Annotated in this window: 50 protein-coding genes, 1 pseudogene and 1 riboswitch (1 of these 52 only partly in view); of the genes and pseudogenes, 27 read left to right on the plus strand and 24 right to left on the minus strand. The window is 73.0% G+C overall.

The window, feature by feature from the left end:
• The first annotated feature begins 663 nt into the window (after positions 1–663).
• The 12 genes and pseudogenes from ACFYR0_RS30850 to ACFYR0_RS30905 form a co-directional block, all read left to right on the plus strand.
• Positions 664–1413 carry an MBL fold metallo-hydrolase gene (locus ACFYR0_RS30850; RefSeq protein ID WP_389335325.1) on the plus strand — a complete coding sequence of 250 codons (750 nt, stop codon included), beginning with the start codon at positions 664–666 and terminating at the stop codon, positions 1411–1413.
• A 119-nt stretch (positions 1414–1532) separates the two neighbouring features.
• Complete coding sequence (locus ACFYR0_RS30855; RefSeq protein WP_389335328.1) at positions 1533–2192, plus strand: GntR family transcriptional regulator; 660 nt, start codon at positions 1533–1535, stop codon at positions 2190–2192.
• A complete protein-coding gene (locus tag ACFYR0_RS30860) occupies positions 2189–3097 on the plus strand; it encodes a dihydrodipicolinate synthase family protein (protein ID WP_389335331.1) in 909 nt (302 codons plus the stop codon). The genes ACFYR0_RS30855 and ACFYR0_RS30860 overlap by 4 nt, the downstream gene beginning before the upstream one ends.
• Positions 3094–4809, plus strand: coding sequence for an L-arabinonate dehydratase (gene araD / locus ACFYR0_RS30865; RefSeq protein WP_389335607.1), 1716 nt, complete (start codon positions 3094–3096; stop codon positions 4807–4809). The genes ACFYR0_RS30860 and araD overlap by 4 nt, the downstream gene beginning before the upstream one ends.
• A 71-nt stretch (positions 4810–4880) precedes the next feature.
• Positions 4881–5816, plus strand: coding sequence for a carbohydrate ABC transporter permease (locus ACFYR0_RS30870; RefSeq protein ID WP_389335334.1), 936 nt, complete (start codon positions 4881–4883; stop codon positions 5814–5816).
• Positions 5813–6718, plus strand: a complete 906-nt coding sequence (locus ACFYR0_RS30875) for a carbohydrate ABC transporter permease (RefSeq protein WP_389335337.1) — start codon at positions 5813–5815, stop codon at positions 6716–6718. The genes ACFYR0_RS30870 and ACFYR0_RS30875 overlap by 4 nt, the downstream gene beginning before the upstream one ends.
• Complete coding sequence (locus ACFYR0_RS30880; RefSeq protein ID WP_389335340.1) at positions 6718–7857, plus strand: Gfo/Idh/MocA family protein; 1140 nt, start codon at positions 6718–6720, stop codon at positions 7855–7857. Before ACFYR0_RS30875 ends, ACFYR0_RS30880 begins: the two co-directional genes overlap by 1 nt.
• The gene (locus ACFYR0_RS30885; protein WP_389335343.1) at positions 7854–8693 is read left to right on the plus strand and encodes a PmoA family protein; all 840 of its coding nucleotides are present in this window, start codon (positions 7854–7856) and stop codon (positions 8691–8693) included. Before ACFYR0_RS30880 ends, ACFYR0_RS30885 begins: the two co-directional genes overlap by 4 nt.
• Complete coding sequence (locus tag ACFYR0_RS30890) at positions 8690–10189, plus strand: family 43 glycosylhydrolase (protein WP_389335346.1); 1500 nt, start codon at positions 8690–8692, stop codon at positions 10187–10189. Before ACFYR0_RS30885 ends, ACFYR0_RS30890 begins: the two co-directional genes overlap by 4 nt.
• 58 nt (positions 10190–10247) lie before the next feature.
• Positions 10248–11591: an ABC transporter substrate-binding protein gene (locus ACFYR0_RS30895; protein ID WP_389335349.1), complete on the plus strand. Its 1344-nt coding sequence runs from the start codon at positions 10248–10250 to the stop codon at positions 11589–11591.
• Positions 11592–11841: 250 nt separating this feature from the next.
• Positions 11842–13128, plus strand: coding sequence for a polysaccharide lyase family 1 protein (locus ACFYR0_RS30900; RefSeq protein ID WP_389335352.1), 1287 nt, complete (start codon positions 11842–11844; stop codon positions 13126–13128).
• Between the two features lie 308 nt (positions 13129–13436).
• Positions 13437–13853 (plus strand): annotated as a pseudogene (locus ACFYR0_RS30905) (pectin esterase); the annotation flags it as partial.
• 210 nt (positions 13854–14063) lie between these two features.
• Here ACFYR0_RS30905 and ACFYR0_RS30910 read toward each other — a convergent pair.
• The 3 genes from ACFYR0_RS30910 to ACFYR0_RS30920 form a co-directional block, all read right to left on the minus strand.
• Complete coding sequence (locus tag ACFYR0_RS30910; protein WP_389335355.1) at positions 14064–15515, minus strand: peptidoglycan D,D-transpeptidase FtsI family protein; 1452 nt, start codon at positions 15513–15515, stop codon at positions 14064–14066.
• A gap of 127 nt (positions 15516–15642) precedes the next feature.
• Complete coding sequence (locus tag ACFYR0_RS30915; protein WP_389335358.1) at positions 15643–16116, minus strand: GNAT family N-acetyltransferase; 474 nt, start codon at positions 16114–16116, stop codon at positions 15643–15645.
• Positions 16117–16119: 3 nt separating this feature from the next.
• Positions 16120–16893 (minus strand): IclR family transcriptional regulator, encoded by a 774-nt coding sequence (locus tag ACFYR0_RS30920; RefSeq protein ID WP_389335361.1) that lies wholly within the window; start codon positions 16891–16893, stop codon positions 16120–16122.
• A gap of 120 nt (positions 16894–17013) precedes the next feature.
• Between ACFYR0_RS30920 and ACFYR0_RS30925 the strand changes: the two genes are divergently transcribed.
• The 5 genes from ACFYR0_RS30925 to ACFYR0_RS30945 all read left to right on the plus strand — a co-directional run bounded on the left by ACFYR0_RS30925 (position 17014) and on the right by ACFYR0_RS30945 (position 22027).
• The gene (locus tag ACFYR0_RS30925; protein ID WP_389335364.1) at positions 17014–18543 is read left to right on the plus strand and encodes an aldehyde dehydrogenase (NADP(+)); all 1530 of its coding nucleotides are present in this window, start codon (positions 17014–17016) and stop codon (positions 18541–18543) included.
• Between the two features lie 345 nt (positions 18544–18888).
• Positions 18889–19497: a DUF1349 domain-containing protein gene (locus tag ACFYR0_RS30930; protein ID WP_389335367.1), complete on the plus strand. Its 609-nt coding sequence runs from the start codon at positions 18889–18891 to the stop codon at positions 19495–19497.
• Between the two features lie 39 nt (positions 19498–19536).
• Positions 19537–20070, plus strand: a complete 534-nt coding sequence (locus ACFYR0_RS30935; protein ID WP_389335370.1) for a GNAT family N-acetyltransferase — start codon at positions 19537–19539, stop codon at positions 20068–20070.
• Positions 20071–20133: 63 nt separating this feature from the next.
• Positions 20134–20850 (plus strand): DsbA family oxidoreductase, encoded by a 717-nt coding sequence (locus tag ACFYR0_RS30940; RefSeq protein WP_389335373.1) that lies wholly within the window; start codon positions 20134–20136, stop codon positions 20848–20850.
• 127 nt (positions 20851–20977) lie between these two features.
• Positions 20978–22027, plus strand: a complete 1050-nt coding sequence (locus tag ACFYR0_RS30945) for an aminotransferase class V-fold PLP-dependent enzyme (protein WP_389335376.1) — start codon at positions 20978–20980, stop codon at positions 22025–22027.
• A gap of 213 nt (positions 22028–22240) precedes the next feature.
• Here ACFYR0_RS30945 and thpD read toward each other — a convergent pair whose 3' ends face one another.
• The 5 genes from thpD to ACFYR0_RS30970 all read right to left on the minus strand — a co-directional run bounded on the left by thpD (position 22241) and on the right by ACFYR0_RS30970 (position 26084).
• Positions 22241–23128, minus strand: a complete 888-nt coding sequence (thpD, locus tag ACFYR0_RS30950) for an ectoine hydroxylase (RefSeq protein ID WP_389335379.1) — start codon at positions 23126–23128, stop codon at positions 22241–22243.
• Positions 23129–23132: 4 nt separating this feature from the next.
• Entirely contained in the window at positions 23133–23537 is a 405-nt protein-coding gene (locus tag ACFYR0_RS30955) for an ectoine synthase (RefSeq protein ID WP_356694991.1), read from the minus strand.
• A 21-nt stretch (positions 23538–23558) separates the two neighbouring features.
• Positions 23559–24845 carry a diaminobutyrate--2-oxoglutarate transaminase gene (gene ectB, locus ACFYR0_RS30960; RefSeq protein WP_389335383.1) on the minus strand — a complete coding sequence of 429 codons (1287 nt, stop codon included), beginning with the start codon at positions 24843–24845 and terminating at the stop codon, positions 23559–23561.
• 30 nt (positions 24846–24875) lie between these two features.
• Positions 24876–25403: a diaminobutyrate acetyltransferase gene (gene ectA / locus ACFYR0_RS30965; RefSeq protein ID WP_389335386.1), complete on the minus strand. Its 528-nt coding sequence runs from the start codon at positions 25401–25403 to the stop codon at positions 24876–24878.
• 318 nt (positions 25404–25721) lie between these two features.
• Positions 25722–26084, minus strand: a complete 363-nt coding sequence (locus ACFYR0_RS30970; protein ID WP_389335389.1) for a hypothetical protein — start codon at positions 26082–26084, stop codon at positions 25722–25724.
• 282 nt (positions 26085–26366) lie between these two features.
• Between ACFYR0_RS30970 and ACFYR0_RS30975 the strand changes: the two genes are divergently transcribed.
• From ACFYR0_RS30975 to ACFYR0_RS30995, 5 genes are all read left to right on the plus strand, one after another.
• Positions 26367–27212 (plus strand): transporter substrate-binding domain-containing protein, encoded by an 846-nt coding sequence (locus ACFYR0_RS30975; protein WP_389335392.1) that lies wholly within the window; start codon positions 26367–26369, stop codon positions 27210–27212.
• Positions 27212–28045 carry an amino acid ABC transporter permease gene (locus ACFYR0_RS30980; RefSeq protein ID WP_389335395.1) on the plus strand — a complete coding sequence of 278 codons (834 nt, stop codon included), beginning with the start codon at positions 27212–27214 and terminating at the stop codon, positions 28043–28045. The genes ACFYR0_RS30975 and ACFYR0_RS30980 overlap by 1 nt, the downstream gene beginning before the upstream one ends.
• Positions 28042–28833 carry an amino acid ABC transporter ATP-binding protein gene (locus ACFYR0_RS30985; RefSeq protein ID WP_389335398.1) on the plus strand — a complete coding sequence of 264 codons (792 nt, stop codon included), beginning with the start codon at positions 28042–28044 and terminating at the stop codon, positions 28831–28833. The genes ACFYR0_RS30980 and ACFYR0_RS30985 overlap by 4 nt, the downstream gene beginning before the upstream one ends.
• Positions 28834–28854: 21 nt before the next feature.
• Entirely contained in the window at positions 28855–29946 is a 1092-nt protein-coding gene (locus tag ACFYR0_RS30990) for an amidohydrolase family protein (RefSeq protein ID WP_389335401.1), read from the plus strand.
• 266 nt (positions 29947–30212) lie between these two features.
• Positions 30213–31109: an SCO1860 family LAETG-anchored protein gene (locus ACFYR0_RS30995; RefSeq protein ID WP_389335404.1), complete on the plus strand. Its 897-nt coding sequence runs from the start codon at positions 30213–30215 to the stop codon at positions 31107–31109.
• A 570-nt stretch (positions 31110–31679) separates the two neighbouring features.
• Here ACFYR0_RS30995 and cobC read toward each other — a convergent pair.
• From cobC to cobM, 6 genes are all read right to left on the minus strand, one after another.
• The gene (cobC, locus tag ACFYR0_RS31000; RefSeq protein WP_389335407.1) at positions 31680–32738 is read right to left on the minus strand and encodes an Rv2231c family pyridoxal phosphate-dependent protein CobC; all 1059 of its coding nucleotides are present in this window, start codon (positions 32736–32738) and stop codon (positions 31680–31682) included.
• Positions 32728–33642 carry a sirohydrochlorin chelatase gene (locus ACFYR0_RS31005; RefSeq protein ID WP_389335410.1) on the minus strand — a complete coding sequence of 305 codons (915 nt, stop codon included), beginning with the start codon at positions 33640–33642 and terminating at the stop codon, positions 32728–32730. Before ACFYR0_RS31005 ends, cobC begins: the two co-directional genes overlap by 11 nt.
• Entirely contained in the window at positions 33639–34229 is a 591-nt protein-coding gene (locus tag ACFYR0_RS31010; RefSeq protein WP_389335413.1) for a precorrin-8X methylmutase, read from the minus strand. Before ACFYR0_RS31010 ends, ACFYR0_RS31005 begins: the two co-directional genes overlap by 4 nt.
• Positions 34230–34413: 184 nt before the next feature.
• Positions 34414–36096: a precorrin-3B C(17)-methyltransferase gene (cobJ, locus tag ACFYR0_RS31015; protein WP_389335416.1), complete on the minus strand. Its 1683-nt coding sequence runs from the start codon at positions 36094–36096 to the stop codon at positions 34414–34416.
• The gene (gene cbiE / locus ACFYR0_RS31020; protein WP_389335419.1) at positions 36093–37325 is read right to left on the minus strand and encodes a precorrin-6y C5,15-methyltransferase (decarboxylating) subunit CbiE; all 1233 of its coding nucleotides are present in this window, start codon (positions 37323–37325) and stop codon (positions 36093–36095) included. Before cbiE ends, cobJ begins: the two co-directional genes overlap by 4 nt.
• A complete protein-coding gene (cobM, locus tag ACFYR0_RS31025) occupies positions 37322–38140 on the minus strand; it encodes a precorrin-4 C(11)-methyltransferase (RefSeq protein ID WP_389335422.1) in 819 nt (272 codons plus the stop codon). Before cobM ends, cbiE begins: the two co-directional genes overlap by 4 nt.
• A 94-nt stretch (positions 38141–38234) precedes the next feature.
• On the opposite strand from cobM, the gene ACFYR0_RS31030 reads away from it, so the two are divergent.
• Positions 38235–38963, plus strand: a complete 729-nt coding sequence (locus ACFYR0_RS31030) for a ZIP family metal transporter (RefSeq protein ID WP_389335425.1) — start codon at positions 38235–38237, stop codon at positions 38961–38963.
• 23 nt (positions 38964–38986) lie between these two features.
• Here the strand turns inward: ACFYR0_RS31030 and cobI are convergent, their stop codons facing one another.
• From cobI to ACFYR0_RS31075, 9 genes are all read right to left on the minus strand, one after another.
• Positions 38987–39733 (minus strand): precorrin-2 C(20)-methyltransferase, encoded by a 747-nt coding sequence (cobI, locus tag ACFYR0_RS31035; protein ID WP_389335428.1) that lies wholly within the window; start codon positions 39731–39733, stop codon positions 38987–38989.
• Entirely contained in the window at positions 39730–41199 is a 1470-nt protein-coding gene (locus ACFYR0_RS31040) for a cobyrinate a,c-diamide synthase (protein WP_389335431.1), read from the minus strand. The genes cobI and ACFYR0_RS31040 overlap by 4 nt, the downstream gene beginning before the upstream one ends.
• Positions 41196–41795, minus strand: a complete 600-nt coding sequence (gene cobO / locus ACFYR0_RS31045) for a cob(I)yrinic acid a,c-diamide adenosyltransferase (RefSeq protein ID WP_389335434.1) — start codon at positions 41793–41795, stop codon at positions 41196–41198. Before cobO ends, ACFYR0_RS31040 begins: the two co-directional genes overlap by 4 nt.
• A complete protein-coding gene (locus ACFYR0_RS31050) occupies positions 41795–43783 on the minus strand; it encodes a putative cobaltochelatase (protein WP_389335437.1) in 1989 nt (662 codons plus the stop codon). Before ACFYR0_RS31050 ends, cobO begins: the two co-directional genes overlap by 1 nt.
• Positions 43780–47430: a cobaltochelatase subunit CobN gene (gene cobN / locus ACFYR0_RS31055; RefSeq protein WP_389335440.1), complete on the minus strand. Its 3651-nt coding sequence runs from the start codon at positions 47428–47430 to the stop codon at positions 43780–43782. Before cobN ends, ACFYR0_RS31050 begins: the two co-directional genes overlap by 4 nt.
• Positions 47427–48959, minus strand: a complete 1533-nt coding sequence (locus tag ACFYR0_RS31060) for a cobyric acid synthase (RefSeq protein ID WP_389335443.1) — start codon at positions 48957–48959, stop codon at positions 47427–47429. Before ACFYR0_RS31060 ends, cobN begins: the two co-directional genes overlap by 4 nt.
• Positions 48956–49900 carry a cobalamin biosynthesis protein gene (locus tag ACFYR0_RS31065; RefSeq protein WP_389335446.1) on the minus strand — a complete coding sequence of 315 codons (945 nt, stop codon included), beginning with the start codon at positions 49898–49900 and terminating at the stop codon, positions 48956–48958. The genes ACFYR0_RS31060 and ACFYR0_RS31065 overlap by 4 nt, the downstream gene beginning before the upstream one ends.
• A 100-nt stretch (positions 49901–50000) precedes the next feature.
• A riboswitch (cobalamin riboswitch) is annotated at positions 50001–50143 on the minus strand.
• A gap of 332 nt (positions 50144–50475) precedes the next feature.
• Entirely contained in the window at positions 50476–50697 is a 222-nt protein-coding gene (locus ACFYR0_RS31070) for a hypothetical protein (RefSeq protein WP_386379440.1), read from the minus strand.
• Between the two features lie 34 nt (positions 50698–50731).
• Positions 50732–51964, minus strand: a complete 1233-nt coding sequence (locus ACFYR0_RS31075) for an anion permease (protein WP_389335449.1) — start codon at positions 51962–51964, stop codon at positions 50732–50734.
• Positions 51965–52230: 266 nt separating this feature from the next.
• On the opposite strand from ACFYR0_RS31075, the gene ACFYR0_RS31080 reads away from it, so the two are divergent.
• From ACFYR0_RS31080 to ACFYR0_RS31090, 3 genes are all read left to right on the plus strand, one after another.
• The gene (locus ACFYR0_RS31080; RefSeq protein WP_389335452.1) at positions 52231–52965 is read left to right on the plus strand and encodes a class II aldolase/adducin family protein; all 735 of its coding nucleotides are present in this window, start codon (positions 52231–52233) and stop codon (positions 52963–52965) included.
• A 396-nt stretch (positions 52966–53361) separates the two neighbouring features.
• Positions 53362–54489 (plus strand): alpha/beta hydrolase family protein, encoded by a 1128-nt coding sequence (locus ACFYR0_RS31085; protein WP_389335455.1) that lies wholly within the window; start codon positions 53362–53364, stop codon positions 54487–54489.
• Between the two features lie 155 nt (positions 54490–54644).
• Positions 54645–56051, plus strand: a complete 1407-nt coding sequence (locus ACFYR0_RS31090; protein WP_389335458.1) for a hypothetical protein — start codon at positions 54645–54647, stop codon at positions 56049–56051.
• A gap of 6 nt (positions 56052–56057) precedes the next feature.
• Here the strand turns inward: ACFYR0_RS31090 and ACFYR0_RS31095 are convergent, their stop codons facing one another.
• Positions 56058–56471: a VOC family protein gene (locus ACFYR0_RS31095; RefSeq protein WP_389335461.1), complete on the minus strand. Its 414-nt coding sequence runs from the start codon at positions 56469–56471 to the stop codon at positions 56058–56060.
• Positions 56472–56838: 367 nt separating this feature from the next.
• Here ACFYR0_RS31095 and abc-f point away from each other — a divergent pair, with 367 nt between their 5' ends.
• Positions 56839–57671, plus strand: the 5' portion of a protein-coding gene (gene abc-f / locus ACFYR0_RS31100; RefSeq protein ID WP_389335464.1) for a ribosomal protection-like ABC-F family protein. 766 nt of this gene lie beyond the right edge of the window; 833 of the gene's 1599 nt are visible here — the first part of the coding sequence; it begins with the start codon at positions 56839–56841; its stop codon lies beyond the right edge, outside the window.

The raw sequence follows: 57671 nt of genomic DNA on the forward strand, positions 1-57671 counted from the left end.
CGTCGTACGTGTCTTCCGTTCTCGTCTGTGGCTGCTGCGCGTCGTACGTGTCTTCCGTTCTCGTCTGTGGCTGCTGCGCGTCGTACGTGTCTTCCGTTCTCGTCTGTGGCTGCTGCGCGTCGTACGTGTCTTCCGTTCTCGTGCGTGGCTGCTGCGCGTCGTACGTGTCTTGCGTCCTCGTCCGTGGCTGCTGCGTGCCGTACGTGTCTTCCGTCCTGTCTGTGGCCGCCGCGTGCCGTACGCGCCTTCCGCCCCGCCCGTGCCCCCTCCGCGCAGCCCGCGACCGCCTGCCGCCGCTGCGGGCATGCGTGCCGCCAGGGGCGGCACGGGTGGGCGCTGGGGGTCGTCCCCCTCCGGGGGAGGCGCCTCGCTGACGCCGAGCTGCGCACCGCCCCTCGCCCCAGCCGCGCCGCCGCCGCGCCTGGTAAGGGGGCCTCGCCGAGCGCAGCTCGCCTGCGGCGCCGGGCTGCGAAACCGTCCTGCCCCAGCCGCGCCGCCGCCGCGCCTGGTAAGGGGGCCTCGCCGAGCGCAGCTCACCTGTGGTGCTCGCGGTGCAGCGCTGCGAAACCGCCCCGGCCGCGCCGCCCCCGCACACGACCGGCCGTCGCCCAACAGGGCTAAACACGGCCGCCACACCCCGGAGGGAACCGTACGCTCCGGGGCATGCCCCTGAGCCTCACCGTCCTCGGCACATCCTCCCCGCACCCCGCCCCGGACCGCCCCTGCTCCGGATACCTGCTGCGCGGCGGCGGCGCGGAGGTGTGGGTGGACGCCGGGTTCGGAACGTTCGCGGAGTTGCGCAGGCACACGGACCCGGCCCGGCTGACGGCGATCTGGATCTCGCACCTGCACGCGGACCACACCGCCGACCTGCTGGCCGCGGCCTACGCGTACGCCTTCGGCGGCATGACGCCCGCCGGCCCGGTCCCCGTGTACGCCCCCGAGGGCTGCGACCGGCGGATCGCGGCCTTCCTCGGGCGGACGGACGCCGCGTTCCTGAACGAGGTCCTGGACTTCAGGCCGCTGCACGACGGCCACTTCGCGCGGCACTGGAACCTGACCCTGAGGGCGAGGGCCGTCGAGCACGACGGGGAGGCCTACGGGCTGCGGGCCGAGTGCCAGGGCAGTGTGCTGGCGTACTCGGGGGACAGCGGACCCTGCGCCGCGCTGCGCGAACTGGCCCGCGGCGCCGACCTGTTCCTCTGCGAGGCCGACATCGACAAGGCTCACGCGGGCGAACGGCAGGTGCATCTGACGCCGGAGGACGCCGGTGCATGTGCGAAGGGTGCGCGGGAGCTGCTGATCACCCACGTGGGGCCGACGCTGAGCCGTGAGGAGGCCGTCGAGCGGGCCGCCGTCGTGTTCGGCGGGCCCACCGGCGCGGCCCGCGAGGGCGAGACCCGGACCGTGTGAAAGCGCTTTCTAAATTCTCGTCGGAAGCATTGACGAAACCTGTGGGCGCTCCTAGTTTCATCGCGTCGTACTTCGTACGTCATATATGAGACGCGATACGTCAGATCCGAGAGGCGCGCATGACCTCTGTGCCCACGCCGATCCCGTCCCGCACGCAGTTCGTGCTGGAGGAGATCAAACGCCGCATCCTGACCGGCCGGTTGACCCCGGGCCAGGCCCTCGTCGAGGCCGAACTCGCCGCGCAGTTCGGGGTGTCCAAGACACCCGTGCGGGAGGCGCTGAAGACGCTGGCCGGGACCGGGCTGGTCGTGATGAGCCAGTACAAGGGCGTCACCGTGCGCATGGTGGACGCGGACATGGCGCGCGAGGTCTACGACGTACGCCTGCTGCTGGAGCCCGAGGCCCTGCGGCGGACGGTGCGGCGGAACGCCTCGCTGGACGCGGCCCGGGACGCCCTGGAGCGCGCCGACGCCGCGGACGACACCGCCGAACGGTCCCTCGCCAACCGGGAGTTCCACCGGGCCCTGTACCTGCCCTGCGGCAACCCGCTGCTCGGGCGGATGCTCGACGAGGTGCGCGACCAGGCCGCGCTGGTGTCCGCCGTCGCCTGGGCCTCGTCCCCCTCGTGGGAGCGGGAGGCCGGCGAGCACCGGGAGATCCTGCGGCTCGCCCTCGGCGGCGACGCCGACGGGGCGGCGCGTGCCCTGCACGACCACATCGCGTCGTTCGTGCGACGGGCCTTCCCGGACACGGCCGGTGACCAGGGAGAGGAAGCATGACGACGACGTTCGAGTCCCAACGGGCGGCCCTGGCCGACGTGGTGGCGATTCCGGTGACCCCCTTCGCCGAGGACGGCACGGTCGACCCGGACACCTACCGGGCCCTGCTGCGCCGGCTCCTGGACGGCGGCGTGCGGACCCTGACCCCCAACGGCAACACCGGCGAGTTCTACGCCCTCACCCCCGAGGAGCGGCAGTCCGTCACCGAGCTGACGGTGGAGGAGGCGGGCGAGGGGGCCGTGGTCCTGGTGGGGGTCGGGCACGACGTGCCCACCGCGGTCGCCTCCGCCCGGCACGCCCGGGAGCTGGGCGCCGCGATGGTCATGGTCCACCAGCCCGTGCATCCGTACGTCTCGCAGAACGGCTGGGTCGACTACCACCTGGCCATCGCCGAGGCCGTGCCCGAGCTGGGTGTCGTGCCGTACATCCGCAACGCGCAGCTGGAGGGCGGTCGGCTCGCCGAGCTCGCGGATCTCTGCCCGAACGTGATCGGCGTCAAGTACGCCGTTCCCGACGCGGCCCGCTTCGCCGGCTTCGCGCGGGACGCCGGGCTGGAACGCTTCGTCTGGGTGGCCGGGCTCGCCGAGCCGTACGCGCCCTCGTACTTCTCGGCCGGGGCCGCCGGCTTCACCTCCGGGCTGGTGAACGTCGCGCCCGCCGTCTCCCTGAACATGCTCGAAGCCCTGCGCTCCGGCGACTACGCCGCCGCGATGAAGGTCTGGGAGCAGATCCGGCGGTTCGAGGAACTGCGTGCCGCCCACGCCTCCGCCAACAACGTCACCGTGGTCAAGGAGGCCCTGGCCTCGCTCGGGCTGTGCCGTCGTGAGGTGCGGCCGCCGAGCCGGCCGCTGCCCGAGAGCGAGCGGGCCGAGGTCGCGGCGATCGTCGCCGGGTGGCCGATATGACCCGGGAGCTGAGGAGCCGTCAGTGGTACGGGGGCGACGGGATCAGGGCGTTCAGCCATCGGGCGCGGACCCGGCAGCTCGGGTATCTGCCCGAGGAGCATCTCGGCAAGCCGGTGATCGCCGTGCTCAACACGTGGTCGGACATCAATCCCTGCCATGTGCATCTGCGGGACCGGGCGCAGGCCGTGAAGCGGGGGGTGTGGCAGGCCGGGGGCTTCCCGCTGGAGTTCCCCGTCTCCACGCTGAGCGAGACCTTCCAGAAGCCGACCCCGATGCTCTACCGGAACATGCTCGCCATGGAGACCGAGGAGCTGCTGCGGTCCTACCCGGTGGACGGCGCCGTGCTGATGGGCGGCTGCGACAAGTCCACCCCCGCGCTGCTCATGGGGGCCGCCTCCGTCGATCTGCCGGCCGTGTTCGTGCCTGCCGGACCCATGCTTCCCGGACACTGGCGCGGCGAGGTGCTCGGCTCCGGTACCGACATGTGGAAGTACTGGGACGACAAGCGCGCCGGGCTCATCGGGGACTGCGAGATGGGCGAGCTGGAGAGCGGACTCGCCCGGTCCCCGGGGCACTGCATGACCATGGGGACGGCCTCCACGCTCACCGCCGCCGCCGAGGCGCTCGGGGTGACCGTGCCCGGCGCGTCCAGCATTCCCGCCGTCGACTCCGGACACGACCGGATGGCCGCCAGGGCCGGGATGACCGTGGTGGAGCTCGTCCGCCGGGACCGCCGGCTGTCCGAGGTGCTGACCCGGGAGGCCTTCGAGGACGCCGTGACCACCGTGCTGGGGCTCGGGGGCTCCACCAACGCGGTGATCCATCTGATCGCCATGGCGGGACGGGCCGGGGTCCGGCTCACCCTCGACGACTTCGACCGGATCGCGCGGACCGTCCCGGTGCTGGCCGACGTACGGCCCGGTGGACAGCGGTATCTGATGGAGGACTTCCACTTCGCCGGCGGGCTGCCCGGGTTCCTGTCGCGGATACCGGATCTGCTGCACCTGGACCGGCCGACCGTGTCCTGCGACTCCCTGCGCGAGCAGATCGCCGGGGCGCGGGTGCACGACGACGAGGTCATCCGGCCGCGCGAGCGCCCCGTCGCGCGTGAGGGCGGCGTGGCCGTGCTGCGCGGGAACCTGTGCCCGGACGGCGCCGTCATCAAGCACATCGCCGCCGAGCCGCACCTGCTCAAGCACACCGGACCCGCCGTGGTCTTCGACGACTACCGGACCATGCAGCGCACCATCGACGACCCGGAGCTCGGCATCACCGCCGACAGCGTGCTCGTGCTGCGCAACGCCGGGCCCAGGGGCGGGCCGGGCATGCCGGAGTACGGGATGCTGCCGATCCCCGGGCATCTGCTCAAGCAGGGCGTGCGGGACATGGTGCGGATCTCCGACGCCCGGATGAGCGGCACCAGTTACGGCACCTGCGTGCTGCATGTCGCGCCGGAGTCGTACGTCGGCGGGCCGCTGGCGCTGGTCCGCAGCGGCGATCTCATCACGCTGGACGTCGAGGCGCGATCACTGCGTCTGGACGTGCCCGACGAGGAGCTGGAGCGGCGGCGGGCCGGGTGGACGCCTCCGCCCGCGCGGTACGAGCGGGGCTACGGCTTCCTCTACGAGCAGCAGATCACCCAGGCCGACACCGGCTGCGACTTCGAGTTCCTCGCCCGGCCCGGCACGGTTCAGGACCCGTACGCCGGCTGACTCCCGCCCTGTTTGTGGGCCGGTATTTCGAACGGCTACCGGCAAGCGCTTCCATCGAACGGAGAACAGTCATGGCCCAAGCCGCAGCCGTGGCGAAACCGCCCGCGCCACCGAGGCGGCGCCGCACCTCCGCCACTCCGCGCAGGCTGCCGTATCTGCTGATCGCCCCGGCGGCCCTGCTGATGCTGGGCTTCATCGCCTACCCGGTCGTCAGCGTCTTCTACTACAGCCTGCGGGACTACAACCCCACCAAGCCCTGGCGGAACGGGTACGCCGGCTTCGGCAACTTCGTCCAGATCCTCACCGACGACCCGCAGTTCTGGGACACGCTGACCTTCAGCGCCCAGTGGGTGTCCGTCGAGGTCGGGCTGCAGCTGCTGTTCGGTCTCGCGCTGGCGCTGATCGTCAACCAGACCTTCGCGGGCCGGGCGCTGGGCCGGGCGCTCGTGTTCTCGCCCTGGGCCGTGTCCGGCGTGCTGACCTCCGCGATCTGGGTGCTGCTCTACAACTCCCAGACCGGCATCACCCGTTACCTCGCCGACGTAGGCATCGGGTCGTACGGCACCAGCTGGCTGTCGGACACCTCCACCGTCTTCCCGGCCGCCGTCGTCGCCGATCTGTGGCGTGGTGTGCCCTTCTTCGCGATCCTCATCCTCGCCGACCTCCAGTCCGTCTCCCGCGACCTGTACGAGGCCGCCGAGGTCGACGGGGCGAGCCGGCTCCAGCAGTTCTGGCACATCACGCTGCCGCACCTGAAGGACGCGATCGTCCTGTCCACGCTGCTGCGCGCGGTGTGGGAGTTCAACAACGTCGACCTGCTCTACACGCTGACGGGCGGCGGGCCCGCCGGCGAGACCACGACGCTGCCGCTGTACATCGCCAACACCAGCGTCGAGTCCCACGACTTCGGCTACGCGTCCGCGCTGACCACGGTCGCGTTCGTGATCCTGCTCTTCTGCTCGATCGTCTATCTGCGGCTGAGCAAGTTCGGAGGTGAGTCCAAGTGACGGTCAAGGAGGCCACCGCCGCCCCGAGCGCCCCCGCGCCGGAGCGCGTGCCAGACGCCCCGCGGCAGCGGACCGGCGGGCGGGAACGCCCCTGGGACCAGGTCCCTCGCCGGCAGATCTATCTGCCGCTGTCCGTGTACCTCGTCTTCACCCTCGTCCCCTTCTACTGGATCCTGCTGTTCGCGCTGCGCCCCACCGGCTCGACCTCGCTCGTGCCCTGGCCGATGACCGGCGAGCACTTCGAGAAGGTGTGGAGCGAACGCGGCTTCGGCACCTACTTCCAGAACAGCCTGCTCGTCGGCGTCGCCACCCTGGTGATGACGACGGTCGTCGCCCTGGCCGGCGGCTACGCCCTCGCCCGGTTCGACTTCCGGGTCAAGCGCGGCTTCATGCTCGCCCTGCTGTGCTCGCAGTTCGTGCCCGGCGCGCTGCTGCTGGTGCCGCTGTTCGAGATCTTCGCCGGACTGAACATGATCAACTCGCTGGGCAGCGTCGTCGTCGCCGAGACGGTCTTCCAGCTCCCGCTGTCGATGATCCTCCTCAGCAACTTCATCAAGAACGTGCCGTACTCGCTGGAGGAGGCGGCCTGGGTCGACGGCTGCAACCGCTTCACCGCCTTCCGGATCGTCGTGCTGCCGCTGCTGCGGCCCGGGCTGATCGCCGTCGGCTCCTTCGCCTTCGTGCACTCCTGGAACCACTTCCTGTTCGCCCTGATGTTCCTCAACGACCCCGCGAAGCAGACCATCCCCGTCGGCCTCAACACCCTGATGAGCGCCGACAGCGTCGACCTCGGGGCCCTGGCCGCGGGTGGCATCGTCGCGGCCGTGCCGGTGGTGCTGGTGTTCGCCTTCATCCAGAAGTGGCTCATCACCGGGTTCAGCGCCGGGGCGGTGAAGGGCTGATGGACGCCGTGCCCGTCGTGCTCGCCGGCGCCCGTGGCCATGGCCGCTGGCATGTCGAGAACATCCGCAGACTCGAGAGGCTCGGGCTTGTGCGGCTCGTCGGCGTCTGCGAGCTGACGCCGCTGACGGAGGACGAGTTCGGGAGCGAACCACCCGCTCAGTCCGCCGACTTCGGAAGGCTACTGGACGCCACGGGCGCCCGCGTCGCCGTCGTCTGCACGCCCATCCCCACGCACACCGGCCTCGCGCTGACCGCCGCCGCCCGGGGCGTCCACCTGCTGCTGGAGAAGCCGCCCGCACCGTCGTACGCCGAGTTCCGGCGGATGGCCGACGGGGTCGCGGCGGCGGGCGTCGCCTGCCAGGCCGGCTTCCAGTCCCTCGGCTCGCACGCCGTGCCCGCGATCCGCGAGCTGATCGCCGACGGGGCGATCAGCACGGTCCGCGGGATCGGCGGCGGCGGCGCCTGGGCCCGCGACAAGGACTACTTCCGCCGGGCGCCCTGGGCCGGACGGCGGCGCCTGGACGGGGCCGACGTGATCGACGGGGCGCTCACCAACCCGCTCGCGCACGCCGTCGCCACCGCCCTCGCCCTGGCCGGGGCAGACCGCGCCCAGGCCGTGGCCGCGGTGGAGACCGAGCTGTGGCACGCCCACGACATCGAGGCCGACGACACCTCCTGCGTCCGCGTCACCACCGAGGACGGCCTCCCGGTCGTGGTCGCCGCGACCCTGTGCGCCGAGCGGCCCGAGGAACCGTACGTCCTGGTGCACGGCAGCCGCGGCCGGATCACCTTCTGGTACAAGCAGGACAGGGTGCTGCTCCAGCGCGCCGGACACGGCCCCGAGGAGTTCGACCACGGCCGCACCGACCTGCTGGAGAACCTCCTCGACCACCTCGCCGGCGGGGCCGCCCTGCTCGTCCCGCCGGACGCCACCGGCGGCTTCATGAAGGTCGTCGAGGCGATCCGGCGGGCCCCCGACCCGGCCCCGCTGCCCGAACGGGCCTGGCGGGAGCTGCCCGAGGAGCGGCGGCGGATCGTACCCGGCGTGGAGGGCCTGGTCGCGGCCAGCGCCGGCACCCTCGCCCTGTACTCCGAACTCGGCGCGCCCTGGGCGGCCCGGGAGGTGAGCGCCCGATGACCGACACCCCGGTCCTGCGGGTCGCGGGCCGCCCCGTCGCCCGCTACGTCACCCGGCCCGAACTGCCCGACCGGCTCTCCCCGCGCCCCTATCTGCACCCCGTCACCACCCTCGGCGGCACGGCCGTCACCGAGCTGAGCCCCGCCGACCACCCCCACCACCTCGGCGTCGGTGTCGCCGTCCCCGACGTCGAGGGGCACAACTTCTGGGGCGGCCGCACCTACGTGCGCGACCGGGGCCCGACCGAGCTGGACAACCACGGCGCCCAGCGGCACGTCACCTTCCCGCTGCGCGACCCCGACGGGTTCGTGCAGGAGCTGCGCTGGATGGCCGCGGGCGGTGAGCTGCTGCACGAGCGGCGGACCGTCGCCGCGACCGGCCTCGGCGCCACCGCCTGGGCTCTGGACCTCACCTTCGCCCTCACCAACACCACCTCCGCACCGCTCACCCTCGGCAGCCCCGCCACCAACGGGCGTCCCGGCGCGGCCTACGGCGGCTTCTTCTGGCGGGCCCGCAAGGAGGCCGAGCCGCCCCGGGTGCTCACCCCGGACGCCGAGGGCGAGACGCAGGCGCACGGGCGGGCCGCCGACTGGCTGGCCCTGGTGGGCGGTTCCTGGACGCTCGTGTTCGCGGGCGTCACCGACGCCACCCGCCGCGACCCCTGGTTCGTGCGCACCGGCGAGTACCCCGGCGTCGGCTCCTCGCTCGCGCACACCGCGCGCACGCCCATCGCCCCCGGCGACACCCTCGTGCGCCGTGTCGTCACCGTCGTCGCGGACGGCCGGCTCGGCCGGGGCGAGGCCGCCGCGCTGGTCCGGAAGGCGGTCGCGCGGTGACGTACACCAACCCGGTCCTGAACGCCGACTGGTCCGACCCGGACGTATGCCGCGTCGGCGACGACTTCTATCTCACCGCCTCCAGCTTCGGCCGCGTTCCCGGGCTGCCCCTGCTGCACTCCCGCGACCTGGTCGACTGGACGCTCGTCGGCCACGCCCTGCAACGCCTGGAGCCCGCCGCGGAGTTCGACCGGCCGCGGCACGACCGCGGGGTCTGGGCGCCCTCGCTGCGCTTCCACGACGACCGCTACTGGATCTTCTGGGGCGACCCCGACCAGGGCGTCTTCCAGGTCAACGCCCCGCGGATCAGGGGCCCTTGGAGCACACCCCGGCTGGTGAAGGCGGGCAGGGGGCTGATCGACCCCTGCCCCCTGTGGGACGAGGAGACCGGCGAGGCCTATCTGGTGCACGCCTGGGCGAAGTCGCGCTCCGGCGTCAAGAACCGGCTCACCGGGCACCGGATGCGGCCCGACGGCACCGGGCTCCTCGACGAGGGGCGGGTGATCGTGGACGCCGACCGCCTGCCCGGCTGGTTCACCCTCGAAGGGCCCAAGCTGTACCGGCACGACGGCTGGTTCTGGATCCTCGCCCCGGCCGGGGGAGTGGAGACCGGCTGGCAGGGCGCCTTCCGCTCGCGCGGGTTCTTCGGACCGTACGAGGAGCGGGTCGTCCTGGAGCAGAAGGACACCGAGGTCAACGGCCCTCACCAGGGCGGCTGGGTGCGCACCCCGGCCGGCGAGGACTGGTTCGTCCACTTCCAGCGGCGCGGCGCGTACGGCAGGGTCGTCCATCTCCAGCCGATGCGCTGGGACGCGGACGGCTGGCCGGTGATCGGCGCCGACGGCGCCCCGGTCACCGTGCACAGGCGGCCCCGTCTGCCGCCGCAGCCGCCCGCCGCGCCCGCCACCGACGACGACTTCCCCGGCGGGCGGTACGGAAGCCAGTGGCAGTGGACCGCCAACCCCCAGGACGGCTGGGCGCCGCAGCACTCCGCGGACGGCCTGCGCCTGGCCTGTGTCCGTTCGGCCGACGCGCACGATCTGCGCCGGGTGCCGAACGTGCTCACCCAGCGGCTGCCGGGCATGCCGTGCTCGGTCGAGGCCGGACTCCGCCTGGAGAGCGAGGAGACGGGCGCGCGGGCCGGACTCGCCGTGCTCGGGGACGCCTTTTCGTGGATCGGGCTGGAACGGCGGGCCGACGGGACGGCGTGGCTCGTGCACCGGTTCGCCGAGAGCACCGCCGGGGCCGAGCGGGACGCGGCCCACCCGGTGCCCGCCCCCGGCGGCCGGGCCCTGCTGCGGATCGACCTCACCCCCGGCGCGCGCTGCCGCTTCTCCTGCGACGTCGGTGACGGGCCGCGCCCCTGCGGGCAGGTCTTCGCCGCCACGGGTTGGCGCTGGGTCGGAGCCCTGCTGGGCCTGTTCGCCCTGGCCCCCGGGGGACCCGGCCCCGCGGGCACGGCCGAGTTCACCCGCTTCCGGGTCACGCCCGCGTAAGTCCCCGGACCCCCACAACTTCATATCCCCGACCGGAACCACACGAAGAGAGCCGACGATGAAGTTCAGCATCAGCAGAAGCAGGCGGGCCCTGGCGGCCGTCGCCCTGGGATCCGCGCTCGCCCTGACCACGACCGCGTGCGGCGACGACGGCAGCGGCTCCGGCGGCGACAAGGGCGCCGAGGGCAGCGGCACCGGCAAGATCGTCTTCTGGGACAACAACGGCGGTGTCCGCACCGACGTCTGGAAGGAGATCATCGCCGACTTCGAGAAGGCCAACCCGGACATCGACGTCGAGTACGTCGGCATCGCCTCCACCGAGTACCAGTCCAAGGTCGACACCGCCATCCAGGGCGGCGGACTGCCCGACGTCGGCGGGGTCGGCGCGGCCATGCTCGCCGGGTTCTCCGCGCAGAACGCGCTGGAGCCACTGGACGAGCGCCTCGGCAGGTCCGCCCTCAAGGGCATGCTCAACGCCGACATGGTCGCGTCGATGAAGGCGGCCGGAGGCGGGGACGGCACCCTGTACTCCATCCCGACCTCCGCCAACAACGGCGTGCTGTACTACCGCACCGACCTGTTCCGGAAGGCGGGCCTGGACGAGCCGGCGACCTGGGAGAAGTTCTACGAGGCCGCGGAGAAGCTGACCGACGCCGAGAAGAACGCGTTCGGCTACACCATCCGCGGCGGCGCCGGGTCCATCGCCCAGGCCTTCGACGCGATGTACGGGCAGTCCGGGATCACGTCGTTCTGGAACGGCGACACGACCACGGTCAACGACCCGAAGAACGTCGCCGCGCTGGAGAAGTACGCCGCGCTGTTCAAGAAGGTCACGCCCGCGGCCGACCTCAACAACGACTTCACCAAGATGGTCGCGCAGTGGGACTCCGGCACGATCGGCATGCTCAACCACAACCTCGGCTCCTACCAGGACCATGTGAAGGCCCTCGGCGCCGAGAAGTTCCGCGGCATCCCGCAGCCGGTCGGCGCCGCGGGCAAGCGGGTCCAGGTGTCCAACCCGGTCGACGGGCTGGGGCTGTTCAAGAGCTCGAAGAACAAGGACGCCGCCTGGAAGTTCATCGAGTTCGCGCTCTCGCACGCGGAGAACTCCAAGTTCAACGAGTCCGCGGGGCAGGTCCCGGCGAACACGCAGGCCGCGCAGGACACCTGGGTGGGCAAGGCCGAGCCGACCAAGCTGGCCGCCGCCGCGCTGACCGACGGATCGACCACCATCGTGCAGCTGCCCTACTACCTGCCCGACTGGAACACCATCTCCAAGGCCGACAACGAACCGAACTTCCAGAAGGTGCTGCTGGGGACCATGAGTGCCAAGGACTTCCTGGACGGGCTGGCCGAGCAGCTGAACGAGGCGCAGGCCGAGTGGAACGAGCAGAAGGGCTGAGTGCGGACGGGACTCCGCCGGGTGCGGTCCGTACGCCGCCGGGCGCGGGCCCGGGCGGTCCGCACACCGCCGGGCGCGGGCCGTCGTCCCCGGGCGGCCGTGCCCTCGCGGCGGAGCCGCCCCCGCCCCCTGACCACCCCGGGCGGCCGTGCCCTCGCGCGAAGCCGCCCCCCTCATGGATGACCTGGCCGTCGGACCCTGAGAGTTAGGAGAGCCGTAAGTGAACACCTCAAGATGTCATGCACGTGTCATGGGTGTGCTGGTGGGCTGCACCGCCCTGGTGCTGTCCGTCACCACGGGAGCCGCCGCCGGCCCCGAGTCCCGGCGCGACCTCGCGCGCGAGGTCCTCGGGGCGGGCGACGGCTGGGGGTCGTACGGCACCGGCACCACCGGAGGCGCCGCGGCCGAAGCCGGGCACGTCCACACCGTGCGCACCTGGGCCGAACTGAGGAGCGCCCTCGCCGACGGCAGCGGCGCGCCGAGGATCGTCAGGGTCGTGGGGACGATCGACGCGGTCGCGCAGGGCTGCGACGCCTTCGCCGTCCCCGGCTACGACTTCGACGCCTACCTGGCCAAGTACGACCCCGGCACCTGGGGCCTCGACACCGACCTCAGCGGCGAACCGGACGACAGCCCCGAGGGACTGCGCCGCGCCTCGGCCGCCCGGCAGGACCGGGCCATCAAGGTGAACGTGCCCGCGAACACCACCCTCATCGGGGTGGGGCGCGACGCGGCGATCCACGGAGCCAGCCTCCAGATCAAGGACGTCGACAACGTCATCGTCCGCAACATCACCTTCGAGAGCCCCGTCGACTGCTTCCCGCAGTGGGACCCGACCGACGGCGACAAGGGCAACTGGAACTCCGAGTACGACACCGCCGTCGTCCACAACTCCACCCACGTGTGGATCGACCACAACACCTTCACCGACGGCGACAGCCCCGACAGCGCCGCCCCCACCCACTTCGGGATGCTCTACCAGCGGCACGACGGCGAACTGGACATCGTCCGCGGCGCCGACCACATCACCGCCTCCTGGAACGTCTTCGCCGACCACGACAAGACGATCCTCGTCGGCAACAGCGACGGTGCCGCGGCCACCGCCTCCGACCGCGGACACCTGAAGGTCACCTTCCACCACAACCTCTTCAGGAACCTCGTCGAACGCGCGCCCCGCGTCCGCTTCGGCCAGGTCGACTCCTACAACAACCACTTCGTCGCCGGCACCTCGTACTCCTACAGCTTCGGCATCGGCAAGGAGTCCCAGCTCGTCGCCGAGCACAACGCGTTCACCCTGCCCGCCGGGGTCAGCCCCGCGAAGATCCTCAAGAAGTGGAGCGAGGCGCCGCTCACCGCCGGCGGCAATGTCGTCAACGGCCGTGCCACGGACCTGACCGCCGTCCACAACGCCGCCCTCCCCGCCGAGACGCTCCGGTCCGGCGCGGGCTGGACGCCCGTGCTGCGCACCGGGGTCGACCCCGCACGGGCCGTGCCCGGCATCGTCGCCTGCCGCGCGGGCGCCGGCCGCCTGCGCTGACCCGCCTCCCGGAACGGCCGGGGCGGTCCGCACCGCGGCCCCGAACGGGCCCGCCCGCCCCGGCCGAACCCCCTCACGCCCCTCACCGTGAAGGAGCACCCGCGCATGCCCCACCACCCCCTGTCCCGGCGAGCCCTCCTCACCGCGGGCACCGCCGCCGCCCTCGCGCCCCTGCCCGCCCACGCCACACCCCGCACACCGTCCGGCCCCTTCGGCCGCCACGGCTCACCCGCCGCCCGCCTCACCGCCGGCACCCTCTACGTCGACCCGCGCGGGCGCGGCGACTTCACCTCCGTCCAGGCCGCCGTCACCGCCGCCACCGGCAGCGGACGGACCTGTCCGCCGCGCCCTACGGCTTCGTCCTCGCCCCCTCCACCGCCGTCGCCAACCCGTGCGGCTACCTCGTCGTCCGCAGCCGGGTCACCAGCGAGGCGTCCGACGCCCACTACAAACTGGCCCGCCCCTGGGTGCCCGGCTCCGATCCCACCGCCCGGCCGATGCTCACCGTGCGCGAGACCTGGCTCGGCCCGGGCATCGACGCCGCCGTGCCCTACGCCGACATGTCGAGCACCTACCCGTGGCAGCGCTTCGCCGAGTACCGCAACACCGGGCCCGGCGCGTGCGTCGGCGACCCCGCCGAGCGTCCCCAGCTCACCTACGAGGAGGCCCGGTCGGCGACGCGGGAGGCCTGTCTGGGCGACTGGACACCGTGGCAGCGCTGCTGAGCCGGGCGTGAGCCGCGCACGAGGAAACGCCCCCGATCGGGGGGCACTTCGCGCGGCGGACCCGAGCTGCCCGGCGAACACCCACCGGCCCGGCGGGACGGTACGGCCCTGCTTCAGGGTCCAGCCGCAGACGAGGAATCCGCCGTGCTCCCCGACGGTCAGGGTGAAGTCATCCTCCGGCAGCGAGCGCCGGGCGCCGGTGTCGGATGATCAGTCGTCCAGCGCGGCCTCCATCACGGCCTTGGCGACCGGCGCGGCCAGTCCGTTGCCGCTGACCTCGGAGCGGGCCGCGTCGGACTGCTCCACGACGACCGCCACGGCGACCTGCTTCCCGGTCGTGTCCGACTTCCCGTAGGACGTGAACCAGGCGTACGGCGCCTTGGAGTTGTTCTCGCCGCGCTGGGCGGTGCCGGTCTTGCCGCCGACCGTGGCCCCGGACACCCGCGCGTTCGTGCCCGTGCCCTCCTCCACGACCGTCTCCATGGCGGACCGCAGCTGCTCGGCCGTGGAGGAGGAGACGATCCGCTCGGTGGAGGCGTTGTCGTCGTAGTCCTCCAGCACGTCGCCGTCGCTGTCGGTGATACGCGAGACCATGTGCGGCGAGACCAGCTCACCGCCGTTGGCGATGGCCGCGGACACCATGGCGATCTGCAGCGGCGTCGCGGTGACGTCGAACTGGCCGATGCCGGACAGCGCGGTCTGCGCCTCGTCCATGTCCTTCGGGTACACGCTCGGGTACGCGCGCACCGGCACGTCCTGCTCGGTGTCGTTGAAACCGAACTTCTCCGCCATCGCCCGGACCTTGTCCTGCCCGAGGTCGACGGCCATCTTGCCGAAGACGTTGTTGCAGGAGTACTGCAGGGCCGTCCGGATCGAGGCGTCCTCGCAGGGCGCCGAGGGGTTCTCGTTGGTGAGCGTGCGGTCGGACTGCTCCAGCTCGTACGGGTCGGGGCTGACGGTCCTCTCGTCGACCGAGGAGTACAGCCCTTCCTCCAGGGCCGCCGCGGCGACCACCAGCTTGAAGGTCGAGCCGGGCGGCAGCGGCTGGCGCAGCGCGCGGTTGGTCAGCGGCTTGTCCGAGTCCTTCTGGAGCTCCTGCCACGCCGAGGTGTCGCCGGTGGCCAGCGCGCCCGGGTCGTACGACGGTGTGGAGACGACCGCGAGGATCCTCCCGGTCTCCGGGTCGACGGCGACGGCGGCGCCCTTCTTGTCGCCGAGGGCCTCGTAGGCCGCCCTCTGCACGCCCGGGTCGACGGTCGTGATCACGTCGCCGGGGTCGGCGCGCCCGCCGGTGACCGTGTCCAGGACGTTGTTCAGTCGGGTGTCCGTGCCGTCCAGCAGGTCCTGGTAGACGCCCTCCAGCTGGGTGGCGCCGTAGACCTGCGAGCTGTAGCCGGTCACGGCCGCGTACAGCTCGCCGTCGGTGTACGTCCGCTTGTATCTGAGGTCGCCGCCCGTCGTGCGCGCCGAGCCGGTGACGGCCTCGCCGCCCACGACGATGTCGCCGAGCGGCTCGCTGTACAGCGCGATCGCGTTCCGCCGGTTGTCCTTGTCGTCTGCCAGCGCCCGGCCCTCGTAGAACTGCACCCAGGTCGCCCTGACCAGCAGGGCCAGCACCAGCAGCAGTGTGAAGACGGACGCCCGCCTGATCGTCTTGTTCATTACGGTCACAAGACGAGCGAAGCCGGCCGGATCGTTCCCTTTCGGTGCTTTTCTCATCCGGCACTCATGTACGGGGTCAGGGCGTCCTCGGGAACCACGCCTCGTACGCGGTCCGGGTACTCCCCGGTCAGGCCTCCAGGACCAGGACGACCTCGTCGATCTCCTCGCCCCGCGCGTTCGCGAACCCCCGCTCCCGCCCGGTGACCCGGAACCCGCACTTCTCCAGCACCCGCAGCGAACCGGCGTTGTCCGCCGCCGCCCGGGCGCGCAGCGGACGCTCGCCGACCTCGGCCAGCAGCACCGCCAGCGCGGCCGTGGCGATGCCGCGCCCCCAGTAGTAGCGGTCGATCCAGTACGTCACCTCGCGCTCGCCCGGCGCTCCGTACACCGCCGCGTGGCCGACGACGTCCCCGTCGGCGAGCACGGTCCGGTTCACGATGCCGTCCGTGGCGCGGATCCGCGCCCAGTGCGCGTCGAACGCGTCCCGGTCGGCGGGGTCGGCCGCGGTGAACGCGGCCATCAGCAGCGACTCGGGATCGTTCGACTGCCGGAAGAACACGGGCAGATCGCTGTCGTGGACCGCGCGCAGTACGACGTCCATGGGTCAGAGCCTCCGGGTGGCGAGGGTCAGCCGGTCGCGGGCGTCGAACAGGGCGTCCTTCACCGTCTGCTCGTGCGCCGGGGTCAGCCGGGCCACCGGGACCGAGCAGCTGATCGCGTCCCGGGCCGGGGTGCGGTACGGGATGGCCACGCCGAAGCAGCGCAGGCCCAGCGTGTTCTCCTCGCGGTCGACCGCGTACCCCTGCTCGCGGACCTGGTGCAGCTCCTCGATGAGCTGCTCCCGGTCGGTGATGGTGTGCTCGGTGAGCGCGGGCAGCGTCTCCGGCAGCAGCTTGCGCACCTGCTCGTCGGAGAACGTGCTCAGCAGCGCCTTGCCGAGCGAGGTCGAGTGGGCGGGCAGCCGGCGGCCGACCCGGGTGAAGGGGCGCAGATAGTGCTGCGACTGCCGGGTGGCGAGGTAGACGACGTTCGTGCCGTCCAGACGGGCGAGGTGGATGGTCTCCGTGGTGTCGTCCGAGAGCCGGTCCAGGGTCGGCCGCGCCACCGCGACGACCTCGTCGCCGTCGATGTAGGAGGTGCCGACGAGCAGGGCCCGCACGCCGATGCCGTAGCGCGTGCCGGTGGCGTCCGTCTCGACCCAGCCGAGCTCCACCAGGGTGCGCAGCAACATGTACAGGCTGGACTTGGGGTAGCCGACGGCCTCCTGGACCGCCGCGAGGGAGTGCATGCCGGGGCGTCCGGCGAAGTACTCCAGCAGTTCGACCGTCCGTACCGCGGACTTGACCTGCGCTCCGCCCCCCGTCTCTCCAGCCGACATCGCCCTTGACCCCTTCGTTCGACGGGAAATAGTCTCCGAAAGCCTATTCATCATCAGAGACGGCGTTCAGTATATCGAACGCACTGGTGGATGACCCAGATACATGTGGAGGGATCCGCGGTGGCAGCAGCACCAGTCTGGAGTGTCGACCCCCGAACCGGGAAGCAGCGGGAACAGGTTGCGGTGGAGGCCACGGCCCAGGAGGTGGACGCCGCCGTCCGCGCCGCGCACGAGGCCCGCGGCGCGCTGGCCGACCGCACGGTCCGCGCCGCGTTCCTGCGCTCCGCCGCCGAGCGGCTGGGGGCGACCGGGGACCTGCTCGTCGAGGCCGCCGACGCCGAGACCGCGCTCGGGCCGGTCCGGCTCACCGGCGAACTCGCCCGCACCCGCTACCAGCTGAGGGCCTTCGCCGACATCGTGGACGAGGGCGCCTTCCTCGACGTGGTCATCAACCACCCGGACGACACCGCCACCCCGCCGATCCCGGACCTGCGCCGCTACAAGGTGCCGCTCGGGGTCGTCGCCGTCTACTCCGCCTCCAACTTCCCCTTCGCCTTCTCCGTCCCCGGCGGCGACACCGCGAGCGCGCTCGCTGCGGGCTGCCCGGTCGTCGTCAAGGCGCACCCCGACCATCCCGCGCTGTCCGAGCTGGTGGCCAAGGTGCTGCGCACCGCCGCGGCCGAGCACGGCATCCCGGCGGGCGTGCTCGGGCTGGTGCACGGCTTCGAGGCCGGGGTGGAGCTGATCAGGCACCCGCTGGTCAGCGCGGCGGGCTTCACCGGGTCGGTCCGCGGGGGCCGCGCGCTGTTCGACGCGGCGGCCGCCCGGCCGGTGCCGATCCCGTTCCACGGAGAGCTGGGCTCCCTCAACCCGGTCCTGGTCACGGAGGCCGCCGCCGCCGAACGCGCCGAGTCCATCGGCACGGGCCTGGCGGGGTCCATGACGCTGGGCGTCGGGCAGTTCTGTGTGAAGCCCGGCCTGGTGCTCGTGCCGGGCGGGGCGGCCGGTGACCGGCTGGTGAAGTCCCTCACCGACGCCGTCAGCGACACCGGGGCGGGGGTTCTGCTGGACCACCGTATGCGGGACAACTTCGTCGCCGGGGTCGCCGAGCGGGCCGAACTGCCCGACGTGGACTCACCCGTGACGCCGGGGGCGGCCGGGGATCACACCGTGAGCCCCGGCTTCCTGACGGTCCCCGCCGCCCGGCTGGCCGGCGAGGGGGACCACGACCTGCTGCTGGAGGAGTGCTTCGGGCCGGTCACCGTCGTCGCGCGCTACGAGGACGAGGACGAGGCAACAAGCGTCCTGTCCCGGCTGCCGGGCAACCTCACGGCGACCGTGCACCTGTCCGCGGAGGAGGCCGCGGGGGAGGGGCGCGGGGCCGCGCTGCTCGCGGAGCTGACGCCGCTGGCGGGGCGGGTGCTGGTCAACGGGTGGCCCACGGGGGTCGCCGTGGCGGCGGCCCAGCACCACGGGGGGCCGTACCCGGCGACGACCTCCACGTCGACCTCCGTGGGCGGGACGGCCGTCGAGCGGTGGCTGCGGCCGGTGGTGTACCAGGGGGCGCCCGCCGCGCTGCTTCCCGCGGAGCTGCGGGACGAGAACCCTCTGGGGGTGGCACGGAGGGTGGACGGGCGGTTGGAGCGGTAGCACTCCGTTGGGTTGGGGGTGTGCGGGGTTCGGGGTGCCGGGTTGCGGGGGCGGGCCGGATGCGGGTGCGTCGTGGCTTGTCGCGCCCGTGCGGCGGAGCCGCATATCGACACAGCCCCGCGCCCCTGAAGGCCCGCGGCCCTCGAGTGGAGAATTCAGCCGTGCGGGGTTCGGGTTGCGGGGGCGGGCCGGATGCGGGTGCGTCGTGGCTTGTCGCGCCCGTGCGGCGGAGCCGCATATCGACACAGCCCCGCGCCCCTATATGCCCGTGTCGGTCAAGGTTCTTGTTCCTGACTGGCCTTGGGGCCCTGGAGGGCGGCGTGGAACGGCGTGGAGAATTCGGCCATGGATCTTTCTCTTCCCGAACTGCCCTTTCCTCTGCGCACTTACGGACCCGACGGGCACTGGTCGTACGAGGACGAGGTGCTCACCGGGTGGGCCGGGCCCCGGCAGGACCGGTTCGTGCCGCCGACCGACGAGGGGCTGGACCCGGCGTCCGACGCGCCGCGGCTGCTCGGGGCGCCCGAGGGTGACTTCCAGCTGATCGCCCGGGTCACGGTGGGCTTCAACTCCGCCTTCGACGCCGGGGTGCTGTACGTGCACGTGGGGGACCGGGCGTGGGCCAAACTGTGCCTGGAGTACTCGCCGGACGTGCCCACCGTGTGCACGGTCGTCACCCGGGGACACTCCGACGACGCCAACTCCTTCACCGTGAACGGCAGTTCGGTGTGGCTGCGGATCAGCCGGACCGGGCGGGCGTTCGCCTTCCACGCCTCCCGGGACGGCGAACGGTGGACCTTTGTGCGGCTGTTCACCCTGGGCGGGGAGAAGGAGACCGGCGCGGCGCTGGTCGGATTCCTGGCGCAGGCGCCGCTCGGAGAGGGTTGTGTGGTGACGTACGACCACATCGAGTTCCGGCCGTACTGGCCCGCTGATCTGCGGGACGGCAGCTGAGCGGGGAACCCGGGTGGCCGAGAACGCGTCCTGAGGGGCGTGATCAGTGAGCGAGTGACCGGGAGCCGGGTGATCCGGACCGTCGTGCGTGCCGAGGCGGAGACGGTCGCCGCGCTGCACGCGCGGGCCCGGGCGACGTACTACCCGGACGGGGCCCCGGAGGACGGCACCGACTGGGCGGCGGCCTGGCGGGACGCGATCGGGCGGAGCGACGGGCAGGTGCTGTGCGTCGTGGAGGCGGGGCGGATCGTCGGCCTCGCCTCCTTCCGGACCGTACCGGGCGTGCCCGCGGACACCGTCGACCTGCGCCAGTTCCACGTGGACCCCGGCCACTGGCGGTCCGGGATCGGCACCGCCCTGCACACGGCCTGCCGGGAGCAGTGGCGCGCCGACGGGCGGCGGACGGCCGTCCTGCGGGTGCACGCGCACAACCTCCGCGCCCAGGCCTTCTACGCCCGCCACGGCTGGACCCCCGACCCGGACCGGCCGCGCGCGCCGGACGACCACCACCTCGATCTGCGGCTGGACGTCTCGGCCGACCGGCGGGCGGAGGGAATGAAACGGGCTGAATGAAGGTTCACGTACGGGAGCGGAGACAGTCTCCGTATCCGTACGACCCGAAGGAAACCGAGACACATGCGCGTCGAGATCTGGAGCGACATCGCCTGCCCCTGGTGCTACGTGGGCAAGGCCCGCTTCGAGAAGGCGCTGGAGGCCTTCCCGCACCGCGACCAGGTCGAGGTCGTGCACCGCTCCTTCGAGCTCGACCCCAGCCGCGCCAAGGCCGACGCCGGCCCGGTGATCCCGATGCTGGCCGCGAAGTACGGCCTCAGCGAGGACCAGGCGCAGGCCGCCGAGGACAACGTCGGCGCGCAGGCCAACGCCGAGGGCCTGGAGTACCGCACCCGCGGCCGCGACCACGGCAACACCTTCGACATGCACCGCCTGCTGCACCTCGCCAAGGAGCACGGCCGCCAGGACGAGCTGGTGCAGATCCTCTACCGCGCCAACTTCGCCGAGGAGCGGTCCGTCTTCACCGAGGGCGACGAGCGGCTGGTGGAGCTCGCCGTCGAGGCCGGGCTGGACGCCGGCCTGGCCCGCAAGGTGCTCGCCGACCCGGCCGCCTACGCCGACGAGGTCCGCGCCGACGAGCGCGAGGCCGCGGAGCTCGGCGCGAACGGCGTGCCCTTCTTCGTCCTCGACCGCAAGTACGGCGTCTCCGGTGCCCAGCCCGCCGAGCTGTTCACCCAGGCGCTGACCCAGGCCTGGGGCGAGCGCTCCCCCCTCACCCTGATCCAGGACGACTCCGCCGAGGCCTGCGGGCCCGACGGATGCGCGGTGCCGCAGGCCTGACAGCGGCGGGCCGGGAGCCCGCCGGTCCGGAAACCCGCAGGTCAGGGCGCATCCATAAGCGTTGCTTCGCGGAACCACGCAAACAATCGCAATGGACCGACAGGCCTCCACGATCCACAGTGGTCCCATGGAGACCTTCGAGAGCCTCGTCCGTGCCGAGTTCGCCCCGGAGAACACCTACCTCAACACCGCGAGCAACGGCCTGCTTCCGGCCCGCACCGTCACCGCCCTGCACGACGCGGTGCGGATGCGGGCCGAGGGCCGGCCGCTGGGCCCGCTCTACGAGGACGTGGAGGCCGTGCGCGCGTCCTTCGCCCGGCTGGCCGCGGTTCCCGTCGAGCGCGTCGCGACCGGCGGCTCGGTCGCCGAGTACGGCGGGCTGATCGCCGCCGCGCTGCCCGCCGGGGCCGAGGTGCTCACCGCGGAGGCCGACTTCGCCTCCCTCGTCAACCCGTTCCACATGCGCGGCGACCTCAAGGTGCGGGCCGTGCCGCTGGAGCGGCTCGCCGAGTCGGTCCGCCCGGAGACCGCGCTCGTCGCGGTCAGCGCCGCCCAGTCCGCCGACGGCCGTGTCGCCGACCTGGGCGCGGTGCGCGAGGCGGCCCTCGCGCACGGGGCGCGCACCTATGTCGACGCCTCCCAGTCCGTCGGCTGGCTGCCGCTGGACGCCGGCGCGCACGACTACGTCGCCGCCGTCGGCTTCAAGTGGCTCCTCGGGCCGCACGGGGCGGCGTTCTGCACCGTGCCGGAGGACTTCGGCGGACTCACCCCGCTGCTCGCCGGCTGGGTCGCCGGTGAACTGCCCTGGGAGAGCTGCTACGGGCCCGTCACCGAACTCGCCCACTCCGCCCGGCGGTTCGACGTCAGCCCCGGCCTGTTCAGCTACGCCGGACTGCGCGCCTCCCTCGAACTGATCGAGGAACTCGGCATCGACGCCGTCCACGCCCACGACCTGGCCCTGGCCGATCGTTTCCGGGCCGGCCTCACCGCCCTCGGCCACGAGCCGCTGCCCTCGCCCGGCTCGGCGATCGTCTCCGTCCCCGGCCTCGGCCACCGCCAGCCCGGCCTCGACACGGCGGGGCTCCAGCTCTCCGACCGCGCGGGCAATCTCCGGGCGTCCTTCCACCTCTACAACACCGGGGCGGACGTGGACCGCCTGCTGGACGCGCTGTCCTGACGACGGAAGAGGGGCCCCACCGCACACGGCAGGGCCCTCTCTCCTCACTCCTCAAACGGTCACCGCACCGGCGTGAAGTCCCGTGCCCCGATACTGTGCCTTCCCGGGGGCGACCCCCGGACCCCCGGCCGAAGACTCACCGCACCGGCGTGAAGTCCCGCGCCCCGATACTGTGCCTTCCCGGGGGCGACCCCCGGACCCCCGGCCGAAGACTCACCGCACCGGCGTGAAGTCCCGCGCCCCGATGTACTCCGGCCGCCGTATCGGAGCCGCGAACGGCTCCACCGCCTTGTTCTCCACGCTGTTGAACACGATGAAGACGTTGCTGCGCGGGAAGGGCGTGATGTTGTCGCCCGAGCCGTGCATGGCGTTGCAGTCGAACCAGGTCGCCGAACCGGCCCGGCCCGTGAACAGCCGGATGCCGTACGCGCTCGCCATGGCGGTCAGCGCCTCGTCGGACGGGGTGCCCGCGTCCTGCATCTGGAGGGATTTCTTGTAGTTGTCCTCGGGCGTGGCCCCGGCGCAGCCGAGGAACGTCCGGTGCGAGCCGGGCATGATCATCAGCCCGCCGTTGGTGGCGTAGTTCTCGGTCAGGGCGATCGAGACCGAGACGGTCCGCATGTTCGGCAGGCCGTCCTCGGCGTGCCAGGTCTCGAAGTCGGAGTGCCAGTAGAAGCCGCTGGCCCCGAAGCCGGGCTTGACGTTGATCCGCGACTGGTGGACGTAGACGTCGGAGCCGAGGATCTGCCGCGCCCGGCCGACCACCCGCTCGTCGCGCACCAGCGACGCGAACACCTCGCTGATCCGGTGCACCTCGAAGACCGAGCGGATCTCCTTGGAGCGCGGCTCCACGATCGAGCGCGCGTCCGCGCGGATCGCCGGGTCGGCCACCAGGCGCTCCAGCTCGGCGTGGTAGACGCCGACCTCCTCGTCGCCGATGAGCTGCTCACAGGCCAGGAATCCGTCGCGCTCGTAGGCCTGGAGTTCGGCCGCGGTGACGGGGCCGGGGGTGTCGGGGCCGCCCCACACGACGGGGTCCTGACGTGGGACGGACACCTCGGTGGTGCCGCGGGTGGGGTACAGGTCGGTGACGGTGGTCACGCGGTCACACCTCCTCGGGTTCGGTGAGCAGGGGGTAGACGCCGTTCTCGTCGTGGTCCTCCCGGCCGGTGACGGGCGGGTTGAACACGCAGATACAGCGGAAGTCCTGGAGGACGCGCAGCGAGTGCCGCTCGTGCCCGTCCAGCAGGTACATGGTCCCGGGAGTGATCGAGTACGTCGTCCCGGTCTCGTGGTCGGTGAGTTCGGCGGCGCCCTCCACGCACACGACGGCCTCGACGTGGTTGGCGTACCACATCGACGTCTCCGTCCCGGCGTAGAGCACGGTCTCGTGGAGGGAGAAGCCGACCCTCTCCCTGGCGAGGACGATGCGTTTGCTCTCCCAGGTCCCGGACGCGGCCTTCACATGGCGGTCGGTTCCCTCGATGTCCTTGAACGAACGGACGATCACGGTGGTGCGGTCCCTCCTGCGTCAGACGGTGATGGCGGGTGCGGTCTCCCGGACGGCGCGGGCGAGCACCCGCAGGCCCTCGTCCAGCTCCTCCGGGGTGATGGTCAGCGCGGGCAGCAGCTTGACGACCTCGCTCTCGGGCCCCGAGGTCTCGATCAGCAGCCCCAGTTCGAAGGCCCGCCGGGCGACCCGCTCGGCGCGCTTCTTGTCGTGGAACTCCAGGCCCCACACCAGACCCCGGCCGCGGTACTCGCGTACGTCGGCGAGGTTCTCCTCGGTGATCCCGACGAGGGCCTGCTCGACCTGCTCGCCGCGGGTGCGGGTCTGCTTCTCCATGGCGGCGCCGTCGGCCCAGTAGCTCTCCAGCGCCGCCGTGGCGGTGACGAAGGCCGGGTTGTTGCCGCGGAAGGTGCCGTTGTGCTCGCCCGGCTCCCACACGTCCAGCTCCGGCTTGAACAGGCACAGCGACATGGGCAGGCCGTAGCCGCTGATGGACTTGGACACGGTGACGATGTCCGGCACGATGCCGGCCTCCTCGAAGGAGAAGAAGGCGCCCGTGCGACCGCAGCCCATCTGGATGTCGTCGACGATCAGCAGCATGTCCTGCCGCTCGCACAGCCCGGCCAGCGCCCGCAGCCACTCCGGGCGCGCGGCGTTGATGCCGCCCTCGCCCTGCACGGTCTCCACGATCACGGCGGCGGGCTTGTTCAGCCCGGACCCCTGGTCCTCCAGCAGCCGCTCGAACCAGAGGAAGTCGGGGACCGTGCCGTCGAAGTAGTTGTCGAACGGCATCGGCGTGCCGTGCACCAGCGGGACGCCGGCGCCCGCGCGCTTGAAGGCGTTGCCGGTCACGGCGAGCGAGCCCAGCGACATCCCGTGGAAGGCGTTGGTGAACGACACGATCGCCTCGCGCCCCTTCACCTTGCGGGCCAGCTTCAGCGCCGCCTCCACGGCGTTGGTGCCGGTCGGGCCCGGGAACATCACCTTGTACGGCAGGTCCCGCGGCCGCAGCACCAGATCCTGGAAGGTCTGCAGGAACGCGCGTTTGGCGGTGGTGGACATGTCGAGGCCGTGGGTGACGCCGTCGCGCTCCAGATAGTCGAGCAGCGCCCGTTTCAGCACGGGGTTGTTGTGGCCGTAGTTCAGCGAGCCCGCTCCGGCGAAGAAGTCCAGGTACGCGTGGCCGTCCTCGTCGTACATACGGCTGCCGCGCGCGCGGTCGAAGACGGTGGGCCAGCCGCGGCAGTAGCTGCGCACCTCGGACTCGAGGGTCTCGAAGACGCTGAGGTCGGGCTGGGTGATGGTCACGGCGAATCGCTCCTCAATGCGGCGGAAGGGTCAACGGGACTGCGCTGCGGCCAACGGGCCGATGCGGTACAGGACTTCGGGGTCGTGCGGGCCGTCCGGGAACTGCTCCCGGCCGAACAGCACCTCTCTCTCGACCCGGGCGCCGTGCCGCTCGGCGAACGCGGCGAACAGCCGCTCCGAGGCGGTGTTGCCCGGGGTGATGGTGGTCTCGACGCACAGGACGGCCCGCTCCTCCGCGACCCGCCCGACCAGTGCGTCGAGCAGGCGCCCGGCGAGGCCCCGGCCCCGGTGCCCGGCGTCGACGGCCACCTGCCACACGAGCAGGGTCCCCGGCCGGTCCGGCCGCAGGTACCCGGTCACGAAGCCCACGGGCTCCCCGTCCGCGTCCCGTGCCACCGCCGAGGTGGCGGCGAAGTCACGGCACCACAGCAGATAGCTGTACGACGAGTTCAGATCGAGGTTTCCGGATTCCTTCGCGAGTCGCCAGAGAGCGGCTCCGTCGGAAATGTCCGGGCGGTCGACAACCAGGTCTGTCAGGTCTGCGGGTGCGGTGGTCATGCGGATTGAATTTAGCGAGGTAAATTGAAAATTGCATCGCCGTTCGCCCTTGGGTGGCGCGGCGGTTCGTGTTATCACGCGGGCGCGAGGCTTGGATCGTTTTGTGGCGATATCCGGCTCGAGAAAAGGTGCATAACGGACTCTGTGTGGAGCGTGTCACACCCGTCACATGTTCACAGAATCTTGGCGTTTACGTCAATCGAAAGCGGGCAGGAGGATATGGGCGGCTAAGCTCGATGGAATTCTTTTGTTTGTTTGGAATTCGACTGGAGGGGAATTCCCGAACACGTGTCGAGAATCCCGCGCACCGCCCTCTGCTCACCGGGCCGCAGCGTCCGGCGCCGCGAGGCTCCGGCGGGCGGTCTCCACCGGGGCGTCGGCCCCGTAGTGGTTGACCCGGATCATCTCCGCGGCCGGCGCGCCCCCGCCCGCCGCCGGCGGCACACCCGGATCGGCCGCCGGCGCGCGGGCGACCGGCTTGGCGGCGTGGCGCCCGTCCGCCACCCGCAGGGTCGTCGCCACCGGCGCCGCGTCCCGGATCGCGCCCTCCGGCGGCAGCGGCGCCTCGCCCTGCATGATCACGACGTCCTGGCGGGTGTCGAGCAGCCGTGCCACCCGGTCCCCGACCGGGGTGAAGCGGGCGGCGCCGAGCGGGGCGAGGCCCGGGAAGGGGTGGGTCACGGCGTTGCTCTTTCCGCTGCTGCTTACGGGGGCGGCCCCGCCGGAGCGGTCTCCCGGGAGCGGCCGCAAGGGAGGGGTCCCAGGAGCGGTCTCTCGGGAACGGCCCCTGGGGGCGGCCGCAAGGGGGCCTGATCGTTGCCACGGACTCTCATCCGTGCGCGCCGCGCCCTGTTCACCGTCGACTTCTTAGGCCGGACGGCTCTCCGGCCAACGGATTGATTTGAGGACCTCTAACGTCTCCTTATAATCGGAACGCACAGTTCCCCCCTAGGAGGTCCTCCCGTGAACACCGTCATCGGCCGCCGGGCCCGCGCCCTGGCCGCCATCACCGCGACGGCCGGGCTGGTCCTCGTGGCCGGCTGCTCCTCCGACGACGACGGCGGCAGCGGTACGAAGACCGCCGCCGGTGGCGTCGAGCTCGTCAAGGCCGGCCAGCTCACCACCTGCACCCATCTGCCCTATCCGCCCTTCCAGTCGGAGATCGACGGCAAGGTGCAGGGCTTCGACGTCGCCCTGATCGACCTCGTCGCCGAGGACCTCGGCGTGCGGCAGGAGATCCTCGACACCCCGTTCGAGAACTTCAAGACCGGTGCCTTCCTCAACTCCGGCGAGTGCGACCTGGCCGCGGCCGGTATGACCATCACCGACGAGCGCAAGAAGAACGTCGACTTCTCCGACCCCTACTTCGACGCCACCCAGGCGGTCCTCGTCGACAAGGAGAGCGGCGTCGCCTCCTTCGCCGACCTCGACGGCAAGAAGGTCGGCACCCAGGCCCAGACCACCGGTGAGGACTACGCCAAGTCCAAGGGCCTCGACCCGGTCTCCTTCGAGTCCTCCGACGCCGTTCTCAACGGCCTGCGCACCGGCCAGGTCGACGCCGTGATCATCGACTACCCCGTCGTCCAGGGCTGGCTGAAGGACAAGGCGAACGCCGACGCCTTCACGGTCGCCGAGCAGCTCAACACCGGTGAGCAGTACGGCTTCACCGTGAAGAAGGGCAACGCCAAGCTGCAGGCGGCCGTCAACAAGGCCCTCGCGGACGCCAAGGCCGACGGCACGTACAAGAAGCTCTACGAGCAGTGGATCGGCCCCTACGAAGAGTCCGCCGCCTCCCCGGCCGCGTCCTGATGGCCGACTCGGACGTACAGCTCCAGCCGAGGAGGAAGGGCCTCACCCGGCGGCAGAAGCAGCGACTGTCACGCGGCACCCAGTACGTGGTGTTCGTGGCGGCCCTGCTGGCCGTCGGGTTCTCGGCCGACTGGGACCGGCTGAAGAACCAGTTCGCGCAAGGCGACATCGCCCGGGAGATGTTCCCGGACGTCATCACCACGGCCCTGAAGAACACGGTCCTGTACACGCTGTCCGGCTTCGCCGTCGGCATCGTCCTCGGTCTGGTCGTCGCGCTGATGCGGCTGTCGCCGGTGCGGCCCTACCGCTGGGTCGCCGGCGTCTACATCGAGATCTTCCGCGGACTGCCCGCCCTGCTGATCTTCGTCTTCATCGGCGTGGCCGTGCCGCTGGCCTTCCCGGGCACGCAGATCCCCGGCGGGACGTACGGCAAGGTCGCGCTCGCGCTCGGCCTGGTGGCGGGCGCGTACATGGCGGAGACCTTCCGCGCGGGCATCCAGGCCGTGCCCAAGGGGCAGATGGAGGCGGCCCGTTCGCTGGGCTTCTCGCCCGCGAGGGCCATGGTCTCGATCATCCTGCCGCAGGCCTTCCGGATCATCCTGCCGCCGCTGACGAACGAACTGGTCCTGCTGTTCAAGGACTCCTCGCTCGTGCTGTTCCTCGGTGTCACGCTGGAGGAGCGCGAGCTGACCAAGTACGGCCGCGACCTCGCCAGCACCACCGCCAACTCCACACCGATCCTCGTCGCCGGCCTGTGCTACCTGCTGGTCACGATCCCGCTCGGTTTCGTCGTACGCCGTATGGAGGCGAAGGCCCAGGAGGCCGTCAAGTGAGCCGACCCGAGATCGAGATCCGCGGCCTGCACAAGTCCTTCGGCGCCAACGAGGTACTGCGCGGCATCGACCTGGAGATCGGCCAGGGCGAGGTCGTCTGTGTCATCGGCCCCTCCGGCTCCGGCAAGTCCACGCTGCTGCGCTGTGTGAACCTGCTGGAGGAACCGAGCAAGGGGCAGGTGTTCGTCGGCGGCACCGAGGTCACCGACCCGGACGTCGACATCGACGCCGTACGCCGCCGTATCGGCATGGTCTTCCAGCAGTTCAACCTCTTCCCGCACCTCACCGTGACCGAGAACCTCACGCTGCCGCAGCGCCGGGTGCTGCGGCGCGGCAAGGCGGAGGCCGCGAAGGTCGCCGCCGAGAACCTGGAGCGGGTCGGCCTCGCCGAGAAGGCCGGCGCCTACCCGTCCTCCCTCTCCGGCGGCCAGCAGCAGCGCGTCGCCATCGCCCGCTCGCTGGCGATGGGCCCCGAGGTGATGCTCTTCGACGAGCCGACCTCGGCGCTCGACCCGGAGCTGGTCGGGGACGTGCTCGCGGTCATGCGGATGCTCGCCGACGAGGGCATGACCATGATGGTCGTCACCCATGAGATGACCTTCGCCCGCGAGGTCGCCGACCGGGTGGTCTTCATGGACGGCGGCGTCGTCGTCGAGGACGGCCGGCCCGAGGAGGTCGTCACCCGCCCCCGCCACGAACGCACCCGGCACTTCCTGTCCCGCCTCCTGGACCCGGCGATGGCCGACGTCGAGGAGGGGACGGGCGACCAGGTGGGCAAGGGCGACTGAGGCCTCACTATCGTGCGGTGCATGAGCGAACGCGCGGTGCTGCACGTGAAGGGCCGGATCCTGGTCGGCCCCGAAGAGGTCCGGGACGAACTGTGGGTCGTCGACGGGCGGATCTCCTACGACCGTCCCGTCGACGCCCGTGACGTACGCACGGTCGAGGGCTGGGCGCTGCCCGGCCTGGTCGACGCGCACTGCCATGTCGGCCTGGACTCGCACGGCGCGGTCCCGCAGGACATGGCCGAGAAGCAGGCGCTGACCGACCGCGAGGCCGGCACCCTGCTGATCCGCGACGCCGGCTCGCCCTCCGACACCCGCTGGATCGACGACCGCGAGGACCTGCCGAAGATCATCCGTGCGGGCCGGCACATCGCCCGCACGCGCCGCTACATCCGCAACTACGCCTGGGAGATCGAGCCCGAGGATCTCGTCGCCTACGTCGCCCAGGAGGCCCGGCGCGGCGACGGCTGGGTCAAGCTGGTCGGCGACTGGATCGACCGCGACCTCGGCGACCTCTCCGCCTGCTGGCCCCGCGAGGCCGTCGAGGCGGGCATCGCGGAGGCCCACCGCCTGGGCGCCCGGGTCACCGCCCACTGCTTCGCCGAGGACTCCCTGAGGGACCTGGTGGAGGCGGGCATCGACTGCGTCGAGCACGCCACCGGCCTGACCGACGACCTGATCCCCCTCTTCGCCTCCCACGGGGTCGCCATCGTCCCGACGCTGGTCAACATCGCGACCTTCCCGGCGCTCGCCGACGGCGGCGAGAGCAGGTTCCCGCGCTGGTCGGCCCATATGCGCCGACTGCACGAACGCCGCTACGACACCGTCCGCAACGCCTACGACGCCGGTATCCCCGTCTACGTCGGCACCGACGCCGGCGGAACCCTCCCGCACGGTCTCGTCGCGGCCGAGGTCGCCGAGCTGGTCACCGCCGGCCTCCCGCCGGTCGACGCCCTCGCCGCCACGACCTGGGCCGCCCGCGCCTGGCTGGGCCGCCCCGGCCTCACCGAGGGCGCCCCGGCCGACCTCGTCGTCTACGACACGGACCCCCGCGCGGACGTCCGCGCCCTGGCGGCCCCGCGCCGGATCGTCCTGAACGGCCGGGTGACGGGCTGACCCGGACGCTCGCTCCGGGGCCGGCTGATCGTCACCGGCCCCGGCGGGCCCTCGTTGTGCACCCCCGCCTCCGCGCCGCCCCGTCGGCCTGCGGATCCGCCATCGGGGCGCGTGAGGGTGAGGAGCGGGAACATCCGTGCCGTGAAAATCGAAAACGAGAACGGAAACCCCACGATGGAGTGAAGTGACGGAGGATCGCCGCCCGTTCACTCTCGGTGCGTAATCCTTTCGGGGTCCCAAGCAGTCTCCTCTGGGGGTCCCACGAAGTGAACGGCACCAACGTCCGCCTGCCCGCACGCAGATTCGCCGCCGCCGCGGCGGCCACGGCCCTGATCGCGGGTCCCGCCGCGCTGGCCGCCGCGGGTCCCGCCCACGCGACCCCCGACCAGGGCCGCGCGAGCGCCGTCGTCCTGCGCACCGGGCTCGACGTGGCCCTGCTCGACAAGACCGTGAACGTCCCGCTCGCGGTCTCCCTCAACGAGGTCCAGGCCCCGCAGAGCGCCGAGAAGACCGCCCTGACAGCGCAGCTCGACGGCGTCGACGGGGACAAGCCCTTCAGCGTGCTCAGCGCGCGGGTCGCCGAGGCCAAGGCCACGGTCACCGACGACAAGGCCGAGGCCGGTACCCGTCTCGCCCAGGCCAGGCTGCACGTCCCCGGCCTGCCGCTGCTCTCGGTGATCGAGGTCGAGGAGGTCACGTCCAGCGCGGTCTGCGAGACCGGCGAGGCCCCGGCCGCCGAGGCGAACGTCCTCGGCGCGGTCACGGTCCTCGGTAAGAAGGTCACCCTCACGGCGGGCGGCACGACCGACGTCCAGGTGCCCGGCGTCGGCGAGGTCAGGCTCGACCTGTCCCAGCGCGAGACGACCTCCCGCACGGCGGCCGCCACCGCCCTCGAACTCAAGGTCTCCATCAACCCGCTGAAGCTCAACGTCGCCGAGGTCGAGGGCGTCCTGACCCTCGCCGAAGCCACCTGCGAGACCCCGCCGGCCGTTCAGACCCCGGCACCCTCCCCGGTCACCGAGGTGAAGCCCCAGGGCGCCCCCGAGGAGGCCAACCTCGCCGAGACCGGCGGCAGCTCCACGACGCCCTACGTGGCGGGCGGCGCGGTGGCCCTGCTCGCCCTGGGCGGCGGAGCGGTGGCCCTGGCCCGCCGCCGAACCTGACGACCCGGCCCCGGCCGCCGGCGCTGGGCACGCCCTGACCCCGCGCACCTCCCGCCCGGCAGGTCGGCGGGAGTGCGGCGACGCCGCCCTCGGTCCGGCCTGCCGCAGCGGCGGGCCGCGCCCGCCCGGTGCCTCGCCTCGCGGCGGACCGCCGACGCCACCACCGCCTGTTCGGCTTGCCACCGCGGCCGTCCGCGCCCGGCGGGTGCTTCGCCTGTCGGCGGGCCGATTCGGGTGAGTGTGGGGTACCGGCACCCACGGTTCGACCCGCCGCAGCGGCGGGCCGCGCCGGCCCGGTGCCTTGCCGCTCGGTGGGCCGATTCGGGTGGTGGGTGTCCGGGGGTGCCGGCCTCGGTCCGGGTTGCTGCCGCAGCGCACGGCCGCGCCGGTTCGGTGCCGCGCCTCTCGGACGGCCGATTCGGGTGGTGGGTGTCCGGGGGTGCCGCCCTCGGTCCGGGTTGCTGCCGCAGCGCCCGGGCCCGCCCCGTCTGGTGCCGCGCCTCTCCGACGGGCCATTCGGGTGGTGGGTGGGTGTAGGGCGGGGCCCCAGGGGGCGGGGCCCCTGGGGCCTCAGGCGAGGGTGGCCCGGAGTGCTTCGAGGAAACCGTTGACCGTCGCCCGGTCCCGGACCGCGACGCGGAGCCAGTCCGCGTCCAGGCCGGGGAAGGTGTCCCCACGGCGTACCGCGTAGCCGAGGCGACGCAGACGCCCCCGGACCCGCGCCGCGTCAGGCAGCCGGACCAGCACGAAGGGCCCCTCGGCCGGGCCGGCCACCCGTACCCCCGCCCCGGCCAGCGCCTCCAGCCCGGCCACCAGATGCGCCCGGTCCGCGGCGGCACGGTGCGCCGCGTGAGCCGCCTCCGCGAGAGCCCGGGGCGCCACACACGCCTCCGCCGCCGCGAGCGCCGGCGACGACACCGGCCACAGCGGCTGCGCCCGCTCCAGCTCGGCGACGACCTCCGGCGCGGCCAGCACATAGCCGACCCTCAGCCCCGCCAGCCCCCATGTCTTCGTCAGCGACCGCAGCACCACCAGCCCCGGCACATCGGTGCGCCCCGCGAGCGCCTCCCGCTCACCCGGCACGGCGTCCAGGAACGCCTCGTCGACCACCAGGGTCCGGCCCGGCCGGGCCAGCGCGGCGATCGCCGCGGCGGGATGCAGCACCGACGTGGGGTTCGTCGGATTCCCGATCACCACCAGGTCCGCACCCTCCGGCACCAGCCCGGTGTCCAGCCGGAACCCGTCGGCCTCTCGCAGCAGCACCCGGTCCACCGTGTGCCCGGCGTCCCGCAGCGCGGCCTCCGGCTCGGTGAACTGCGGATGCACCACCACCGGCTGCCGCACCTTCAGCGCCCGCGCCAGCAGCACGAACGCCTCCGCCGCACCGGCCGTGAGCAGCACCCTCTCCGGCGGGAGCCCGTGCCGCGCCGCGACCGCCGCCCGCGCCGCCCGCCCGTCCGGGTAGGCCGCGAGGCCGGCCAGCGACCCGGCGATCACCTCCCGCAGCCAGGCGGGCGGAGTGTCCGCACGGACGTTCACGGCCAGGTCCACCAGCCCGCGGCCGTCGTCACGGACCTCCGCGTCCCCGTGGTGGCGCAGATCGTGCCCGTCAGCGTCCTCAGTGGGCATGCGCGTGCCCACCGTGGTGGTGATGCCCGTGCCCGTGCGGATGGTCGCCGTCGTCGTCCGGGTGGAAGTGCGGCTGCTGCGGCATCCCCACCTTGTCCTCGAAGCCCGGCAGCGCGATCCGGTACACGCACGAGTCGCAGTTCATCCGCAGATCGCCCTTCAGGGCCTCCCGGTACCGCTCCATCACCAGATCCAGCAGCTCCGGCTCCGGCCCGATGACCTCCGCCGAACGCACCTCGGCCTCCGGATGCCCGGCTGCCCACGCCGACGTCTGCTCCCGCACCCGGTCCGGCAGGATGCCCGTGAACAGGAAGTACGGCAGCACGACGATCCGCCGCGCCCCCAGCCTCACGCACCGCTCCAGTCCGCCCGGCACGTCCGGCGCCGCCAGCGACACGAACGCCGTCTCCACGCCCGCGAACCCGCGCCCCTCCCACAGCAGCCGCGCCGCCTTGTGCACCTCGGCGTTGGCGTCCGGGTCGGTCGAGCCGCGCCCCACCAGCAGCACGGTGACCTCGGCCCGGTCCCAGTCGCCGAGCACCTCCGTCAGCCGCCGCTCCAGCACGTTCAGCAGCGACGGGTGCGGTCCGAGCGGACGGCCGTAGGTGTACGAGATCCCGGGATGCCGCTCCTTCTCACGGGCCAGCGCCGCCGGGATGTCGCCCTTGGCGTGCCCGGCGGACACCAGCATCAGCGGAACCGCCGCGAACCGCTGCACACCCCGCTCGACCAGCTCGGTCACCGCCTCGCCCAGCGGCGGCGGGGACAGCTCGATGAAGCCGCCCGCGACGGGCAGTTCGGGGTGGCGGCGGCCCAGCTCCCGTACGAAGGCGCGGAAGGCCTCCGCTCCGGCTTCGTCCCGGGTGCCGTGACCGGCGATCAACAGGGCGGGCGGCGTGGTCACAAGCTCTCCTCAGACGGTGGAACGGGGTGGTACAGAAGGGCGTTGAGCGCGGCCGAGGCCACCGCCGAACCGCCCTTCTCGGACACGTTGCTGACCGCGGGCAGCCCGCTCTCGCGCAACGCGGCCTTGGACTCGACCGCGCCGACGAACCCGACGGGCAGTCCGACGACCAGGGCGGGGGCGGCGTCCAGCGTCAGCAGCTCCTCCAGCGCGGTCGGCGCGTTGCCGATCACCCAGAGGGCCCCCGGGCCGACCTGTTCGTAGGCCAGCCGGATCGCGTGCGCGGAACGGGTCAGCCCCGGCCCGGCCACGGCGTCCCTCAGCCGGCAGACGGTCTCCCGGCGCGTGATGCCCGCCGCGACCATCTCCACGTCCACGACGACCGGCGCCCCCGAGTGCAGCGCCGCGTGCGCCTTCGCCAGTTCGCCCTCGTCCATGACGAGATCGTCCGCGTACTCCAGGTCGGCGGCGGAGTGGATCACCCGCTCCGTCACCGCCCGGGTCAGCGGCGACAGGTGCGAGGTGTCCAGCCGCGCCCGCAGCCGCCGGTAGGACTCCACCTCGATCGGGTGGACGACACGGTTCACCGGGCCTCCCGGGGGTACGGTCGCGGCGTGCTGAGCGAGAACCGGGTCAGCACAGCAACCTCCAGTCTCTGGGGAATCCGGGCTGGTTCCAACCCGGCTGGTGTTGATCGCGTCACCCTCGACCGCTCACCAAGCGACCGAGCGGCGTGAGCCGGGAATCCTTCTCGTCCGCGAGGAGGGGGGTTCAACTCGGCTCCTCCTGCCAGCGGTAGCCGCGCGGCGTCACCATGCGCCCCGCGATGTTCCGGGTCGCGGTGTTGCCCACGGTCACGACCGTCATCATGTCGACGGTCGCCGGGTCGAGCTCACCGAGCGAGGTCACCCGGCTCGACTCGTCCGGCCGCGAGGCGTTGCGCACTACACCCACCGGCGTGGCTGGCACGCGGTGCTCGGCGAGGATGCCCAGCGCCTTCGGCAGCTGCCAGTCACGGCCGCGCGAGCGCGGGTTGTAGAAGGTGACCACGATGTCGGCCTCGGCCGCCGCCCGCACCCGCCGCTCGATGACCTCCCACGGCGTGTGCAGATCGGACAGGCTGATCGACACATGGTCGTGGCCCAGCGGCGCGCCCAGGATCGCCCCCGCCGCGAGGGCGGCGGTCACCCCCGGCACCCCGACCACGTCGATGTCGTCGGAGGCCTCGGCGAGCGCCGGGGACGCCATCGCGTACACACCCGCGTCACCGCTGCCGATCAGCGCGACCGCCCGCCCCCCACGGGCCTCGGCCACCGCAGTACGGGCCCGCTCCTCCTCCGCGCCGAGCCCCGACTCCAGCACCCGGGTGCCCGGCCGCAGCAGATCGCGGATCTGGTCGACGTACTGGTCGAGCCCCACCAGCACCGAGGCCCGCCGCAGCTCCGCCTTCGCGCGCGGCGTCAGCAGGTCCCGGGCGCCCGGCCCGAGCCCCACCACCGCGAGCCGCCCGCGCCCCGGCCGCCGTACGACCGCACAGGTCGCCATCGCCGGACTCGCCGCGGACTTCCGCTTCGGCACGAGGAGTCCACCCCCGCCGATCAGCGCGGCGGCCTCCGCCACCGACGGCGTGCCCACGGCGGCCAGCGGCGCGTCGGACGGGTTCGGCACCGCCACACCCGCCAGCGCGTCCGCCGGATACGTCACCAGCGGCACACCGAGCCGCTCGGCGGCCAGGACGATCCCCGGCTCCTCCGACTTGGCGTCCACCGTGGCCAGTTCGGCGACGCTGCGCGCGGACAGTCCCGCCTCGCGCAGGGTCTCCTCGACGAGCCCCAGGACCTCCGCCACCGGCGCGCCCTTCGACGCGCCCACCCCCACGACCAGCGTCGGCGGGCGCAACAGCACCTCCCCGGCCGCCGGTTCACCCGCCCGGTCGGTCACCCGCACCCGGTACGGACCGGAGTCCGCGAGCGGCAGCGGCGGCAGCGGCCAGGCCACCTCCGCCTCCAGCGCGACCGGCTCCCCGTCCAGCAGCGCCCGCGTCACCCCGGCGACATCGCCCTCGAAGGGCAGACCGAGCGTGTCCAGACCCGGGATGCCGACCGCGTCCGTCGCCGTGGTCACCACCGGCTGCGCGGCCAGCGACTCGCCGACCTCACGCGCGAGCTCGTTCGCGCCGCCGCCGTGCCCGCCGAGCAGCGCCACCGCGAACCGGCCGCCCTCGTCGACACACACCACACCGGGGTCGCTCGCCTTGCCGCCCAGCAGGGGCGCCACCAGCCGGACGACCGCGCCCGTGGCCAGGAAGCACACCAGCTGCTCGCACTCCCCGAACGCCCGCCGGACGGCGTCGGCGACCGGACCGTCGTACACCCGCGTCCGCTCCGGCCACGCGGCGGCCAGCCGGTCGCGCGCCGCCGCCCCCGCCGCGGTGGCGGAAATGAGGCCGATCACTGGGCTACTCCTTCTCTACGGGCCGCGGGACGTACGCCCCACAGCAGGAAAACGGGATTGGCCGCCGCCAGCCGCGTCACCTCGCCCGGCAACGGCGCCAGACGGGACGACTGCAACAGCACCCCGTCACAGCCGTAACCGGCGCCGGTGAGCGCGGCGCGCACCGCCGGCACCCGGTCGAGCGCCGCCATCGCGACCACCACCGTGCGCCGCGCCCGGCGCGCGCACGCGGTCACGATCGCGGGCAGCTCACTGCCGCCACCACCCACGAACACGGCGTCGGGATCGTCCAGATCGGACAGCACGGTCGGCGCGGCCCCGTGCACCACCTGCACGTCGACGCCGTGCGCGGCCGCGTTCGCACGCACCCGCTCCACACCGTCCGGGGTCTTCTCCACCGCGGTCACCGCCGCCCCGAGCCGCGCGCACTCCACGGCCACCGACCCCGAGCCCGCGCCGACGTCCCACACCAGCTCGCCGGGGCGCGGCCCCAGCCGGGCGAGCGCCAGCGCCCGCACCTCGAACTTGGTGATCATCGAGTCGCGGTGCTCGAACTCGCCCTCGTCCAGCGCCCATCCGGCGGGCGGCACCGGCGGCCCGGCATGCGCGCGCACCGGGCCGAGCGAGCGCCGCTCGTCCAGACTCAGGACGACACTGACCGCCTGACCCCAGTCCCGGGCCGCCGCCTCCGCGGGCGTGACCCGCTCCAGCCGCTCCTGCGGCGAGCCCAGCGCGGTCGCCACCACCAGCACCCGCTCGTACGACCGCAGCGCCGCGCCCAGTTCGGCGGGCCCGGCCCCCGGCCCGGTCAGCACCGCCACCTTCGGGTACGCCCGGCACATCTGCACGGCCGTACGCGGATCGCGCCCGTGCGCGCTGACCACCACGGCGTCCTCCCACGGCAGCCCGGCCCGCGCGAACGCGGCCGCCACCGAGGACACCCCCGGCCGCACGTCCAGCGTCTCCCGCCCGAACCGCTCGGCCAGCGCCCGTACGATCCCGAAGAAGCCGGGGTCGCCCGAGGCCAGCACGACGACGGGACGGTCCTTCGCGACGTACTCCCCGATCGTGTCCAGGGCCGGAGCCAGCGCGCCCAGCACGACCCGCTCCACGGACCCGGGCAGCCGTACCGACTCCAGATGCCGCCGCCCGCCCACGACGAGCCCGGCCCCGGTCAGGACGTCCTCCGGCACCGGCGCCCCGGTGCCCGTACCGACCACCGTGATCATGTGGAGGCACCCCGTTCGCGCAGCGCCCTGCGGGCCTCCGGGTCCGCCTTGCGATAGCCGTGGAAATGGCCCGGGTGGTACAGGTGCGAGCGCGTGCCGTGCGCGTCCAGCGCCGGGCCCACCAGGAACAGGGTGTGCTTCCAGAGCCTGTGCTCCTTCACCGTCTCCTCCAGCGTGCCGATCGTGCAGCGCGCGATCAGCTCCTCCGGCCAGGTCGCCTGGTAGGCGACGACGACCGGGGTGCTCGTCGGATAGCCGCCCTCCAGCAGCTCCCGCACCAGCTGCCCGCTGCGGGCCGCCGACAGGAAGATCGCCATCGTGGTGCCGTGCTTGGCGAACTCACGGACCTCCTCGCCCGGCGGCATCGGCGTCTTGCCGCCGCCCAGCCGGGTCAGCACCACCGACTGCGCCACCTCCGGGATGGTCAGCTCGCGCCCGGCCAGCGCGGCCACCGCCGAGAACGACGACACACCCGGCACGATCTCGGTCGTGATACCGATCTCCTCGCACCGGTCGACCTGCTCCTGCGTACCGCCCCACAGGGCGGGGTCGCCCGAGTGGATACGGGCCACACGCAGGCCCTCCTCCCGGGCACGCCGGTACACGTCGACGACGTCCTCCAGCGACATCTGGGCGGAGTCCAGGATCCGCGCGCCCTCGCGCGCGTGCTCGAGGACCTCCGCCTGCACCAGGCTCGCGGCCCAGATCACGACGTCGGCCTCGGCGATGGCACGCGCGGCCCGGAACGTCAGCAGATCGGCGGCGCCGGGGCCGGCACCGACGAAGGTCACCTTGCCGGTGGGGGCTTCGGCCATGGGAATCGGTCCTCTCCTACGGTCCTGCGGGGTTCTACTGCGGTTGCTGGTGGCGGATGTGCGCCGGCGCCGGTCCATCCGATAGCAAGGGGCCATGGCGGTCCTTGTCGCGCTCGGCGCGTTCCTGATGACGCTGGCCGGCGGCTGGACGGCGGGCCGGGTCACCGACCGCCGTCACCTGGTGCTCGGCCTGGCGGGCGGCTTGATGCTGGGCGTGGTGGGCCTCGACCTGCTGCCCGAGTCCCTGCGGGCCGCGGGCGACGAGGTGTTCGGCGTACCCGCCGCCCTGCTGCTGTTCGTGGCGGGTTTCCTGTTCGCCCATTCGGTGGAACGTCTGCTGGCCGCCCGCAAGGCCGCCCACGGCGGCGCCGAGGACGGACACCGCACACCCGAGGTGGGCCTGACGGCCGCCGCCGCGATGGTGCTGCACAGCGCGATGGACGGCGTGGCGATCGGCGCCGCCTTCCAGATCGGCGGCGGCATGGGCGCGTCCGTCGCCCTGGCGGTCGTGGCCCACGACTTCGCGGACGGCTTCAACACCTTCACCCTGACGACCCTGTACGGCAACGACCGCCGCAGGGCGGTGGCGATGCTCGTCGCGGACGCGGCCGCCCCGGTCGTGGGCGCGGCCTGCGCCGCGTTCGTGAGCATCCCGGAACCGGTCCTCGGCGGCTATCTCGGCTTCTTCGGCGGCGCGCTGCTCTATCTCGCCGCCGCCGAGATCCTGCCCGAGGCGCACCACACCCACCCGGCCCGCTCGACACTGCTGTGCACGGTCGCGGGCGCGGGGTTCATCTGGGCGGTGGTGGGCCTCGCCGAGTGACACGGCGCCCGTGGGGGTGGGTCTCACAGCTTGCCGCCCCGTCCGCCGTCCCGCCGCGGGGGCGCGATCAGCGTCGACAGATAGGGCAGCGGCTCGTCACCGAGCCCCGCCGCCGGACGGACGGTCTCCTCCGGCAGCCCCAGCGAAGCGCCCCACACGGCGTCCTCCAGCCGGCCGCTCTCCCGCAGCGCCTCGGCGACCTCGGCGGCCTGCCGCCCGAACTTGTACGCGACGACCGTGCCCGGCCCGGCCAGCGCCTCCTTCAGCACCCGCGACCCCGCGGTCACCGGCACCAGCGTCAGCGGCTCGGTGCCCTCGGTCAGCACGGCGCCGGAACGGGACGCGAGGTCCTGCATGGCGGTGATCCCGGGCACCGTCTCCACCACGACCCCGGGCACCAGCTCCCCGATGGTCTGCGCGAGATAGGTGAACGTCGAGTACACGTTCGGATCGCCGATGGTGGCGAAGGCGACCGTCCCGTGCTCCCGCAGCAACGCGGCCACCCTGCCGCCCGCCGTGTCCCAGGCGGCCTCCCGGCGCGCCCGGTCGCTGCGCTCGTTCAGCGCGAAGACGACCCGCACGACGTTGTCCGCGGACACGTAGTGCAGCACGGTGGCCTCGGCCCGGCCGGGCTCGCCGCCGTCCTTGCCGTCGGGCGCGGCCATCACCGGCACGACGACCACATCGGCGGCCCGCAGCGCGTTGACCCCCTTGACCGTCACCAGCTCCGGGTCGCCCGGGCCCACCCCGACTCCGATCAGCCTGCTCATGACGTCCGGCACCTCTCGACGAACCGACGGGCGACACCGGGCTCGGCGGCCCAGTGCGTGTGCAGATAACTCGCGTGCACACCTTGTTGCACGAAACCCTCGACGCGCCGCTCAGGGGCGCGCACCCCCCAGGCGGGAGCCGCCCCGGCGCCCGGCTCGACGACCGTGCGATGGAACTCGTGCCCCCGCATCCGCGTCCCGGCACCCGCCAGCACACTGTCCGACACGGCCACGGCGTCCCGGTAGCCCAGAGTGAGCCGTTCGCTCATCCGCGCCGTGGCGTCGAGCACCCCGCACATGGGCCGCCCGTCCAGCTCCCGGCACAGATACAGCAGCCCTGCACACTCCGCCGCCACGGGTGCCCCGCCGAGAGCGAACTCGGCGACGGCCTTCCGCAACGGCTCGTTGGCCGACAGCTCGGCCGCGTACACCTCCGGAAACCCGCCCCCGATCACCAGCCCCCGAGTCCCCTCCGGAAGCCCCTCGTCCCGCAACGGATCGAACACGACGACCTCGGCCCCGGCGGCGGCGAGGAGCTCGCTGTGCTCGGCGTAGGAAAACGTGAACGCGGCCCCACCAGCGACGGCGACTCTCACTTTCCCGAGCCCGTCCGCGCCACCTTTCAGCCCGTCCGGCGCTTGAGGACGAGGCCCTCCAGGCCGAAGCGGGGGTCCGGGGGCGGCAGCCCCCGGGGTCGGGACGGGAAGGGGCGGCGGGGGCGAGGAAACCACAGCCCCGGCCACATCGAACGCCGCACCCGACAACGCCCCGGCACCGCGCGCCAGCGCGAGAAGCCCCTCCAGGTCGCACGAGTCAGCGACCTGAGACCCCATCGCCGCCACCGCCTCCACCGCGGCAGCCCCCCGCTCGGCAACCGGCACCAGCCCCAGATGCCGCGACGGCGTATCCACCTGGGGCACCCGCCGCAGCACCCCGAACACCGGCACCCCGACCGACTCCAACGCCTCCCGCAGCAACACCTCGTGCCGCTCGGAGCCGACCTTGTTCAGGATCACCCCCGCGACCCGCACCTCCGGATCCCAGGTCGTGAACCCGTGCACCAGGGCCGCCACCGACCGCGACTGCGACGACGCGTCCACGACCAGCACCACCGGCGCCCGCAGCAGCTTCGCGACCTGCGCGGTGGAGGCGAGCTCCCCCTCCCCGGCGGCCCCGTCGAACAGCCCCATCACACCCTCGACGACGGCGATGTCACACCCCCGCGACCCGTGCAGGAACAACGGGGCGATCAGCCCGGTCCCGCACAGGTACGCGTCGAGATTCCGCCCCACACGCCCGGTCGCGAGCGCGTGGTACCCGGGGTCGATGTAGTCCGGCCCGACCTTGTGCGGGGACACGGCGAGCCCCCGCGCGGCGAACGCGGCCATCAGCCCCGTGGCGACGGTGGTCTTGCCGCTGCCCGAGGAGGGCGCGGCAATGACCAGCCGAGGGACGGAAGAGGTCACCACTCGATGCCCTTCTGGCCCTTCTGCCCGACGTCCATCGGGTGCTTGACCTTGGACATGTCGGTGACGAGATCCGCGAACTCCACCAGCTTCTCCGGCGCGTTCCGCCCCGTGATCACCACATGCTGGGTGCCGGGCCGCTCGCGCAGCACGGAGACCACCTCGTCGGTGTCGACCCACCCCCAGTGCATCGGGTACGCGAACTCGTCCAGCACGTACAGCCGGTACGTCTCGGCGGCCAGGTCCCGCTTGACCTGCTCCCAGCCCTCCCGGGCCTTCTCCTCGTTGTCCATCTGCGCGTCGCGCTGGACCCAGGACCAGCCCTCGCCCATCTTGTGCCAGTCGACGGAGCCGCCCTCGCCGGAGGCGCCGAGGACCCGCAGCGCGTTCTCCTCGCCGACCTTCCACTTCGCCGACTTGACGAACTGGAACACCCCGATCGGCCACCCCTGGTTCCAGGCCCGCAGCGCGAGCCCGAAAGCGGCGGTCGACTTCCCCTTCCCGACCCCGGTGTGCACGACGACCAGCGGCCGGTTGCGCCGCTGCCGGGTCGTCAGACCGTCGTCCGGCACCACACTCGGCTGTCCCTGAGGCATTACGCGGCCCTCCTCTGTACGTCCTTCACCAGTCCGGCGATGCTGTCCGCCCGCAGCTCGTCCAGCGTCACCGCGGTCCCGCCCAGCTCACCCGCGAGCTTCCCGGCGAGCCCGAGGCGCACCGGCCCGGACTCGCAGTCCACGACCACCGAGGCCACCTCGCCGGCCGCGAACAGCCCGGCCGCCCTCGACGCCAGCAGCAGCGGCTCCGGCCCGCCCGTGGCCCGGCCGTCGGTCACCACGACCACCAGCGCCCGCCGCGCCGCGTCCCGCAGCCGCTCCACCCGCAGCACCTCGTGCGCCTTCAGCAGCCCGGCCGCCAGCGGCGTACGCCCACCGGTCGGCAGCGACTCCAGCCGCGCGGCCGCCGCGTCCACGGACGAGGTCGGCGGCAGCGCCACCTCGGCGGCCGCACCCCGGAAGGTCACCAGCCCCACCTTGTCCCGCCGCTGATACGCGTCGAGCAGCAGCGACAGCACGGCACCCTTGACCGCACCCATCCGCTGCCGCGCAGCCATCGACCCGGAGGCGTCGACCACGAACAGGACGAGGTTGCCCTCGCGCCCCTCCCGCACGGCCTGCCGCAGATCGTCCCGCCGCACCACCAGCCCCGGCCCCGACCGCCCGCGCGCCCGCTGATGCGGGGCCGCCGCCTGCACGGTCGCCGCCAGATGCAGCTTCGTCAGCGTCCCGCGCGGCCGCCGCGCCCCGGTCGTGCGCCCGTGCTCGGTCCGCGCCCGCGAGCGCCGCCCGGCGGCACCCTGGCCGATCCCGGGCACGCTCAGCACCTTCGTCCGGAACGGCTCGGCGGCCCGTACGGGCGACTGCTCGCCGGCCCCCGAGGCCTGCGGCTCACCGTCCTCCCCGGCCTCGGGCCGCGCGGCGGTGTCCCCGCCCTGCGGCCCGGACTCCGGGGACGGCTGTCCGCCACCCCCGCCACCGGGGCCGTCCGGGTCCGGATCGTCCTCGGGCGACTCACCCGAGAACTCCTCCAGCGTCTCGTCGAGCTTGTCCTCGTCGAGACCGGGCGCGTCGAAGGGCGCCCTGCGGCGACGATGAGGCAGCGCGAGCAGTGCCGCTTGCCGCACGTCCTCGGCGAGTACGTCGGTGCGCCCGGCCCAGGCGGCCAGCGCGGTCGCCGTGCGGGCCATCACGATGTCGGCCCGCATGCCGTCCACCTCGAACGCCGCGCAGGTCGCCGCGATCTGCCGCAGCGCCGCGTCGCCCAGCCGCACCTGCGGCAGCAACTCCCGTGCCGCGACGATCCGCTGCCGTACGGCGGCCTCCTCGCCGGCCCAGCGCGCCGTGAAACCGGCCGGGTCGTCGTCGTACGCCAGCCGCCGCCGGACGACCTCCACCCGCTGCTCGGGCTCGCGCGAGGCGGCGACCTCGACGGTGAGCCCGAAGCGGTCGAGCAGCTGCGGCCGCAGCTCGCCCTCCTCGGGATTCATGGTGCCGACCAGCAGGAACCGGGCCGCGTGCCGTACGGAGACACCCTCGCGCTCGACGTACGAGGCGCCCATCGCGGCCGCGTCCAGCAGCAGATCGACCAGGTGGTCGTGCAGCAGGTTGACCTCGTCGACGTAGAGGATGCCGCGGTGGGCGTCGGCCAACAGGCCCGGCTCGAAAGCCTTCACGCCCTCGGCGAGCGCCCGCTCGATGTCGAGCGCGCCGACCAGCCGGTCCTCGGAGGCGCCGACGGGCAGTTCGACCATGCGCGCGGGCCGCCCGGTGCCGTTGCCCGCCTCGTGCGGCCCGTCCGGGCAGCCGGGGTCGGGCTTCGCCGGATCGCACGAGAAGCGGCACCCGGCGACGACCGGCACCTCGGGCAGCAGCGCCGAAAGCGCCCGCACGGCCGTGCTCTTGGCCGTACCCTTCTCGCCGCGCACCAGCACCCCGCCGACCGCGGGCGACACGGCGTTCAGCAGCAGCGCGAGGCGCAGATCGTCCTGGCCGACGACGGCCGTGAACGGAAAGGGAGTGGTCACTGGTCGCCCTCCAGGTCGCCTTCCAGCTCCAGGTACGTGGCCCGCAGCCGCTCCAGGGTGTCCGCTTCCGGCTCCGCCCACAGACCGCGCTCGGCGGCCTCCAGGAGCCGTTCGGTGATGCCGCGCAGGGCCCACGGGTTGGACTGCTTCATGAAGTCCCGGTTCTCCGGGTCGAAGACGTACTCGGCGGAGAGCTTCTCGTACATCCAGTCGTCGACCACGCCCGCTGTCGCGTCGTACCCGAAGAGGTAGTCGACCGTCGCGGCCATCTCGAAGGCGCCCTTGTAGCCGTGGCGGCGCATGGCCGCCATCCAGCGCGGGTTGACCACCCGGGCCCGGAAGACGCGGTGTGTCTCCTCGCCCAGCGTGCGGGTCTTCACCTGGTCCGGGGTGGCGGAGTCACCGACGTACGCCTCGGGGTTCGCCCCCGTCAGATGCCGCACCATCGCGACCATGCCGCCGTGGTACTGGAAGTAATCGTCCGCGTCGTGAATATCGTGCTCGCGCGTGTCGACGTTCTTCGCCGCCACCGCGATCCGGCGGAACGCCGTCTCCATGTCGCCGCGTGCCGCCCGCCCGTTCAGCCCGCGGCCGTAGGCGTAGCCGCCCCACACCGCGTACACCTCGGCGAGGTCCGCGTCGGAGCGCCAGTTGCGGGCGTCGATCAGCGGCAGCAGACCCGCGCCGTAGGCGCCCGGCTTGGAGCCGAAGATCCGGGCGGTGGCGCGGCGGTGGTCGCCGTGCTCGGCCGTGTCCTCGTCGGCGTGGGCCTTCACGAAGTTCGCGTCGGCCGGTTCGTCCAGCTCGGCCACCGCCCGTACCGCGTCGTCGAGCAGCCCGACCACGTGCGGGAACGCGTCCCGGAAGAAGCCGGAGATACGGACGGTGACGTCGATGCGGGGCCGGCCCAGCTCGGCGAGCGGGACGATCTCGAAGCCCGTGACCCGCCTCGACGCGTCGTCCCAGACCGGGCGGCAGCCCAGCAGCGCCAGGATCTCGGCGATGTCGTCGCCCTGGGTGCGCATCGCGGAGGTGCCCCAGACCGTCAGGCCGACGGACTTCGGGTACTCCCCGTTGTCGGCCAGGTACCGCTGCACCAGAGAGTCCGCCAGCGACTGCCCGACCTCCCAGCTCAGCCGTGAGGGGATCGCCTTGGGGTCGACGGAGTAGAAGTTGCGGCCGGTCGGCAGGACGTTGACCAGACCGCGCGTGGGGGAGCCGGACGGGCCCGCCGGGACGTAACCGCCGTCCAGGGCCTTCAGGATGTGGCCGATCTCGTCCGTCGTGCGGGCGAGGCGCGGCACGACCTCGGTGCTCGCGAACTCCAGCACCGCGACGGCGTCGGGGAGTCCGGTGCCGAGGACCTCGCGCACCAGCTCCGGGCCGGCCTCGACCGCCCAGTCCCGTGCCTCCATGCCCTCGGCGATCCGCCGGCACAGCTGCTCCAGCAGGTCGATCGCGTCGGACGCGGTCCGCGCGGGGCCCTGGACCAGGTCCGTCAGCTCCACCGGCACCTTCACCGGGGCGCCCGGCTCGGCCAGCAGATCCTTCTCGACCAGCCCGAAGTGGGCGGCCAGCGAGGCCCGCAGACCCGGCAGCGCGTTCGCCCTGCCGCCCCACACCTGCGAGGCGCGCAGCACGGCGAGCACGAGGTTCACCCGTGCCTCGCCGACCGGACCGCCGCCCAGGATGTGCAGACCGTCACGGATCTGGACGTCCTTGATCTCGCAGAGGTAGCCGTCGATGTGCATGACGAACTCGTCGAAGTCGTCCTCGTCCGGCTGCTCGTCGACGTGCAGGTCGTGGTGCAGCTCGGCGGCCTTCACCAGCGTCCAGATCTGCGCCCGCACGGCCGGGGCCTTCGTCGGGTCGAGATCGCTGACCAGGGCGTACTCGTCGAGGAGCTGCTCCAGCTTGGCGAGGTCGCCGTAGGTGTCGGCGCGTGCCATCGGCGGCACGAGGTGGTCGACGACGGTGGCGTGCCCGCGCCGCTTGGCCTGGGTGCCCTCGCCGGGGTCGTTGACGATGAAGGGGTAGATCAGCGGCAGGTCGCCGAGCACGGCGTCCGGGGCGCAGCCGCCGCTCAGACCGAGGCCCTTGCCGGGCAGCCACTCCATCGTGCCGTGCTTGCCCATGTGCACGATCGCGTCCGCGCCGAAGCTGTTGTCCAGCCAGCGGTAGGCCGCCATGTAGTGGTGGGAGGGCGGCATGTCGGGGTCGTGGTAGATCGCGATCGGGTTCTCGCCGAAGCCGCGCGGCGGCTGGATCATCACGACGACGTTCCCGAACCGCAGGGAGGCGAGGACGATGTCGTCGCCGTCGACGTACAACGAGCCCGGCGGCTCGCCCCACGCCTCCAGCATGGCGTCCCGCAGCGACGGGTCCAGCTTCTCGAACCAGGCCCGGTAGTCCGCCAGAGGCACCCGCGCGGGCGCGGTGGCGAGCTGTTCCTCGGTGAGCCATTCGACGTCGTGGCCACCGGCGTCGATGAGCCGGTGGATCAGTTCGTCGCCCTGGTCGGGGTGTCCCTCGACGACGTATCCGGCGTCGCGCAGCGCGTCCAGCACCCGTACCGCCGACGCGGGCGTGTCCAGACCGACGGCGTTGCCGACGCGCGAGTGCTTCGTCGGGTACGCGGTGAAGACCAGCGCGAGGCGTTTCTCGGCGTTCGGCTTGTGCTTCAACTCCGCGTGTCGTACGGCGATCCCGGCCACCCGTGCGGCCCGCTCGGGGTCGGCGACGTACACCGGGACCTCGTCGGGGCCCTGTTCCTTGAAGGAGAACGGGACGGTGATCAGCCGCCCGTCGAACTCCGGGATGGCCACCTGCATCGCCGCGTCCATCGGGGACAGCGCGGCGTCCGACTCGTCCCACGCGGCGTGCGAGGAGGTCAGACAGAGCCCTTGCAGCACGGGCACGTCGAGGTCGGCGAGGGCGCCGATGTCCCAGGCCTCCTCGTCGCCGCCTGCGGAGGCCTGCGAGGCGTGCGTGCCGCCCGCGGCGAGGACGGTGGCGACGAGGGCGTCGGCCCGCGCGAGGATCTCGTACAGCTCCGGGTCCGCCCCGCGCAGCGAACCGCAGTACACGGGAAGGGCGTTGGCGCCCCGCGCCTCGATCGCGTCGCACAGGGTGTCCACGAAGGCGGTGTTGCCGCTCAGTTCGTGGGCGCGGTAGAAGAGCACGCCGACCGTCGGGCGGCCCTCGGTGCGGGCACGCTCGCCGTGGACGCCGTACTCGGGCATCTTCCGCGGCGCGGCGAACCCTTCACCGGTCAGCAGCACGGTGTCGGAGAGGAAGCGGGCCAGCTCGGTCAGGTTCCCGGGGCCGCCCTCGACGAGGTACTTGAGGGCCTCGGCGACCACACCGGCCGGGACGCTCGACTCGGCCATCAGCTCCGCGTCCGGCACGGTCTCGCCGCCGAGGAGCACGGTGGGGATGCCGGAGGCCTTCAGCGCGGCGAGCCCGTCCTCCCAGGCCCGCTTGCCGCCGAGCAGCCGTACGACGGCGATCCGCGCGCCCTCGATCAGGCCGGGCAGCTCCTCGGAGACGTCGACGCGGGTCGGGTTGCCGATCCGGTAGGGCGCGCCCGAGGCGCGGGCCGCCAGCAGATCCGTGTCGGCGGTCGACAACAACAACACTGTGCTCATGCGGGCGCTCCCGGTGGGATGAAAGGCAGTCCTTGCGGCGCGCCGGACTCGATGAGCCGCCACAGCGCGTCCGTGTCCGCGTGCTGTTCGATGAGGTCGCCGAGCCGGTCGAGCTGCTCCTCGCGCAGCGCGGCGAAGGATGTGTCGGGTGCGGGGACGAAGCGGCGGCCCGCGGCGGCGGCGACCTCGCGCAGGAAGGCGCGCCGGAAGCCGTCCGACTCCAGGGAGCCGTGCCAGTGCGTGCCCCAGACCGGGCCCACCCGGCAGCCGTCGAGGCTGTGTCCTTCGTCATCGGAGATGAACGTTGCGCCGCCGTGGACCTCGGCCACCCCGTGATGGATCTCGTAGCCCTCGACCGGCTCGCCGAGGGCTTCCCCCACCGGCCGGGTGAGGGTCTTCTCGCGGGCGAACCGCACCCGCACGGGCAGGACGCCGAGGCCCTCGACGTGCCCCTCGCGGCTCTCGACGTCGTCCTCGATGTGCTCGCCGAGGATCTGGAAGCCGCCGCAGACGCCGAGGACGGGCCGGCCCTCCGAGGCCCTTCTCACCAGGGCGTCCGCGAGCCCCCGTTCGCGCAGCCAGCGCAGTGCCTTGACCGTGCCCCGGGTGCCGGGGACGACGACCAGGTCGGCGTCGGCCAGTTCCTCGGGCCGGTCCACGAACCGCACCACGACGCCGGGTTCGGCGGCGAGCGCGTCCACGTCCGTGAAGTTGGACATCAGCGGGATCGCGCACACGGCGACCCGCAGCACGTCCTCGCCGACGGGCGCGGCCACCCGCGACTCCCGGACGGCACCGCGCAGGGAGACCCGCAGGCCGTCCTCCTCGTCGATGCCGAGCCCGTGCCGGAACGGCAGTACGCCGTACGTCCGCCGCCCGGTGAGGCCGTGCAGCATGTCGAGGCCGGGCTCCAGCAGGGAGACGTCCCCGCGGAACTTGTTGACGAGGAACCCGGCGACCAGTGCCTGGTCCTCGGGCGAGAGCAGCGCCACCGTCCCGAAGAAGGAGGCGAAGACGCCGCCGCGGTCGATGTCGCCGACGACGAGGACGGGGAGGCGCGCGTTGCGTGCGATCCCCATGTTCACGATGTCGGTCCGGCGCAGGTTGATCTCGGCCGGACTGCCCGCCCCCTCACAGATCACCGCGTCATACGTGCCCCGCAACTCGGCCAGACAGTCCAGGACCGTGCCGAGCAACTGCTCCTGCCGGCCGCCGTGGTAGCCGCGGGCGCTGAGTTCGCCGACCGGCTTGCCCATCAGCACGACCTGGCTGCTGCGGTCGCCGCCGGGCTTGAGCAGCACCGGGTTCATCTGCACGGTCGGCTCGACCCGGCAGGCCTGCGCCTGCATGGCCTGCGCCCGGCCGATCTCGGCGCCCTCGCGTGTCACGAACGAGTTGAGGGACATGTTCTGCGCCTTGAACGGCGCCACCTTCACGCCCTGGCGCACCAGCCACCGGCAGATACCGGCGGTGACGACGCTCTTGCCCGCGTCGGAGGTGGTGCCCGCGACGAGGAGACCCCCGCTCATCTCTTCCGCCCCTTCACAACCAGGCGCGCGGCGACTCCCACGCCGAGCGCGAGCCAGCCGACCCGGCGGGAGAGCCGTACCGCCCGGTCGATGTCGGTCGCGGCGACGTCCCGTCCCGTCGCCCCGTTGAGCACGGGCCGGTGCTCGACCCGGCCGCCGTAGGACAGGGTTCCGCCGAGCCGTACGCCGAGGGCGCCCGCGAAGGACGCCTCCACGGGACCGGCGTTGGGGCTCGGGTGCTTCGCCGCGTCGGCCCGCCAGGCGCGTACGGCACCGCGCGGGTCGGGTCCCGCGGCGGCGGCGAGTACGGCGGTGAGCCGTGCGCCGGGCCAGCCCGCGAGGTCGTCCAGCCGGGCGGAGGCCCAGCCGTAGCGCAGATGGCGCGCCGACCGGTGGCCGACCATCGCGTCGAGGGTGTTGACCGCGCGGAAGCCGAGCAGTCCCGGTACTCCGCCGAGGGTGCCCCACACCAGCGCGCCCACGACCGCGTCGGAGGTGTTCTCGGCGACCGACTCCACGACCGCGCGGGCGATCTGGTCGGCGTCCAGTGCCTGCGGGTCGCGGCCGCACAGATGGGGCAGCCGGGCGCGCGCGGCCGCCAGGTCGCCCTGTTCCAGGGACCGGCCGACGGCCCGTGCCTCCCGGGCGAGCGAGGTGCCGCCGACGACGGCCCAGGTGGCGGCTGCGGTCAGCGCGAAGGAGGCGGTGGGGGAGGGGCGTGCGGCACGGGTGGCGGCGGCGCCCAGGGCGACCGTGCCGCCGACGCACACGGCGGTGTGCAGGGCACCCCAGCCGCGGTGGTCGCGCCACAGCAGCCGTTCCACGGCACCGGCGGCACGGCCGAACGCGGCGACCGGGTGCCCGCGGCGGGGGTCGCCGAGCAGGAGGTCACCGAGGAGGCCGGCGGCGGCGCCGTACGCGTGAACGCGATCGGCACGCATCGGGCTCAGCCGGCCGCGGGGGCGGGCGGGGCAGGGGTGATGGACCGCGAACGGCAGCCGCGCATGGCGATATGTCCTCACTCAGGGTGTCCACGCCCTGGTTCGACGAGACCGGCGGTGAGAGTTCCTGGCTCCCGGGGATGACTACCCCGGTGACAGTGGCGGGACCGCGCCGGATTCGCACCGGCTTCCTCTTCTGCCGCCGTACATGGCTCGGGCAGTCCACCACGGCCCTCGAACACCCGTCAACTCACCGTTGACCTGCGCGGCTGGAGTGTGCCGAGGCCCACACCGCCGCCGTGGCGTGGCGCGCCCGGGGACCGGCTCGCGCGGAAATGCCCGCTGTCCGGGCGGCCTTCCGCGACCGGCCTTTGTGACGTTCCGTCACGACCTCCCGTGGTGTGCCGGGAGGCGACCCGGCTGTCGTGCGGTGGCCGGTCGTACGGCGGCCGGTCGTACGGGGTGAGCCGCGGGCCGGTGGCGGGCTTCGAGGGGCGGCGCATGCGTGAGGGGGCTGTCACGGACTTCTCGTCCGTGACAGCCCCCTCACGAGGCCCGGCGTCAGGTTCCGGGCGTCAGGCCATGATCAGGTAGATGCCGTAGCCGACGGCCGCCGCGCAGGCGGCGAAGCAGGCGTAGGCACCGGTCACGGCCAGCGCGGCGGTGCCGCCCTGCTCCTGCGCCCGTTCCTGGCGGGAGAGGCCGACGACACCGAGGGTGAACAGGCCCACGAGGGCCACGGTGACCACGAGGCTGACGCCGAACACGGAGCCGAGGGCCGCCCAGTCGATCTTCATGCTGCTGATTCCTTCGTACCGGGGTGGTCGGGGCTCAGGCCGTGGCCTGCGAGGCGGCCGGTTCGGCGGCACCCGCCGGGGCGGGGACGGCGACCGGCGCGGTGGCGGTGCCCGCCGGCGGCGGGGTGACCATGGCGATCGCGGTGGTGACCACGCCGGCCGGCTCCTCGGTGTCGTTCACGTTGGTGTGGTCGACGACCTCGCGGCGGGACACCTTCCAGATGGCGGCGCTGGAGCCGACCAGGAAGAGGGCCACGACCGCGGTGCCCCAGGAGCCGAAGCCGGTGACCCACTCGGCGAGCGCGGCGACCAGGGCGGCGGCCGGCAGGGTCAGGCCCCAGGCGACGAACATGCGGGTCGCGGTGGACCAGCGGACCACACCGCCCTTGCGGCCGAGGCCGGCGCCCATCACGGAACCGGAGACCGAGTGCGTGGTGGAGAGCGAGAAGCCCAGGTGGGAGGAGGCCAGGATGACCGTCGCGGCGCTGGTCTGGGCGGCGAAGCCCTGCTGCGGCTGGAGGTCGGTCAGGCCCTTGCCCATGGTGCGGATGATGCGCCAGCCGCCGAGGTAGGTGCCGAGGGCGATGGCCACACCCGCCGAGAGGATGACCCACATGGGCGGGTCGGAGTCGGGGGCGAGGGAGCCGCCGGCGACCAGGGCGAGGGTGATGATGCCCATCGTCTTCTGCGCGTCGTTGGTGCCGTGGGCCAGCGAGACCAGGCCGGCGGAGGCGATCTGCCCCGCGCGGTAGCCCTTCGCCGAGGCCTTGCCGTCGGCCTTCCTGCCCATCACGTAGGTGAGCCGCGTGGCGAACATCGCCGCCAGGCCCGCGACCAGCGGGGCCGCGATCGCCGGGATGAGCACCTTGGTGACCAGCACGTCACCGTGCACGGCACCCATGCCCGCCGAGGCGATGGTCGCACCGACCAGGCCGCCCATCAGGGCGTGCGACGAGGACGACGGCAGGCCGACGAGCCAGGTCAGCAGGTTCCAGAGGATCGCGCCGACCAGGGCGGCGAAGATGACCTCGGGACGGATGCCTGATTCGTCGACCAGACCCTTGGAGATCGTGTTGGCGACCTCCACGGAGAGAAAAGCACCCACAAGGTTGAGGACGGCGGACATGGCCACCGCGACCTTGGGCTTGAGCGCACCGGTCGAGATGGTGGTGGCCATCGCGTTGGCGGTGTCATGAAAACCGTTCGTGAAATCGAACGCAAGTGCGGTTACCACCACAATCGCGAGGATCAGTGAGAGGTTTTCCATTTACCCAGGCAATCGTTCGAAGGTCATTGGCCAGTCGAACGTACGTAACCCAGGTGAACGGCAGGTGAACTGGACAGGGCATTGGGGTGTCCGCAGGTGAGAGCGAGGATTCCTGTATCGGGCGGTGCCGGGCGGCGCCCCCGGGAACTCCGGCCTCGGGCGCCCCGCGCGGCCCGTCGCGGGCGGCTCCCGGACCCCTCGAAGAGATCCTGGTCACCCGCCGCGGGACACCCCCGTCGGCCGGGTCCGCCTGGCAGGATCACGGCATGGCTGAGCAGCGTCGGGACCAGCGGGACACACAGGGCTCCGGGGGAGCGGAACCGGCCGGGGCGGGGCCCCGCGGGAGGCCGGTGCTCCCCGAGGAGGCCGAGGCCTGGACCGGCCTCGTGACGACGGCCCGCCGCACCGTCACCGACGGCCTCGTCGTCGGCACCTCCGGCAACGTCTCCGTGCGCGTCGGCGCCACCGTGCTGGTCACGCCGTCGGGCGTGCCGTACGACCGGCTCACCCCGGACGACGTGACGGGGGTGGACCTGGAGGGCGGGCAGGTGCTGGGGGAACTGGTCCCCACCAGCGAGCTGCCGATGCACCTCGCGGTCTACCGCACCACGGACGCCCGCGCGGTCGTCCACACCCACGCCGTGCACGCCACGGCCGTCTCCACCCTCGTCCCCGAGCTGCCCCTGATCCACTACATGTCCGCCGCCCTCGGCGGTCCCGTCCGGGTCGCCCCGTACGCGGCCTACGGCACCGCCGAACTGGCCGAGAACATGCTCCACGCCCTCTCCGGCCGTACGGCCTGCCTTCTGGGCAACCACGGCACGATGGCCTACGGCGCCACCCTCGACCAGGCCTACGACCGCACCGCCCAGCTCGAATGGATGTGCCGCCTCTGGCTCACCGCCTCCTCGGTCCCGGGCCTGACCCCGGCCCTGCTCACGGAGGAACAGGTGGCCGAGGTGGGGGAGCGGCTGAAGGGCTACGGCCAGCGGGAGCCGTGAGACGGGGTTCGTATACGGAAACGGGGTCCCCGGGACCGCCGCCGGCACCGGGCCGTGAACGCCCCGGCCGGTTGCACGGCGAACCCTCCCCGCCTCCGCGCGCCCCTCGAACGCCTCCCTCACCCCGGCCGCCCGGCCCCCGCGCGCCCCTCGAACGCCCCCGTTCCCTGGCCGCCCGGCCTCGGCGCCGTGGTCTCTCCGCCTTCGCGCGCCCCTCGAACGCTCCCGTTCACCGGCCGCCCGGCTTCCACGCCGTGGTCTCTCCGCCTTCGCGCGCCCCTCGAACGCTCCCGTTCACCGGCCACCGGGCCCCGGGCCGCGGTCTCTCCCCCTTCGCGCGCCCTCGAACGCCCCCGTCCACTGGCCACCCGGTCCCCGCGCCACGACACTGAACCCGTGCGCACTGTCAAAGCGACGGCCGCTGCCGTCACCGTTGCCCTGGCAGCCGGCGCGGCCGGAGTCGCCGCCGGACGCCTCGCCAGCGACGCCGCGCTCAAGGCGCCGCCCGGCAGGCCGCTGCCCACCGAGCCCCGGCTCACCGTGCACGGCACGGCCGCCGGCCGCATCACCCTCACCCGGGACCTCGCCTCGCTGCGCCCCGGCACCTACGGCCTGTCCGGGGACGGCAGTCACGCGGTCGTCGGCCCGGTCATGGAGGCGGCCGAGCACACCGCCGACACCGTGGTCCGCCGCCTCGAACGCGTCACGCACGGCACCCTCGAAACCGGCGACCACGTGTGGCTCACCCCGAACGTGCACATCGGCGACCCCCGCAGCGCCCTCGGCCTGGAGCACGCCGACATCGACGTCCCCGGCGAACTGGGCTCGCTGCCCGCCTGGTTCGTGCCCGGTGCCCGCGACACCTGGGTCATCGCCGTGCACGGCCTGGGCACCACCCGCGAACTCTCGCTGAACGTCCTCGACTTCCTGCACCGCCTCCGCTTCTCCGTGCTCGCCCTCGCCTACCGCGGCGACCTCGGCGCCCCCCGCTCCCCGGACGGCCTGAACCACCTCGGCGAGACCGAGTGGCGCGACGTGGACGCGGCCATCCGCTACGCCGTGCGCTACGGCGCCCAGCGCGTCGTCCTGTACGGCTGGTCCACCGGCGCCGCCATGTGCCTGCACACGGCCGTGCGCTCCGCGGTCCGCGACAAGGTCACCGGACTCGTGCTGGACTCCCCGGTGCTCGACTGGCAGACCACCCTGCGCGCGCTCGCCGCGGCCCGCCATGTCCCCGCGCCCGTACTGCCGCTGGCCGTCCGCGCCGCCCAGGGCCGCACCGGCCTGCACGGCGAGCCCGGCCGCGGTGCCGCCGAGGCCGACGGTCTCGCCGTGCCCGCCCTGATCCTCCACGGCCCCGGCGACACCGTGGCCCCCTGGCAGCTGTCCCGGCGCCTCGCCGACAGCCATCCGGGCCTGGTCTCCCTGACCACCGTCCCCGACGCCCCGCACAGCGCCATGTGGAACCCCGACCCGGCCGCCTACCAGGAGGCCATGCGCCGCTTCCTGACCCCGCTGATGTGATGCGCGCCACCGGTCGCGGCCGTTCCGTTCCACCCCGTACCACTGGCCTGTTCCCACCTCCCCGACGCGCCCGGAACCCGGTGCGTTGGCCAGTCCCGTCGCCCGCCGTGACATTCCGTTTGGGTTTTCGGACCGTCAACCGGAAGACTGCACCCGTGACGTCCCGTATCCCGCGCGACTCCAGGCTTCGACTCGTCCGCCCACGCCCCCTGGACGCCGTCCCACGAGCGACGGACCAGCGACGCCCGCGCCGCCCCGCTCCGCGCCCCCCCGAGGGCACCCCGGCCCCGTCGGAGCTGGCCAAAATGGCGCGCACCCAGCTGGCCGACGCGGCCCGCGTGGCCCGCTGGGCCGACGCCGCGCTGCGCCCCGGCCGGGCCCGCGCCGCCGACGGCAGGGCCACCCTGTCCGACGCGACCGCCGAACAGGCCGCGGCCGAACTCGGACTGACCCCCGCTCAGGTCCGCGCCGACTGGGACACCGCCCGGCTCGCCGGCCTGATCGAGGTGCACGGCGACAGTGCCCGCCCCGGCTGGCGGCTGCGCGCCTGGAACCGCGACGACAGCGCCGTCCTGCGCGGCTGGGTCGCCCTCTTCGACGCCTGGTCGCTCGCCCACCCGGAACCCGCCGCGGGCGAGCCCGCCGCCGTCGCCGAGGTCGTCTCGGCCATGCCCCAGGTGCTCTCCTTCCTCCAGCTGTCCGCCGGATTCGTCCCCGTCGCACAGCTCCTGGACCTGCTGGAGGCGAGGGTCACCGAACTGCGCACCGAGCGCTGCGAGATCCCCTACGGCCCCCGGCCCGAGCCCGTCGAACCCGACGGGCCGCCCCGGGGCGCGGACACGCCGCTCGCCCCCCTCCTGGACTGGGCCCTGCACGCCCTCGCCTCGGTCGGCGCCCTCACCTGCGGTGCCGGACAGGCCACCCTCACCCCGCTCGGCAGCTGGGCGGTCTGGGTCAAGCTGGAGCAGATCTGTGTGGCCGCGCAGAGCCCCGCGGGCAACATCGAGGCCTCCGCCGAGGACATGCTGCGCGGCTGCGCCCAGCTGCGGCCCAACGCCGCCCGCGCCGAGTACCGCGCCTGGCTCGCCGCCCGGCCCGTCGGCAGCGCCGTCACCGAGCTGATCGGCGCCGCCCGCGGTGAGGACGCCCTGCTGCGCGGCCTGGCCTTCGACGCGCTGCGCCTGGTCGGCGCGCCCGCCGAGCCCGAGGTGCGCGCGGTGCTCGACGAGCCGACCCTGCGGCCGTACGCCCTGCTCTGGCTGGCCGAGCACGACGGCACCGACCCCGAGGACGCCTACGAGATCCTCACCCGCGAGGAGGCCACCTGGCTCTGGGTCGACACCGCCGCTGCCGTCGCCGACCACGGCGAGGCCCCGATGCTGGTGCGGCACCTGGAGTCCGCCGTGCAGGCGACGGTCCCCGCCCTGCTCGACGAGGTGCGCGCGGTCGGCCACCCCCGGACCGTGCAGGTCCTGGTCGCGCTCGCCGCGGCCCACCCCGACCCGGCCCTGGCCAAGGCCGTGCGCCGCGCGGCCTTCCAGGTGCACACCGGGGGAAGCTGAGGCGGCTCAGCCGGCTATCGCGGGCGTGTACGTGCCGAAGCTCCAGATGTTGCCCTCGGCGTCCCGGGCCATGTAGTCCCGCGAGCCGTAGTCCTGGTCCGTCGGGGGCATCAGGATCTCCACGCCGTGGTCCACGGCCCGCCGGTGGTGCGCGTCGACGTCGTCCACCACGACGTACACCCCGGCGGCGCCGGCGTCCCTCATCGCCGTGTCGAAGACGCCGCCGGTGCCCTTGGAGCCGACCATCACCGCGCCGTTGCCCTGGAGCAGCTCGGCGTGCAGCACCGAGCCGTCCTCGCTCTCGTACACCGACAGCTCCGAGAAGCCCAGGCCCTCGGTGAGCTGCCGGATCGCCGCCCTGGCGTCCGCGTACAGCACCGTCGGATAGATGCTCGGAGCGCCGCCGCCCGTGCCTGCCATGCCGATCACCTCTCGTCGGAGACGAACGTCGGAAACGAATCCTTGGGACCGAACCGGAAGAATCACCTGCCGCCAGTCTGGCAGCCACCACTGACAACGCCCCCGTGCCCGGCGTCCCGCGGCCGGCGTCTGGCCGGAAGCCGCCTGCGCGCCCGCCCCCTCGCCGCCGACGCCCCGGGTCCGGGGCGACCGGCCCGGCGGCCCCGCCCTCCCCCGGCGTCCATGAGGCCATCGTCACCGGCGACGGAGGGAAATCCGGTTGCATGAGCCCGTTAGACTGAATCCCATGGCCATTCTCCTCGCGCATTAGACAGCGGGAACGTCCTCGTCCGTCTGTCCCGCCAACCTTCCGCCCTGGAGTCTGTCCGTGATCTCCGCCTCCGGTATCGAGCTGCGCGCCGGTGCGCGCGTCCTCATCGAGAACGCCACCTTCCGTGTCGCCAAGGGCGACCGCATCGGTCTGGTCGGCCGCAACGGCGCAGGCAAGACCACCCTCACCAAGTGCCTCGCGGGCGAGGGCCAGCCCGCCGGCGGCGTCATCACCCGCTCCGGCGAGGTCGGCTATCTGCCGCAGGACCCCCGCACCGGCGACCTCGACGTACTGGCCCGCGACCGTGTCCTGTCCGCGCGCGGCCTCGACGTCCTGATCCGCAAGATGCGCGAGAACGAGCAGCGCATCGCCAGCGGCCAGGGCGCCACCCGCGAGAAGGCGCTCAAGCAGTACGAGCGCCAGGAGACGGAGTTCCTCACCAAGGGCGGGTACTCCGCCGAGGCCGAGGCCGCCACCATCGCCGCCGCGCTCAACCTGCCCGACCGCGTGCTCGGCCAGCCCCTGCACACGCTCTCGGGCGGTCAGCGCCGCCGTATCGAGCTGGCCCGCATCCTGTTCTCCGACGCGGACACCCTGCTGCTCGACGAGCCCACGAACCACCTCGACGCCGACTCGATCGTCTGGCTGCGGGACTACCTCAAGACCTACCGCGGCGGCTTCATCGTGATCTCCCACGACGTCGACCTGGTGGAGACGGTCGTCAACAAGGTGTTCTACCTGGACGCCAACCGCGCCCAGATCGACGTCTACAACATGGGCTGGAAGCTGTACCAGCAGCAGCGCGAGGCCGACGAGAAGCGCCGCAGGCGCGAGCGGCAGAACGCGGAGAAGAAGGCCGCCGCCCTCAACGCCCAGGCCGACAAGATGCG

This window comes from Streptomyces sp. NPDC005017, from assembly GCF_042873115.1.
In the GTDB taxonomy this organism is placed as follows: domain Bacteria; phylum Actinomycetota; class Actinomycetes; order Streptomycetales; family Streptomycetaceae; genus Streptomyces.

Coding starts and splice junctions, on each gene's coding strand:
- ACFYR0_RS30850 (WP_389335325.1), top strand. CDS start 664: ATGCCCCTGAGCCTCACCGTCCTCGGCACATCCTCCCCGCACCCCGCC.
- ACFYR0_RS30855 (WP_389335328.1), top strand. CDS start 1,533: ATGACCTCTGTGCCCACGCCGATCCCGTCCCGCACGCAGTTCGTGCTG.
- ACFYR0_RS30860 (WP_389335331.1), top strand. CDS start 2,189: ATGACGACGACGTTCGAGTCCCAACGGGCGGCCCTGGCCGACGTGGTG.
- araD (WP_389335607.1), top strand. CDS start 3,094: ATGACCCGGGAGCTGAGGAGCCGTCAGTGGTACGGGGGCGACGGGATC.
- ACFYR0_RS30870 (WP_389335334.1), top strand. CDS start 4,881: ATGGCCCAAGCCGCAGCCGTGGCGAAACCGCCCGCGCCACCGAGGCGG.
- ACFYR0_RS30880 (WP_389335340.1), top strand. CDS start 6,718: ATGGACGCCGTGCCCGTCGTGCTCGCCGGCGCCCGTGGCCATGGCCGC.
- ACFYR0_RS30885 (WP_389335343.1), top strand. CDS start 7,854: ATGACCGACACCCCGGTCCTGCGGGTCGCGGGCCGCCCCGTCGCCCGC.
- ACFYR0_RS30895 (WP_389335349.1), top strand. CDS start 10,248: ATGAAGTTCAGCATCAGCAGAAGCAGGCGGGCCCTGGCGGCCGTCGCC.
- ACFYR0_RS30900 (WP_389335352.1), top strand. CDS start 11,842: ATGGGTGTGCTGGTGGGCTGCACCGCCCTGGTGCTGTCCGTCACCACG.
- ACFYR0_RS30910 (WP_389335355.1), bottom strand. CDS start 15,515: ATGAACAAGACGATCAGGCGGGCGTCCGTCTTCACACTGCTGCTGGTG.
- ACFYR0_RS30915 (WP_389335358.1), bottom strand. CDS start 16,116: ATGGACGTCGTACTGCGCGCGGTCCACGACAGCGATCTGCCCGTGTTC.
- ACFYR0_RS30920 (WP_389335361.1), bottom strand. CDS start 16,893: ATGTCGGCTGGAGAGACGGGGGGCGGAGCGCAGGTCAAGTCCGCGGTA.
- ACFYR0_RS30930 (WP_389335367.1), top strand. CDS start 18,889: ATGGATCTTTCTCTTCCCGAACTGCCCTTTCCTCTGCGCACTTACGGA.
- ACFYR0_RS30940 (WP_389335373.1), top strand. CDS start 20,134: ATGCGCGTCGAGATCTGGAGCGACATCGCCTGCCCCTGGTGCTACGTG.
- ACFYR0_RS30945 (WP_389335376.1), top strand. CDS start 20,978: ATGGAGACCTTCGAGAGCCTCGTCCGTGCCGAGTTCGCCCCGGAGAAC.
- ectA (WP_389335386.1), bottom strand. CDS start 25,403: ATGACCACCGCACCCGCAGACCTGACAGACCTGGTTGTCGACCGCCCG.
- ACFYR0_RS30980 (WP_389335395.1), top strand. CDS start 27,212: ATGGCCGACTCGGACGTACAGCTCCAGCCGAGGAGGAAGGGCCTCACC.
- ACFYR0_RS30990 (WP_389335401.1), top strand. CDS start 28,855: ATGAGCGAACGCGCGGTGCTGCACGTGAAGGGCCGGATCCTGGTCGGC.
- cobC (WP_389335407.1), bottom strand. CDS start 32,738: ATGCCCACTGAGGACGCTGACGGGCACGATCTGCGCCACCACGGGGAC.
- cbiE (WP_389335419.1), bottom strand. CDS start 37,325: ATGATCACGGTGGTCGGTACGGGCACCGGGGCGCCGGTGCCGGAGGAC.
- cobM (WP_389335422.1), bottom strand. CDS start 38,140: ATGGCCGAAGCCCCCACCGGCAAGGTGACCTTCGTCGGTGCCGGCCCC.
- ACFYR0_RS31030 (WP_389335425.1), top strand. CDS start 38,235: ATGGCGGTCCTTGTCGCGCTCGGCGCGTTCCTGATGACGCTGGCCGGC.
- cobI (WP_389335428.1), bottom strand. CDS start 39,733: ATGAGCAGGCTGATCGGAGTCGGGGTGGGCCCGGGCGACCCGGAGCTG.
- cobO (WP_389335434.1), bottom strand. CDS start 41,795: ATGCCTCAGGGACAGCCGAGTGTGGTGCCGGACGACGGTCTGACGACC.
- cobN (WP_389335440.1), bottom strand. CDS start 47,430: ATGAGCACAGTGTTGTTGTTGTCGACCGCCGACACGGATCTGCTGGCG.
- ACFYR0_RS31060 (WP_389335443.1), bottom strand. CDS start 48,959: ATGAGCGGGGGTCTCCTCGTCGCGGGCACCACCTCCGACGCGGGCAAG.
- ACFYR0_RS31065 (WP_389335446.1), bottom strand. CDS start 49,900: ATGCGTGCCGATCGCGTTCACGCGTACGGCGCCGCCGCCGGCCTCCTC.
- ACFYR0_RS31070 (WP_386379440.1), bottom strand. CDS start 50,697: ATGAAGATCGACTGGGCGGCCCTCGGCTCCGTGTTCGGCGTCAGCCTC.
- ACFYR0_RS31075 (WP_389335449.1), bottom strand. CDS start 51,964: ATGGAAAACCTCTCACTGATCCTCGCGATTGTGGTGGTAACCGCACTT.
- ACFYR0_RS31080 (WP_389335452.1), top strand. CDS start 52,231: ATGGCTGAGCAGCGTCGGGACCAGCGGGACACACAGGGCTCCGGGGGA.
- ACFYR0_RS31095 (WP_389335461.1), bottom strand. CDS start 56,471: ATGGCAGGCACGGGCGGCGGCGCTCCGAGCATCTATCCGACGGTGCTG.